This window comes from Streptomyces sp. NRRL S-31, assembly GCF_000718775.1.
Classification (GTDB): Bacteria; Actinomycetota; Actinomycetes; order Streptomycetales; family Streptomycetaceae; genus Streptomyces.
Map to the genome: position 1 here is coordinate 1 of NZ_JOCB01000080.1, position 41,090 is coordinate 41,090.

Below are 41,090 nucleotides of genomic sequence, written 5' to 3' on the forward strand. Positions count from 1 at the left end.
CCTCGGCCTCTCCATGGACGAACTGGTGACGCGCTGCGCCCTGCTGCCCGTCTGAGGAGAGCGCGCCGCCCCCGCCCGGGCCGCCTCGCCGTCGCGGCCCCGCGGGCTCCCGCCGTCCGCGGGGCGGGGCGCGGCCCGGGCGGGGGCGGCGCGCTCTCCTCAGACGGGCAGCAGGGCGCAGCGCGTCACCAGTTCGTCCATGGAGAGGCCGAGGGCGCCCGCCAGCGCGGCCACGGTGAAGAACGCCGGCGTCGGCGCCCGTCCGGTCTCGATCTTGCGGAGGGTCTCGGCGGAGACGCCCGCCTCGGCGGCGACGTCGGCCATGCTCCGCCCGCCGCGCGCCGCGCGCAGCAGATGTCCGAGCCGCTCGCCGCGCTCGCGCTCTTCGGGAGTGAGGGGGGTGCGCACCATGCCCCCATTCTGCCCCCCTGCGCCGGAAACCCGCCGCCCTATTCAAATACCGGTATAGCTGCTTGAGCTGGACGAGGTGGCCCGGGAGGTGCTGCGCGGGGCGGGCGCGTCCTCGCCGTTCCTCGGATACCGCCCGTCCTTCGCCCCGACCCCCTTCCCCGCAGTGATCTGCGCCTCGGTGAACGACGCGATCGTGCACGGCGTCCCCACCCGTTACCGGCTCCGCGACGGCGACCTGCTCTCCGTCGACTGCGGTGCCGAGCTGGACGGCTGGGTCGGCGACTCGGCGGTCAGCTTCGTGGTGGGCCGCCCCCGTCCGGCGGACCTGAGGCTGATCGAGACCGCCGAGCGGGCACTGGCCGCGGGCATCGCGGCGGCCGTGCCGGGGCACCGCGTCGGCGACATCGCGCACGCCGTCGGCCGGGTCTGCCGCTCGGCCGGCTACGGCGTCCCGCACGGCTTCGGCGGCCATGGCGTGGGCCGCCGTATGCACGAGGACCCCGAGGTCCCGAACGAGGGACGGCCCGGCCGCGGCCTCCCGCTCCGCCCGGGCATGGTCCTCGCCATCGAGCCGATGCTGGTCGCGGGCGGCCGGGACGGCTACCACGCGGCGGCCGACGGCTGGACCCTGCGGACCGACGACGGCTCCCGGGCGGCCCACGTCGAGCACACCGTGGCCGTCACCGAGGACGGCCCCCGAATCCTGACGGCACGCTCGGCGTCCTGAGCGCCGCGCCACGCCACCGGGCACCACACGCACGCCGTGGCGCGCACCGCCCGCCCTCTCACGCACCCGCCCCGCCACGCACCGTGGCGCGCACCGCGCGCCACGCGCCGCACCGTGCCGTGGTGCGCGCCGCGCCTCGCGACCCATCGCCGCCGCCCCGTCCGTCCGCCGGACGGACGGACGGGGCGTGCCATGCCCGGCGGGCGGACGTGCCCGCCCCAAAGGATCGTGTCATCGTGGGCATGAACAGCCGCCTCCCGGTTACCCGGCCGAGCCAGTCGTCAGCGAAGGAACACACGCCATGACCAACGGCTACCCTCCTGACCCCTTCGGTGAATTCCTGGCACGCTTCTTCGGCGGCGGAGCCGTCGGCGGGGCGCCACGCCACATCGACATCGGCCGTCTGCTCAGCCAGCCGGCCCGGGAGCTGGTCAGAGGAGCGGCCCAGTACGCCGCCGAGCACGGCAGCCGTGATCTGGACACCCAGCACCTGCTGCGCGCGGCCGTGTCCACGGAACCCACCCGGAGCCTGCTGAGCCGGTCGGGCGCGGACCCGGACTCGCTGGCGTCGGAGATCGACGACCGGGCGGGCCCGGTGCAGCACCCGCCGGGCGAGGCGCCGCCGCCGACCTCGCTGTCGCTGACCCCCGCGGTCAAGCGGGCCCTGCTCGACGCGCACGACATGGCGCGGGCGAGCGGAGCCGGGTACATCGGCCCGGAGCACGTGCTGAGCGCGCTGGCCGCGAATCCGGACTCGGCGGCCGGGCACATCCTGAACGCCGCCCGGTTCGCGCCGCGCGGCCTGCCGCCCGAGGCGCCGGAGAGCGCACAGCCCCACCCGGAGCGGCCGCGGCCCACCGGCACCCCGACCCTGGACAAGTACGGCCGGGATCTGACCGACCTGGCCCGGCAGGGCCGGATCGACCCGGTCATCGGCCGGGACACGGAGATCGAGCAGACCATCGAGGTGCTGTCGCGGCGCGGCAAGAACAACCCGGTGCTGATCGGTGACGCGGGTGTCGGCAAGACGGCCGTCGTCGAGGGGCTGGCGCAGCGGATCGCCGACGGGGACGTGCCGGACGTGCTGGCCGGGCGGCGGGTGGTCGCGCTGGACCTGACCGGGGTGGTGGCCGGCACCCGGTACCGGGGCGACTTCGAGGAGCGGATGAACAGCATCGTGGAGGAGATCCGCGCCCACTCCGACCGGCTGGTGGTGTTCATCGACGAGCTGCACACCGTCGTCGGCGCCGGGTCCGGCGGCGAGGGCGGCGCGCTGGACGCCGGGAACATCCTCAAGCCCGCCCTCGCCCGGGGCGAGCTGCACATCGTGGGCGCGACCACGCTGGAGGAGTTCCGCCGGATCGAGAAGGACGCGGCGCTGGCCCGCCGGTTCCAGCCGATCCTGGTGCCCGAGCCGACGGTGCAGGACACGATCGAGATCCTGCGCGGGCTGCGCGACCGGTACGAGGCCCACCACCAGGTCCAGTACACCGACGAGGCGCTGGTCGCCGCCGTCGAGCTGTCGGACCGGTACCTGACCGACCGGCGGCTGCCGGACAAGGCGATCGACCTGATCGACCAGGCGGGCGCGCGGGTGCGGCTCGGTGCCAGGACGAAGGGCACGGACGTGCGCGCCATGGAGCGCGAGGTCGAGCAGCTGGTCCGGGACAAGGACCAGGCGGTCGCCGACGAGGACTACGAGCAGGCCAAGCAGTTGCGCGACCGGATCGCCGAGTTGAAGGAACGGATCACGGCGGCCAGCGGCGACGAGAAGGCCGACGAGGGACAGCTGGAGGTGACGGCGGAGGCCATCGCCGAGGTGGTGTCCCGGCAGACCGGCATCCCGGTCAGCAGCCTGACCCAGGAGGAGAAGGAGCGGCTGCTCCACCTGGAGGAGCACCTGCACCAGCGGGTGGTCGGCCAGGAGGAGGCCGTGGCCGTGGTGTCCGAGGCGGTGCTGCGCTCCCGCGCCGGGCTCGCCAGCCCCCACCGGCCGATCGGCAGCTTCCTCTTCCTCGGTCCGACCGGCGTGGGCAAGACCGAGCTGGCCCGGGCGCTGGCGGAGGCGCTGTTCGGCAGCGAGGACCGCATGGTCCGCCTCGACATGAGCGAGTACCAGGAGCGGCACACCGTCTCCCGGCTGGTGGGCGCCCCGCCCGGGTACGTCGGCCACGAGGAGGCCGGGCAGCTCACCGAGGTGGTGCGCCGGCACCCGTACTCGCTGCTGCTGCTGGACGAGGTGGAGAAGGCCCACCCGGACGTCTTCAACATCCTGCTCCAGGTCCTGGACGACGGCCGGCTCACCGACTCGCAGGGCCGCACGGTGGACTTCACCAACACGGTCATCGTGATGACCAGCAACCTGGGCTCGGAGGCGATCACCCGGCGCGGTGCCGGGATCGGGTTCGGGCCGGGTGGCGCGGACGCCGACGAGGAGGCGCGGCGCGAGCGCATCCTGCGGCCGTTGCGCGAGCACTTCCGGCCGGAGTTCCTGAACCGGATCGACGAGATCGTGGTCTTCCGGCAGCTGACCGGCGACCAACTGCGCCGGATCACCAACCTGTTGCTGGAGGGCACCCGGCGGCTGCTGGACGGGCAGGGCGTGGCGGTCGAGTTCACGACCGCGGCCGTGGACTGGCTGGCCGAGCGCGGCTACCAGCCCGAGTACGGCGCCCGGCCGCTGCGCCGCACCATCCAGCGCGAGGTGGACAACCAGCTGTCCCGGCTGCTGCTGAACGGCACGATCGCCGAGGGCGGCCGGGTCACGGTGGACGTACGGGACGGGCGGCTGGACTTCCGCACCGGGGCGGAGGACCGGCCGCCCGCACCTCCTCAGCCGTGAGACGCGGGCCGCGCCGGGTTCACCACCATCGCCGAGCCGCCGCCGCGCCGTACCTTCTCGGCGGCGGCCAGCCACCGGCCGTCCGGCAGGCGTTGCACGCCGGTCGCGGCACCGATCTCGGGATTGAGGCTGAAGGAGTGCCCGATGGCCTCCAGCCGGCCGCGCAACGCGCTGTCGTACAGGGCCGGTTCCAGTTCGGTCCGGGCGGTGTTGCGCTGGCTGGCGCGCGGTGCGGCGATCGCGTCGACCAGCGGCAGGTGCCGGTCGAGGAAGCCGGTGAGGGTCTGGAGCACGGTGGTGATGATGGTCGCGCCGCCGGGCGAGCCGAGCGCCACCACGGGCTTGCCGTGCCGGTCCAGGACGATCGTCGGGGAGATGGAGGAGCGGGGGCGCTTGCCGGGGCCCGGCAGGTTCGGGTCGTGGACGGCGGGGTTGGCCGGGGCGAAGGAGAAGTCGGTCAGCTCGTTGTTGAGCAGGAAGCCCCGGCCCGGGACGGTGATGCCGCTGCCGCCGGTCTGCTCGATGGTGAGCGTGTAGGCGACGACGTTGCCCCACTTGTCGGCCACGGTCAGGTGGGTGGTGTTCTCGCCCTCGTACGTCGTCGGCGCGGCCGTGCCGCCCTTGCCGCAGGCGGCGGGGTGGCGCGGGTCGCCCGGGGCGAGCGGGCTGCTCAGCACCGCGTCGTCCTTGATCAGGCAGGCCCTGGAGTCGGCGAACCGCTGGGAGAGCAGCTGCCTGGTCGGTACGGACTCGAAGGCGGGGTCGCCGACCCAGCGCCCGCGGTCGGCGAAGGCGATCCTGCTGGCCTCGATGTAGTGGTGCAGGTACTGCGTCTCGCTCGCCTTCGACAGGTCCGTCCCCTCCAGGATGTTGAGGGCCTCGCCGACCGTGGTGCCCCCGGAGGCGGAGGGTGCGATGGAGTACACGTCCAGACCGCGGTAGGACGTCCTGGTGGGCGCCTGGAGCTTGGCGCGGTAGACGGCCAGGTCCTTCTCGGCGAGCTTGCCGGGGCGGGCGTTCCAGCCGGCGGCGGGGTCCACGGGCGGGTGTTCGACCGCCTCGACTATGTCGTCGCCTATGTCCCCGCGGTAGACGGCGTCGACGCCCTTGCGGCCCAGTTCCTCGTAGGTGCGGGCGAGTTCGGGGTTCCTCAGGGTGGAGCCGGTGACGGGGAGCCGGCCGCCGGGCAGGAACAGCTTCGCGGTGTCGGGGAAGTAGCGGAACCGGGTCTCGTTGGACGCGGTCTGCGCGCGGAAGGTGTCGTCCACCGTGAAGCCGTCGCGGGCTATTCGCTCGGCCGGGCGCAGCACGCTGCCGAGGCTCTTGCTGCCCCATTCGTCCAGCGCCTTCTGCCAGGTGGCGGGCGTGCCCGGGGTGCCGACGCTCAGACCGCTGCTGACGGCGTCGGCGAAGGCGAGCGGCTTGCCGTTCTCGGTGAACAGGTCGGAGTCCGCGGCGAGCGGCGCGGTCTCGCGGCCGTCGATGGTGTGCACGGTCCGCGTCCGGGCGTCGTAGTAGACGAAGTAGCCGCCGCCGCCGATGCCCGCGGAGTACGGCTCGGTGACGCCGAGCGCCGCCGCGGTGGCGACGGCTGCGTCGACCGCGTTGCCGCCGCGCCTGAGCACCTCGATACCGGCGGCCGAGGCGTCCGCGTCGACACTGGAGACGGCGCCGCCGTAGCCGACGGCCACGGGCACCTTGGTGACCGCACCGCCCGTCTGCGCGGCGGGTGGCGCCGCCGCCCCCACCGACACCATGGCGGCCGAGACCGCCAGAACCGTCAGTTTCCGCTTGCCTGGGCGACCCATGCGTACCTCCGTCGGGACAGTCCGCGCAGCGTAACCAGATCGGTGCTGTATCGACAGTACGCCCCGACGCACCTTCACACCACGTCACGGTTCGAACACGGGTACGTGGCCGTCCTCCGGTCCGTCAGCATGCGTGGCGTCATGGGACGGTGGCGTGCGCGAACGTGCTGCCGGCCCGCCGCGCGCCGAGCACCACCCGTCCGGCGCGCAGCTGACCTTCTCCTCGCCCCCGGACGGCCTGTCGTGCGTGTCCGTCCCGCTCGGCGAGCAGTGATCTCCGGCTGCCGCCGGACGAGCATGGCCCGTGTGAACTGCCGCCCCCCTCAACGTTTCGGGGCCATGGGGGGCTCCCCACCTGGCAGCAGCGCCCCAGGGCCGGCCGCGGCGGGTGCCACGACCTCGGTCTTGGGGCTGCGCTGCTCACGGCGGGACACCCGGCCGGCGCACCACGAGAGCAGCGTGCACATCCCGATGCGGATCGGCGAGATCACCATCACCACGGGGATGAACGGCAAATCGTAGTCGAGGTTGGAGGCGATGAGTTTCCCGGCATGGAGGAACTCCTCGTAGGTGATGAGAAAGCGGAGGGAGGTGTCCTTCAGGGCGGCCACCAGCCGGCTGATGACGACCGACTGCGGGACCAGGACGTACGCCATGACCTGGGTCTTGCGCATGCCGAGCGCGAACGCGGCCTCCCGCCGGCCGCGTTCGACGACGTCGACACCGGAGCGGAAGACCTCGCCGAGGCCGCGGTGGCAGCCGAGGGCGAGGACCGCGAACAGCCGGAAGGGCGGCACCAGTCCGAACCGGGGCAGTCCGAGCAGCACCGCGGAGAACAGCGGGGTGAGCGGGGTGTCGCGCCAGCAGGGAGGCGTATACGGTCAGTTCGAGGGTGCCGGGGAAACCCTCGCCGTAGGTGGCGAAGTTGTCCGGCGAAAGCCGTATGCACGTCGGTCCGGGGCCGGGAGCCGCCGCGGATCAGCTCCCGGCGATCTCGGCGTACAGCCGGGACAGCTCGGGGACCCCGGTCGCGGCCCACTCCTGCCCGGCCGGCACCACCTCGGCCGTACGGCCGGAGGCGAGCCGTACGACGGGTTCGCCGTCGGACCGGATGCGCCAGGCGGCGCCGGGCACGGTGCGCACCACGACCGTGCCCACGTACAGTCCGGCGTCGTGCCCGACTCCGGGCAGGATCTCGGGGTCGTCCCGCCAGCGCGGGACCAGCTGGTCCAGGGCGTCGAGGGAGGCCGGGGTGGCGTCGAGGCGGACGCCCGCCCGGTCCGCGTAGGAGCGCAGCAGCTCGCACTCGGACAGCAGCTCGGCGACCGCCTCGGGGTCGGCACGCGGCTCCCCCGCCCGCCGGCGCGCTCGCCAGGGGGCTCCCCCGTCGTCATCCCGCCGGGAGTGCCGGGGGCCCAGGAACGGAAGGTGCATGGACCCAGCGTGGCATCACACGTCGAGGTCGACCACCACCGGCGCGTGGTCGGAGGCGCCCTTGCCCTTGCGCTCCTCGCGGTCGACGTAGGCGTCCTTGACGGCCCGGGCGAACGGCTCGTTGCCGTACACCAGGTCGATGCGCATGCCGCGGTTCTTCGGGAAGCACAGCTGGCGGTAGTCCCAGTAGGTGTACGGGTGGTCGTACTTCAGGGGGCGCGGCACGACGTCGTCCAGGCCCGTCTCGCGCAGGGCGGCGAGGGCGGCGCGCTCGGCGGGGGTGACGTGGGTGGAGCCCTCGAACGCGGCCGGGTCGAAGACGTCGTCGTCCGTCGGCGCGACGTTGTAGTCGCCCAGCACCGCGAACGGGCGGCTGCCGCCCGCGTCGCCCCGCACGGCCGCCTTCAGGGCCTCGAACCACTGGAGCTTGTACGCGTAGTGCGGGTGGCCGACCTCGCGGCCGTTGGGCACGTACACCGACCAGACGCGGACCGGACCGCAGGTCGCCGAGAGGGCGCGCGGCTCGGTCACCCCGTCGTAACCGGGGTCGCCGGGCAGGCCCTTGACCACGTCCTCGATGCCGACCCGGGAGAGCACCGCCACGCCGTTCCACCGGCCGGTCGCGTGGACCGCCGCCTGGTAGCCCAGCTCGCGCAGTGGCTCGAACGGGAACTGCTCCTCGGCGACCTTGGCCTCCTGGAGGCAGAGCACGTCGGTGCCGCTGCTCTCCAGCCAGGCCAGCAGCCGCGGGAGGCGGGCGGTGATCGAGTTCACGTTCCAGGTGGCGATGCGCATGTCCCACAACCTACCCGGAAGCTGTGACAACGGGCTCAGACCTCCGCCGACGCCCCCGGTGCCAGCCGCCGGTGGTCGGTGCCGCCCAGGGCGCCGATCTGGTTGTCGTAGATCGGCCGGGCGAGGTCGGTGAGCAGGGCGTCGTGGACGTCGTAGGCCCTGAGCGGCCGGACCTCGCGGACGTAGTCGATGACCTCGGAGATCTTGTTCCAGGGGGCCATCACCGGCAGCAGCAGCGTCTCCACGGGGTGGCCGGGGACGGTGAGGGCGTCCCCGGGGTGGAAGACCCTGCCGTCGTCGATCAGGTAGCCGACGTTGGTGATGCGCGGGATGTCCGGGTGGATCACGGCGTGCAGTTCGCCGTGGACCCGCACGTCGAAGCCGGCGGCGGTGAAGGCGTCGCCGTGGCCCACGGTGTGCACGCGGCCCGGGAAGGCCGCCGCGAGCCGGTCGGCGACGGACTTCAGCGTCCAGATCGCGGCGGCCGGATTGTCCTCCAGGGCGGTGCGCAGCCGCCCCTCGTCGAAGTGGTCCGGGTGCTCGTGGGTGACCAGGATCGCGTCCGCGCCGGCCGCCGCGTCCCGCTCGGAGAAACCGCCCGGGTCGATGACGAGCGTCCGCCCCTCCTTCTCGAGGCGGACGCAGGCGTGGGACTTCTTCGTGAGCTTCATGGCTCCCATCCTGCCGCCCGCGCCCGCCGTGCGCGGCGCTACCCGGCGGGCGTGGTCTCCTCCCGGATGACCTGCTGGGCCACCCGGAACGCGCTGTTCGCGGCCGGCACCCCGCAGTAGACGGCCGCCTGGAGCAGCACCTCGCCGATCTCGGCCGGGGTCAGTCCGTTGCGCAGGGCGGCCCGGGTGTGGGTGGCCAGCTCCTCCAGGTGGCCGCCCGCGACCAGCGCGGTCAGCGTGATGCAGCTGCGGGTGCGGCGGTCCAGGCCCGGCCGGTCCCAGATCTCGCCCCAGGCGTAGCGGGTGACGAACTCCTGGAAGTCCCCGGAGAACTCGTCGGACTGCTCCAGCACCCGGTCCACGTGGGCGTCGCCGAGCACGTCGCGGCGGATCTTCAGCCCGGTGCCGTACCGGTCGGGCTGCCCCCCGGGCTGTGCCGGTGCGGCGGCCGGCGCGATCTCGGCGACCGGCGCGGCCTGCTGCGGCACGGCCGGGGCGGGCACGGCGGGGGCGGGGGCCGCCGGGGCGGCGGGGACGGCGGTCTGCGCGGCCGGCAGCACGGTCTGCCCGGTGTCGAAGGGCTGCTGCCAGGCGGTGGAGAAGTGGTGGACGAGCAGGTCGGTGACGGCGGCGGGCTGCTCGACCGGCACCAGGTGGGAGGCGCCGGGGACGACCGCGAGCCGGGCGTCGGGGATGCCGGCGACCAGGGTGCGGGCCTCGGCGGGGCCGGTGACCTGGTCGTCGGAGCCGACCAGGACCAGCGTCGGCACGCCGACTCGGCCCAGCTCGGACCGTACGTCGAAGGCGGCGAGGGCCTCGCAGGCGGCGATGTAGCAGCCCGGGTCGGTGGTGCGCACCATCTGTACGGCCCACTCGGTGATCGCGGGCTGCGCGGCGGCGAACCCGGCGGTGAACCAGCGGTCGGGCGCGGTCCGGGCGATCGGGTCGAGGCCGTTCGTCCGGACCACCACACCGCGCTGGCGGAACTCGTCGGCGGTGCCGAACCGGGGCGAGGCCGCGACCAGCGCGAGCGAGGCGAGCCGCTCGGGGTGGCGCAGGGCCAGCTCGATGCCGACGGCGCCGCCCAGCGCGCAGCCCGCGTAGCCGAAGCGCTGCACGCCGAGCGCGTCCAGCGTGGCCAGCAGCCGTCCGGTGAGGTCGGCGACCGAACCGGACGGGTGCGCGGGGGCGCCGCCGTGGCCGGGCAGGTCGAACCGGAAGACCCGCCACTGCTTGACCAGCTCCGGCACCTGGCGGTCCCACATGTGGCGCGTCGTGCCGAGTGACGGTCCGAGGACCAGGACCGGGGCGCCTTCCGGCCCGTCGAAGCTGTATTCCAGGAGTGCAGTCGTCGTGCTCACCCGCTCAACGCTCGCACATCTCACGACCGGAGCCGACGGCGGGGCGACCTGTTTCAGCCGCCGGCGCGTGCCGGCACCGCCCGTGCCCCGGGGGGCGTCCGGCGCCTACCCTCGCGGGCGCACCTCGACGTGGCCGTCTACGGTCCGGGTGTCGAAGGCGGGCTGCGGCGCGGTGGCGGGTCCGCGGACGTTCCAGCCGTCGGAGAGCCGGAAGACGCTGCCGTGCCAGGGGCACTGGACGCATCCGTCGGTGACCGCGCCCTCGGAGAGCGGTCCCGCGAGGTGGCTGCACCGGTCCGCCAGCGCGTGCACCGTCCCGTCGGCGTCACGGAACACCAGGACGGGTACGTCGTCGACGACCCGGCGCACGGGCTCGCCCGCCGGGAACTCCGTCACCGCGCCGACCCGGTGCCAGATGCCGCGGACGACGTGCGGGACCTCCTCGGCGTGGTTGGCGCCGGCCGCCTGACGGTAGGCCAGGTGTCCGCCCAGCATGCCGCCGACGCCGACCGCGGTCAGGCCCAGGAAGCCGTAGGCGCGGCCCGCCTTGGTGCGGCCCTTGACGCGGCAGACCAGCGACGTGCCGTACAGGCCGAGGGCCGCCACGTTGGCGAGGGCGTGGACCAGGCCGACGCGCAGCTGCTCACGGCGGAGTTCCGCCCAGTCGACGGCGCCCGCGAGCGCGGCGGGCGCGGCCGCCGCCATGCCGACGCCCACCAGCACGCCTGCCTCCCGGGAGCGCCCGGGCCACAGGTCGAGGACCGCGGCGGACAGCCAGGTGCCGATCGGGACCTGCACCATCAGCGGGTGCACCGGGTGCCCCAGCCACCTGCCGTGCAGCACGTCGCGGCCGGGTCCGAGGGGCAGGGCCCGTACCGCCCCGCCGACGGCGTCGATCACCGGGTCGGCCCGGGGGTTCCTTTCCAGCGCGTCCAGCAGTACCGGCATCCGGTTCCGCCGCGCGCGGCGGTGAGGCGTTGCGCTCATGCGCGCCGGGTCCCCGCCGGTTCCCGTGACAAACGAGCCGGTTGTGACTCCTGATACGGGTACTCGCCGAAGACCGGACGTACATCGCCCTGCGAAGGTGAAGACAATGACAACTTCTCCCAGGCCGTCCATCGAAACGCATCCCGACATCGTCGACATGCGGCTTCGGCACGAGATGGCCGAGCGCGCCACCAGCACGCCCCAGGGCCAGGCCATCGAGACCCTGGCGCTGCTCACCGGTCTGTACCTCGCGGCATCGCCGTGGATCACGGGCTTCAACAACCTGTCGACGCTGGCCGTCACCAACCTGCTCACCGGCATCGCCTACGCGGTCCTGATGAGCGGCGGCTTCGGCCGGGCCTACGAACGCACCCACAGCATGGCGTGGGCGTGCTGCGCCCTGGGCGTGTGGGCCGTGATCGCACCCTGGGTGGTCGCGGGGAACGTCAGCACGACGAAGACGATCATCAACAACGTCATCACCGGTGTGCTGGCCCTCCTGCTGGCCCTGGCCGCCAGCGCTGCCGCCCGGGCGGCCGAATCGTCCCGCGCCCACACCCGGACCGGGACCGGCACCGGCACCGGCACGTCGGCGTCCTACCCGCCCGGCCGCGGCTGACGCCGTCGTGCGGCCCGCCCCGCGGGCCGCACGCGGCACGTCCCGGCCGGGACCCGGGCGTCGGCCGGGACACGCACACCGCGTGTCCCGGCCCGCCTCGGCAGGCCCCGCCGGTGCCGGGCGGCACGGTCAGGCGGTGAGGACGGAGTCGTCCTGCGGGCGGGCTCCGGGCAGCCGGTGGCGGGCGGCGACCAGAGCGGCGTCGACGTCGCCGGTGCCGGTCGCCACGCAGAGCGTACGGGCGAGGTCGTCCATCCGCCGGCGCACCTCGGGGCTGCCCTTCTCGGCGTGCAGGACCCGCAGTGCCCGGTACTCCTCGACGAGGTTCGTCAGTACCGCCGGGTGTGCCATGAGCATCGAGAGCCTCCCTGGTGCGCGTCACTCACTTGGCCGATACACCGGCCCTTCTGCCCCGGGGCCCGGCCGTCATTCCCCGGCCGCCGTTCCTCTTCGTTCCCCTCGTCATTCCCCGGTCGCGGACGGTCCGGCGGCGGTGAACTCCAGCTCGGTCGCGCGGGCCAGGAGCCGGGACCGGGTGATGGCGTCCACCCGGGTCGAGGGGACCGTGCAGGCGTGGGCTCCGGCGATCGCGCCGTACCGGGCGCAGCGCAGCGGGTCCTCGCCGTTCAGCCAGCCGAGCAGGAAGGCGGCGGCGAAGGCGTCGCCCGCGCCGTTGGAGTCCACCACCGGGGCGGGCGGGGTGAGGGCCGGTACGTGCGTCAGCTCGCCGTCCGCCAGCAGGTGGGCGCCCTCGGCGCCGGCGGTGGCCACGACGATCCGGGCCCGGCCGCGGGCGGCGATGTCACGCATGGTGCGCCCGGGGTCGGCCAGGGCGGTGGTGGACAGGAAGACGAGGTCCGCCGCCAGCGCGAACGGCTCGTGGTACGGGTTGGCGCCGTCCCAGTCGTGCAGGTCGGTGGAGAGGGTGACACCGGTCTCGCGGAGCAGGGGCAGCGCCTGCGCGCAGGGGTGGGTGATCACGACGTGCGCGTGCCGGCTGGCGGCGGCGAGCGCGCGGACCGTGTCCTCGGGCAGCCGGTCCGACGGCTCGGAGCGGGTGTCGTCGTAGAGGGAGAGCCGCCGCCCGTCGGGGCCGACGAGGTTGACCGCGCGCTTGGTGCCGGCGGGCTGCGGGACCGCGGTGAACGGGATGCCGTGGTCGCGGTGGAGGCCGCGGACCAGGTCTCCCTCGTGGTCGTCGCCGAGCATGTCGAGGTGGTGGGTGCGCAGCCCCAGGGCGGCGAGGCCGAGCGTGACGAAGTCCCCGCTCTGTCCGGCGCGGGTGGTGATGCCGGGGCGGATCAGGTAGCTGTCGGCGAAGGGGAGCGGCAGTTCGGGGACGTGGACGATCGTGTCCACCCCGGCGCCGCCCAGGACCAGGACGTCGGTGTCGGTGGTCATCGGGTTCCTCTCGGGCCGTCGTGACCCGCCGAGTCAACCAGCACGCCGACAGCTGCGGCAAGAAGTTGCTGAAAATTACGGCAACTTCTGACAGCGGCGGGCCCCGCCGGACCGCCCGGCGGGGCCCGGCCGGTCCGGGCCCCGCCTCCCGCGCCCGGGCTTACAGCCGGACGTCATACGGTGCCGACGGCGAGGACGTTGCCCTCGCTGATGTAGGCGTCGGGGTCGTCGAGCGGGTGACCGGGGCCGGCGGGGTCGGCGAACCGCCGCCAGGCGTCGCTCTGGCCCAGGGCGAGGGCCTGCCCGGCGATCTGCGCGCAGGCCACCGCGTAGAACTCCCGGGCCGCGTCCGGCAGCGGCGCGTGGTGCTCGATGAGGACGGTGCGCTGGCGCACCCCGCCGAGTCCGGCCTTCCTCAGGTGGCGGTACAGCTCGCGGCTGCGCAGCAGTTGCCGGGCGTAGCCGGGCGCGGCACCGGCGGCGCGGAAGAAGTCGCCGAACAGGTACGGGTCGCCGGGCCGCGCGGTGATCAGGTGGGCGTCCAGGTCCTTGACGGCGACGACGCCGCCGGGGCGCACCACGCGCCGCAGCTCGGCCAGGGCGGCGGCGAGCTGGTCGTCGTCCAGGTACTGCGTGGTGTTGGCGCACCACGCGGCGTCGAAGGTGTCGTCGAGGTAGGGCAGCGCGAGCAGGTCGGCCCGGCGGACGTCCACCGGGCAGGGCAGCCGCCAGGCGCCGGCCCGGTCGGCGGCGAGCGCCGCGTTCTCCTCGGCGAGGTCGACGGCGGTGATCCGGCCGCCCGGTCCCACGATGCCGGCGAGGTACGGCAGATAGTCGCCGGACCCGCAGCCCGCGTCGAGGACGTGCCCGCCGGACGGCAGTCCGGCCTCGCCCAGCAGGCTCAGGTAGGTGTCCCGGCAGGCGCGGAAGTGGGTGTCGACGACGGTGTGGTGGGTGAAGCCGAGCCCGGTGGAGGTCGTGTAGCCCCACTCCTGGTGGTCGCGGGTCACCATGCGGGCGCTCCGATCTCGCCGAGGAAGGCGTGCAGGGCGCCGGTGACGGCCTCGGGGGTCTCCACGGGCGGCAGGTGACCGGCGCCGGGCACGGTCACCAGGCGCCCGCCGGGCAGGGCGGCGGCGACCTGCTCGGCCTCGGCGGCGGTGACCAGTTCGTCCTCCTCGCCCGCGATGACGAGGGCGGGTACCGGGGTGGCGCGCAGCACGTCGGTGGAGTCGGGGCGGGCCGCGATCGCCCGCTGCGCCCAGGCCAGCGCGGCGGGGTCGGCCGCCTCGACGTCGGCGCGGACGCGGGCCAGCACCTCGGGGCGGCGGGCCCGGGTGGTGGCGCCCACCAGCAGGGGTGTGGTCCGCGCCAGCAACTGCCGCCGGGGTTCGTCCTGCCGGACGAGGTCGGCGAACCGGTGCCGCTGGGCGGTGGCCTCGGGGCTGTCGGCGGTGGCGCGGGCGGCGAGCAGGGCGAGGCCGGCGACCCGGTCGGGGTGGCGGCGCAGGAACGCCATGGCCGTGTAGCCGCCCATGGAGGAACCCACCAGCACGGCCCGGTCGGTGCCGTGCCGGTCCAGGGTGCGGGCCAGGTCGTCGGCGACGGTGTCGAGTGAGGGCGCGTCGCTGCCGAGGGGGGCGGTGCCGAAGCCCCGCTGGTCCACGGCGAGCACCTGGTGGCCCTGGGCGCGCAGCGCGTCGGCGGGCTCCCGCCACATGCCGGCGTGCAGGGAGAGCGCGTGCAGCAGGACGACGGGGACGGCGCTCACCGGCCGGCCTCCTTCTCCGCCGCGGCGATGAAGTCCCGGACGTGCTCGGGCAGTTCCCGTTCGCGCGGCCAGGCGAGGGTGACCGGGGCGGGTGGCAGGTCGTGCACGGGTACGACCCGTACGCCGGCCGGGGCGACGTCGGCGAGGGAGAGGACCGTCAGGTGCACGCCCGCGCCGGTGGCCACGAGGCGCATCATCTCGGGGACGACCGCGACCCGGTGCCGGCGGTTCAGGGGGCGCCCGGCGGGGGTGTGCGGCGGGACCACCTCGTCCCAGATGTAGGGCGGGAAGTCGCCGGGCCGGTCGAAGCAGTCGTAGGCGGCGACGTCCTCCACGGAGACGCTGTCGTGGGCGGCGAGCGGATGGCAGGCCGCGACGACGACGGCACGGGCGTCCTCGGTCAGGGTGCGGGTGGTGGCGAGGTCGGGTTCCCGGACGGCGAACTTGGCGATCATCACGTCCTGCCGGCCGGAGCGCACGGCCTCGAACGGCTCGGCGATGTCGTACTCGGACAGGATCGTCTCGGCCTCGTCCCGGCCGGCGAGCCGGATGACGTCGGACGCCACGGAGGTGGAGCCGTGGTAGCCGAGCCGGACGATCCGGCTGTCGGTGACGGTCTGGGATGCTGCGGACATGGCGGGCTTCCTCGGGCTTCCTGGGTGGGTGATGAACGGTCGGTGACGATCGGTCGGTGGCGGTGGGTGACGATCGGTCCGTGACGGTCGGTCCGTGACGGTCGGTTCCTGGGGACCTGTCGGTGGCGCCCGGTCCCTGGTGGTCTGTCGGTGGTGGCCGGCTAGTGGTGGTCGGTCAGTGCGGCGGTGGCGGTGAGCCGGCCGGGCAGACGGGGGTCGGGGACGGCGCGCACCCGGGTGACGTGCCCGGGCAGGGCGGTGAGGCGCGGCACCCGGTGGAGGATGAGCCGGTCCCCCGGCGCGACGAGACCGTCCAGCACGGCTTCGGTGACGACGTGGTTGAGGTCGACCAGCGCGTCGGCGACCGTGCGTCCGGCCGTGGCGAGGTGCAGGCCGCGGGCGACGGGCACGCGCCCCGGCGGCGGTTCGCCGGGGACGGTGACGTGCCGGGCGGGGCCGGGCGTGACCTCGGCCGGGGCGTCGAACAGCTTCAGCAGTCTGCGCAGGGTCGCGGTACCGGCGGCGGGGCCGGGCGCGGTCCAGGCGGCGGAGCCGTCCCCGGCGATGTGCGCGAAGGCGAACCGGTCGCGCAGGTGCTCCGGGTTCCCGGCCAGGAAGACCGTGCGGGTGAAGCAGGTGCGCCAGGCGGACGCCCGCCCGGACGGCACCCCGAGGGCGAAGACGCAGGTGTCGCGCACCCAGCGGATGAGGTCGACGTCCCGGACCACCACCGCGGCCAGGGTCCGGCCGTCCTCGTCGGCGCCCGCGTCCCCGGCGACGTGACGGTGGGCGGCGAGGAGACCGTCGTGGGTGGCCAGGTCGTGCCGGGCGGCGAGGTCCGGGCGGGCGGCCCGGATGCGGCCGGCGGTGTGCTCGAGCAGGAGCTGCTGGGTCCGGGTCATAGGAACACCGAGGTCAGGAGGTCGAGCCCCGGCGCGGCCCGGCGTCTGCCGAGCAGGCCGGAGGTGAGCCGGTACGGGTCGACGTACGTGTGGTCCTTGCGGTGGCGGGCGAGGCGGGCGGAGAGCGGCTCGGGCCACTGGTCGCCGGCCGCCGCCAGCAGGCGTTCGGCCCGCTTGAGGCTCTGGGCGAGCAGGTCGGACCGGAACGACTGCTGCTGCCCCGGTCCGAGGACTGCGATGAAGTACAGCCGCATGCCGAGGCGTACGACGGCCGGGTCGTGGCCGGCGGCGGCGTCCAGCAGCGCCCCGGCGTGCACGTCCTGCCAGCCGCCCTGCCGGGCGGAGCGGATGCGTCCGTCGATGGGCACCCGGCCGACGGGCACCCGGCGGACGCGGGGGCCGAGTGCGGTCAGGACCCGCGACAACAGCTGGTAGTCGGCGTCGAGTTCGGTGTCGTAGAGGAGGACGACCTCGTCGAAGTCCGGTGCGAGCGGCAGCAGTTCGCGCAGGGCGCAGGCGAGGTAGTTGGGCCGCCCGTCGGCGGTGACCAGGCGGCGCAGCGGCAGCCCGTGCCGGGTCAGGTCGAGGAAGACGGGGCCGCCCACGGCTCGTTGGTCCAGGCACATGCCGAGGCCGGCGAGCCGGTCGAGCGCGGTGTCCAGGTCCAGACCCGGCGGCTGGTGCCGCAGCAGCCCGGGGTCGTGCAGGCCGAGGCGGGCGTAGTGCCCGCTCCACAGGGTCAGCACGCGCGTGCTCGCCGGGTGCACCCAGCCGTGCTCGACCGCCTCCGCGTACGGCCTGAGGTCGCGGGCCGGGGGGCGCGGGGCGGCGCGGAAGGCGACGTACAGGGCGCCGATGTCCTCTTCCGTGAGGTCGTCGTAGTCGGTGTCGCCCTCGATGCGGTCGAGGAACTCCCAGAATCCCAGGGTCTGTTCGGTGGGGTGGTAGGTGGTATGGCTGCACCGGTGGGTGACCTCGGCCAGGGGGCGCGTGGCCCGGTGCATCACGTCCGTCCACAGCAGCCCCTTGAGGTGGCTGGGGGTGAGGGGCTTGGAGGGGGTGACGGTGATCGGGGCGAGCAGGACGCGGCGGGCGGTGTCCGGCTCCGTGTGCGGTGCCGCGGTCTCGGCGGCGAGCGCCGTCATACGGGGGCTCCTTCCGCCGCCGTCACGCACCGGACCAGCTCGGCGCGGCCGGGTCCGGCCGGGTGCGGCGCGGCCGGGGCGGGGGCCCGGCGGACCCGTTCCAGGAAGTCGGGGTCGCCGAGCAGTTCGGCGGGGGTGGTGAGCGACATCAGCATGCGGGTCAGCCGCCGCCACACGACGGGGTCGGTGCGGGCCGCGGCGCCGATCCCCTCGGCGGTGGGCGGGCCGTCCGGGGCGGGCGCGGGGGCGGTGGCGGGCGGCTCGGTGTCCTCGGCGGCGGCCCGCCAGCGGGCGATGCGCGTCCGGTCGGCGGCCTCGGCGTGCTCGTACCAGGGGCGGCACAGTTCGTCCGTCAGGCCGGCGGCGGCCCGGCGCTGTCCGACGGTGATGTCGGGCATGCGGGCGATCAGATCGGCCAGGCGGAAGGCGTGCTCGAGGGCGAGGGAGATGCCGCGGCCGAACAGCGGGTTGGTGACGCAGGCCGCGTCGCCGACGGAGAAGAGGCCGGCCACCGGCTGCTGGAGCGGCCCGGCCACCCCGCGCAGCACGTTGGCCGGGCTGGTGATCGCCCGGACCGGGGAGGCGGGCGTGCTGACGGCGTCGTCGAGCCAGGGCGCGAGGTGGGGGGTGGCGCGGGCGGCGGCGGTGAAGCCGGCCGGGGTGCGCAGCGGCGCCAGGGCGCGGTCGCCGGGCAGCGTGCACAGGGCGATGGAGAAGGTGTCGCGGTCACCGAGGTGCAGCACGCCCGCGTAGTGGGCGAAGATGTCGCCGGCCGCGTTGCCGCGGTTGAGCGGGCCGGGCCGGGTGGCGGTGCGCAGCCGGTAGAAGCGGGTGTGGCCGGCCAGTCCGGACGGGCTGGTCAGGTCCCGGGCGACGGGTACGCCGGCGTGGTCCAGCCAGGCCCGGGCCTGGGCGCGGCGGCCCGTGGCGTCCAGGACGAGGTCCGCGGGCACGCGCTCGCCGCCGGTGGTGACGACGGCGCGGACCCGGGGTGCGCGCCGGTCCAGTTCCAGGGCGCCGACCGTGGTGCCGTGCCGGACGGTGACACCGGGCCGGTCGCGGACCGCGCGGTGGAGCAGGAGTTCCAGGGTGGCGCGGCGGCAGCCGAGGCCGACCAGCTCCTCGTCGCCGGGCTCCGGCGCGCGGTCGGACCCGGGCAGGGCGTCGGTCAGGCGGAGCAGCGGGGCGCCGGCCGCCCGGGCGTCGGCGAGAACACGGGGGGCGTGGGTGCGCAGGACGCGGACGCCCAGTGAGGTGAGCGTGTGCGAGTGGTGGGCCTGCGGCACGGTGGGGCGGTGCCGCCAGCGGTCGACCGCCTCGCCGAGCGGGCCTTCGGGCGGGGCGGGGGCGCGGTCGAGGACCAGGACGGTGAGGCCGAGGCGGCTGAGCGCGAGGGCGGCGGCGAGTCCGGCGACGCCGGCCCCGGCGACGACTGCGGTCGCCATGTCAGCGACGCCTGCCGTGTACGAAGAACACGCGCCGTACGTCGCGTTCGGAGCGCGGCGGCACCGGGTCGGGCCACCGGCCGTAGTCGGCTCCCTCCTCGCCGGGCTGGGTGGCCCGCACGGTGAAGCCGTACGCGTCGAAGAGCGCCTCGGGTTCGTCGCTGCCGAACAGCCAAGGGCAGCCCCAGCCCGCGAACACGTCGAGCAGTCCGCGCATGCCGGGCAGGGTCAGCGCGGCGGCGTTGACGATGTCGGCGGCGATCCGGCTGCCCGGGGCGGAGATCTCGGCGACCTGCTTCAGGATGCGATGGGTGTCGGGCTCCGGGATGTAGTAGAGGAGTCCTTCGAGGAGCCAGGTGGAGGGGACGGTGGGGTCGTAACCGGCTTCGCGCAGCCGGTCCGGCCAGTCGGGGACGGTGAGGTCGACGGCCACCCGGTGGTGGCGGACGCGGGGCTCGACGCCGGCGAGGCTCGCGTCCTTGTGGGCGAGGACGGCCGGGCGGTCGACCTCGAACCAGCGGAGGCGCTCGGGCCAGTCGAGGCGGTAGGCCCGCGAGTCCATGCCGGCGGGGGCCAGCACGATCTGGGTGGTGCCGGGGTCCTGGGCGGCCCGCTGGAGGAAGTCGTCGAAGAACCGGGTGCGGATGGCGTTGTAGTCGGGGGTGCTGGGCAGGGTGCGCTCGCGTCCGGGCGGGAAGGTGGCCGCCCGGACCTCGGCGAGCAGGTCCGGCCCGATCTCACCGGCGAGCCGCTCGGCGTACGGGTCCTCGTAGAGGTGGTCCGGGCGCCGGGTCTCGGCCGCCCGCAGGGCGGCGGTCAGCAGCGCGGTCCGTTCGACGGCGTCCAGCTGCGGGGTCATGGGTCCCTCTTCCTTCACGGTGCGGTGGTGGGGTGGTGTGGCGGTGGGGTACGCCGGCCGGGGCGGGGCCTGAGCCGGCGGGGCTGCGGGCCGGGCGGGGCGGGGCGACCTTGCGGGTACAGGGAGTGCCGAGTGCCGGAAATGCCGGGAGTGGCAGGGATGCCAGGGCAGGCCGCCGGGCGGTACGGGTGCCGGGAGCCGGAGACGGGGGCGGAGCCGGGTGGGTGTGCGGGGCCTGCGGGGCCCGGGCTGCGGGTGTTCGGGACCTGGTGGGCGCGCGGGACCCGGGCGGTCGGTGCGCGGGCCTAGGCGGTGGGGGTGCGGCCGGTGAGGGCGGCCCACTGCCCCGGGTCCTGGCGGAACAGCCGGTCCTTGACCTGGGTGGGCCGGACGCCACCGTCCACGCGGGCCTGCCAGTCGCGCTGGAAGGCGTCCTCGGGCAGCGGGAGCAGTGCCGGGGCGCCGAGCAGGCCCCGGGCGCGGGCGGTGCGGTAGCCGACCGACTCGCGGCCGAGGGCCTGGTCGAGCAGCCCGGTGAAGCGGTCGGTCTCCTCCCGGCTCCACGGGGTGAGCGGCGCCACGGCGAACTCGTACGCGGCCGGCCCCCGCGCCTGCTCGTCCACCCGGCAGGAGGCGCCGCGCAGTTCGAGGCCGGTGGCCCGCAGGGCGGCGTCCAGCGAGCGGATCACCTGTGCGTCCCGCAGCCGTTCCCCGGCGTGGTCGGAACGGGTGGCACGGCCGGCGTACTCCAGGCGCGGGACGCCGTCGAGGTGGTCGACGACCCGTACGACGTCGCCGACGGCGTACCGGTACAGGCCGCCGACGTGGCTGAAGACCACGTGGTAGTCGCGGCCGGGTTCCAGTTCGTGCGGGCGCAGGGTGGCGGAGTCGGGGGCCAGGTCCTCGTCGGCGTCGACGAACTCGTGCACCGCAGCGGTCGCCACGAGGCTGCCCGCGGTGGGGTGCCGGTCGAGGGCCACGGCCACCGGGCCCTCGGACGCGGCGACGGGCGCGGGCAGCGCGGTGACGTGGACGCCGTACTCCTCGCGCAGCCGGGGCAGGTAGAGCGAGGCGGCGGCGGTGGTCCAGCAGAACAGGGCGCGCATCCGGGGCCAGATGTGGGCCGGGCGGACCGTGCCGTGGCGGGCGGCGAGCCGCTCCAGCCCGGCCGCGCGCTCCGGGTTCGGGGAGCCGTGGGGCAGTCCGCCGAGGGTGCCGTCACGGATCTCCTTCACGATCCGCGGCCACCACAGGCGCAGTTGGTACGGCAGGGCCGCCACCATGGCGGGGTTGATGCCGATGACGCAGCGCACGTCGTGCTCCACGGCCAGCCGCAGCCGCAGGTACATCTTCTCGGCGTGCTCTCCGGCCTCGACCGGCACCGGCAGTGTCGCCCAGGGTGCTCCGGTGCCGGGCTCCGCGGACAGCGGCTCGCCGAAGAACGTGCCGAAGTCGACCTGGCTGGCGCCGACATGGGGGCGTCCGGAGGCAGTGGTGGGCGGGGCGGTGACGGGGTCGTGCTTGAGGTTGAGGACGGCGGCCGGGTCGGCGAGGACGTCCGGGAAGTGCTCGATCAGGGGCGCCCAGGCCGCGTAATAGAAGGGGAAGAAGGTGGTGCGCATGAAGCGGGGCGTGACCGGGATCTTCTTGTGGGCGCCGGTGCTGCCGCTGCTGGTGAAGAAGACGGCGGGCCGGTCGGCGGTCAGGACGTCGCGCTCACCGGCGGCGGCGCGTTCGATGTACGGCGCGAGGTCGTCGTACGTCTGGAGCGGTACGGCCTTGCGGTAGTCGTCGAGGGTGCGGACGCGGTCGAAGCCGTGCCGGGTGCCGTACTCGGTGCGGGCGTTGAACTCCAGCAGGTCGGCGAGGACGCGGCGCTGTTCGGCCTCGGGGTCGGCGAACGCGGCGCGCAGCCGGCGGCGTTCGGTGAACACCCGGTCGCGGTAGCGGCGCAGTCGGTCGGGGTCGGTCCAGTCGGGCACCGTGGGGCCGTCGGCCGTGGCCGCTTCAGTGGAACTCACGGGTGAGCACCTCTCGTATCTCCGCCGCGGTGTCTTCCTGGCGGTCTCGTTCGGGGATCACGGTCACGGGCAGGTGCTGGATCTCGCCGTGCAGGGTCTTGGCGAGATCGCTCTGGTAGCGGCGGAAGCCGTCCCAGCCCGGTCGCGGGCCGTAGTGCTCCAGGGTGTTCAGGTCGGCGCCGAACCGGCAGCGCTGCCAGGCGGTTTCGGGGCGTACGTCGAGGTAGAGGATCCGGCGGGGCTGGGGGAAGGTGCGCCACCAGGCGAGTGGCGGCCCGTCGGACGCTCCGGCGAGCCGGCACTTCGCCAGGAGCTTGTAGTAGTAGGAGTCGATGACCACCGGGGTGTGCGGGTCGGCCTGCCGCAGCTGGTCGCGCAGGTGGACGACGGCGGTCTGGAGCAGGGTGGCGAAGAAGTCCGGGGACCAGTCGTCGGGGCGGGCGGCGACGTCCTGGACGGCGTGCCGGCGCAGCCGGCCGATCAGGGCGTGCTCGGGGGCGAGGAAGGCGTCGTCGAGGGAGAGCATCCGCCAGCGGGGCGTGTCGCGGCTGAGCCGGTCCAGCGCCGAGGACTTGCCCGCGTAGTCGGGTCCCAGCAGGACGCAGAACGGTGGGTGTCCGTCACCGGTGTCGATGGCCATCGATCCTCCCCCTAGGACGGCATCAGGTGAGCGGGCGGCCGGGCACCGCGAGGGCCGTCGACCGCCTTGATCATGCAAACAGAGGGAGGGAACGCACCATTCTCGATGCCGTCACCGGACGGTAATGCGGGGTTCTGCCGCATCCCGCGAACGCCCGGGAGGACCGGCGGCACGCGGGCGGACGGTGACGGCACGCGGCAATCGACGCGGCGCGGTGGCGAAGCGGGAGGGCCACGCACGGATGCATATGTACAGCGGCAGCGCGGGCAGGGCTGGCCACGGCACGGACAGCGAGGCCGCCGTCCCCGGCGGACCGGTGCCCGGGTGCGCGCGAAGCCGGGCGCGGCGAACGGATGCCGGTGTACGACGGCGGGGCACGCGCGGCGGGCGGCGGGCCTGCGCGTGGCTACGACACGGTCGGCGGACCGATGTCCCCGGTGGGCCGGGCGCCTCTGCCGGGCCGGTGGCCCCGGCGGGACCAGCGCCTTCGCGGGGCCGGCGTCTCGGCCGGGCTGCGGCGTCCGGGGGCATGTGCGGCGGGGCGGCGGGGTGCCCCCGTCCGGGGTCGCCCGGTCGGCGGGCGAGGCCGGGCCGGTTGCTCGGGCGGGACGGACGGGCGGACGGAGTTCGCGGTCCACGTCGGGGCCGTGCGCGGGCGGCACGGCGGCTCCGCGGCCGTCGGCGACCGGTGTGTGACGGGCCGTCCGGCCCAGGGGCGCCCGGTGCGGGCGCGGAGCGGTGTGCGGCTCCGGCCGGCCCCGGTCGGGGCCGGCCGGTGGCAGGCGACCGCCGGCCGTACGGCTGGCGCAGGTATACGGGGGAAGCCTGCGGTCGCTCGTACGGCCGGCGGACGTGTGGGGGCTCAGCGCCTCACTTGGTGCCGGCGAGCAGGCGGGCCGTGATGGTCGCCAGGCGCTCGCCCTGGTAGCGCGCGGCGGCCAGGGTCTCGTCGGAGGGGGCCTCGGCGCCCTGGTGGGTGGTGCCGTAGGGGTTGCCGCCCGCCGGGTAGACGACCGCGTCGGTGTAGCCCGGCGAGACGATGATCGAGCCCCAGTGGTGGAACGTGTTGTAGAGGGCGAGCGTCGTCGACTCGTTGCCGCCGTGGCGGTTGTAGGCGCTGGTGAAGCCGGTGGCCGGCTTGTTCGCCATGACGCCCTGCTGCCACAGGCCACCGGTGGTGTCGATGAACTGCTTCAGCTGCGCGGCGACGTTGCCGAAGCGGGTGGGCGTGCCCAGGGCGTAGGCGTCGGCCCAGGACAGGTCGTCCAGCGTGGCGACCTCCACGTTCTGGGTGGCCTCCAGGTGCTGCCGCCACGCCGGGTTGGCGTCGATGGCCTCGTCGGGGGCCAGTTCGGCGACCCGGCGCAGCCGGACCTCGGCGCCGGCCTTCTCCGCGCCCTCGGCGACCGCCTTGGCGAGCTGGTGGACGTTGCCCGTGGACGAGTAGTAGATGACCGCGACCTTGGCACTCATGGTGAGCCCTTCTCAAGCAGTGAGCGTAAGACAGCAACCACGAAGCGGATGGGTATCCGCTTCGCCCTTTCGAGTAAACCGGATCGGTATCCGGTTTACAAGCGGTTCGGAGCAGGAAACCGGATAGGTATCCGTTAACCTCGAACCATGACCACCGATCTCCCCGTCCTCGGCCAGACACCGCCGGAGCGCGCGGACGCCGCCCGCAACCGGCGGAAGATCCTCGACGCCGCGGCCAGGCTGATCGCGGAGCGGGGCCCGGAGGCCGTCACCATGAACGCGGTGGCACACGCCGCCGGCATGGGAGTCGGCACCGTCTACCGCCGCTTCGGCGACGTCGGCCGGCTCCTGTTCGCCCTGCTCGACGACGGCGAGCAGCGCTTCCAGGAAGCCTTCATGACCGGCCCGCCCCCGCTCGGCCCGGGCGCCCCGCCCGCCGAGCGGCTGCGCGCCTTCCTGCACGCGGTCGCCGACCGGGTCGAGGAGCAGCTGACGGTCCTCGGCGCCGCGGAGGCCGCGTCACCGAGGGCCCGTTACGAGAGCGGCGCCTACCTCACCATGCACACGCACGTCGCCATGCTGCTGCGCCAGGTGAGGCCCGGAACGGATCCGGCGGTCCTGGCACACCTGCTGCTCTCGCCCTTCATGCCCAGCCTGTTCGAGCATCTGACGGTGCAGCGCGGTCTGACACAGGACCAGATCAAGTCCGGGATCGATGGCCTGCTCGCACTCTAGCCAGCCCCACGGCGCTCCGGAGGCGCCCGGGAAGCCTCAGTGCCCGGCCGATTACCGGCCGGTTCCGGCCCCCGGTGCCGGTGCTCCGGCGGTGGTGCCCGATGAGCGGTCCAGTTACCCGGACGCGGTTAGCGTCGAACCGCTTCGTGAAGATCGGCTCGCGCCGGGCGCGGGCACCAGTCAAGGGGGATAAGCGTTGGGACTGGCAGAACGACATCAGCACATCCAGTTGCTCCACCGTCTGACGTCCGACGCGGCGAGCGGCCGGGGCCGGGTGGCCGTCCTGCACGGCACGGGCCCCAACGGGAAGACCGAGCTGCTCGACCACGCCATCGTCCGCGCCGAGGAACTCGGCTTCCAGGTGCTCCGCGCGGTCGGGGCGCGGCCCGAGCGGGCGCTGCCCCTCGGGATCGTGGCGCAGCTCGTGCACGGCGCCACGCTGCCCGGGCACCTGCGCCGGGAGGCGGACACCTGGCTCGAGGAGGCGGCCGTGACCGTCACCGCGGATTCGGTGCCCGGGACGGCGACGGTGCGGATCTTCGACCGGCTCTGCCGCGTGATGCTCGAACTCGCCGGCCGCGCGCCGGTCCTGATCGCCGTGGACGACGTGCACCACGCGGACACCGCCAGTCTGCACTGCCTGCTGCACCTGATCCGCCGCATCGGCCCGCTGCCGGTGTGTGTCGTCCTCACCGACGACAGCTCGTCCTCCACCGAACTCCCGCTCTTCCGCAGTGAGTTGCAGCGCCAGCCCTATGTGTCCCGGCTGGCCGTGGAACCGCTCGCTCCGGCGGGGGTGCGGGAGTTGGTCGCGGAGCGCCTGGGCGCCGCCCGCGCCGCCGCGCTGGCCGCCGACTTCCACCGGCTGACCGGCGGCAACACCCTGCTGCTCAGCAGCCTGGTCGAGGACTTCACCGCCACCGGCGGCATCCGGCCGCAGGGCTACGGCGCCGCGTTCGCCGGCCACCTGGAGCGCGGCGACCGGGTCTGCCTCGCCGTGGTGCGCGCGCTCGCCGTCCTCGGGCCCGAGCGCACCACGGCCGAACTCGCCGAGCTGGCCGAGGTGTCCGAGGCGGAGGTGGGCACGGCGCTGGGCACGCTGAGCGGTTCGGGGCTGCTGGCGGACGGCCACTTCCGCGCCCCGGCGGCGCGGCTCGCCGTACTGGAGGCCCTCAGCCGCACCGAGCGGGACCGGCTGCACCTGGCCGCCGCCCGGCTGCTGCACCAGCGCGGCGCACCGGTGCCGCGGGTGGCCGCCCATCTGGTGGAGACGCAGTCGGCGCCGGGCGACTGGGCCGTCCAGGCGCTGCGCGAGGCGGCCGAGCGCGCCCTCGTCACCGACCAGCGCGGCACCGCCGTCGCCTGTCTGGAACTCGCCTACCGGTGCTGCTCCGAGGAGACGGCCCGGACGGCGGTCCTGGCCCGGCTGCTGCACGCCGAGTGGCTGGACAGCCCGTCCCGGGCGGCCCGGCACCTGAGCGGCCTCGGCGCGGCCGCCGCCTCCGGCCGCCTCGACCGGTCGGAGCGGGTCACGCTGGTGCACCGCCTGCTGTGGCACGGCCGCGGCGAGGAGGCGGCGCGGGTGCTGCACCGCCTGCGCGCCACCGCCCGCGCCCCGCAGCCCGGGCAGCGCACCGACCTGCTGGACCTGGAGCACTGGCTGGCCTGGAACCATCCGGAGCTGGCGATGGAGAACCGGCCGCAGGCGACCGCCGGGACGGCCCCGTTCCTCGGTGTGCCGTCCCGCTCCGGACCGCTGCCGCACGTCACCGGGGTGCTCTCGGACGCCCTGACCCGCGGCCGGCCGGACCGGGTGACGGACCTCGCCGAGCAGGTCCTCGGTGACGTGCCGCGCGCCCGCGCCAGTGAGTGGGGCGCGGAGGCGGCGCTGACCGCGCTGACCGTGCTCACCGCGGCCGACCGGCCCACGGACACCCTCGCCTGGTGCGAGCGGCTGGTCGCCGAGGACGTGCACCTGTTGCCGGTGACCACGCGCGCCTTCCTGGCGGCGGCCCGGGCCGAGGCCGCGCTGCGGCTGGGCGAGCTGGGCACCGCACTGGAACAGGCCCGGCTGGCGTTCGTCCTGCTGCCCGCCAAGTCCTGGGGCACGGCGGTCGGGCTGCCGCTCGGCAGCCTGCTCCTCGCGGCGGCCCGCACCGGGGAGTTCGAGGAGGTGTCACGGCAGCTGACCCAGTCGGTGCCGGACGCCATGCTGGAGAGCCGCTACGGGGTGACGTACCTGTACGCCCGGGGGCACTGCCGGCTCGCGACCGGCCACAGCCACGCGGCGCTCGCCGACTTCATGGCGTGCGGGGAGCGGATGCGGGCCTGGGGGCTGGACGTACCGGGGCTGCCCGCCTGGCGGACCGGGGCGGCCGAGGCGTGGCTGCGGCTGGGCAACACCGACCAGGCGAAGAAGCTCGCCTACGAACAGCTCGGCCGGCCGGACGCGGCGCGCCCGCACACCCGGGGCCTGGCGCTGCGCATGATGGCGGCGGCGAGCCCCGTCAAGCGCATGCCGCAGCTGCTGACCGAGGCGCTCGACCTGTTCGAGGAGTGCGGGGACCAGTACGAGCAGGCGCGGGTCCTCGCGGACCTGAGCCGCGCCCAGTACGAGGCGGGGGACAGCCGCCGGGCACGGATGCTGTTCCGCCGGGCGCGGCACATGGCGCGGCTGTGCGGGGCGGAGCCGCTGTGCGAGGAACTGCTGTCCGCGCCGGAGGAGCTGGGCGGCGAGCCGCCGACGAGGGAGTGCGGCCTCGGGGCCGGGCTGACCGACGCGGAGCGCCGGGTGGCGGCGCTCGCCGTGCGCGGTTACACCAACCGGGAGATCGCCCTCAAGCTCTACGTCACCCCCAGCACGGTCGAGCAGCATCTGACCCGGACCTACCGCAAGCTCGGCATCAAGCGGCGCAAGGACCTGCCGGCCGGCCTGGGCGTCGAGACCGGCGCCTCCGGAAGCGCGGCCTGACCACCGGCCGGCCTCCCCGGACGCCCGGCTCACCGGTCGGGTGGGGGCCGGAGCCCGGCCCCCACCCGACACGCCCGCCGCACCACTGCCCCGGGCCCGCCCCGGCGCCGGCCGGTCACCGGTGGCCGGTCGGCGCCGTGGGGGCGGACCGGGCGAGGAGCAGGGCGCCGTGCAGGGAGGAGAGGCCGCCGAGGCGGGCGGGGTGGATGCCGGGGACGGCGGTGCCGGGGCGGGCGAGGCGGGACACGTGCGCCTCCACGGCGGTGAGCTGGCCGGGGATGCCCGCCGCGAAGCCGCCGCCCACCACCACCCGTTCGGGATGGACCAGTTCGGCCAGTGACACCGCGGCGGCGGCGAGCGCGGCGGCGCTCTCGTCGAGGGCGGCCACGGCCCAGTCCCGGCCGGCGGTGAAGGCGTCGCGCAGTTCGGTGAACTCCACCGGCGCGCCCCGCAGCCGGGCGGCGCGGCGCAGGGTGGCCGGTCCGGACGCGATCGCCTGGACGCAGCCGTGCCGTCCGCAGTCGCACCGCTCCCCCGCCCGGTCCACGATCACGTGCCCCACCTCGCACGAGCCCCGGCCGGTGCCCGGCACCAGCCGGCCGTCCAGCACGATGCCGCCGCCGATGCCCGTACCGACGCCGAGGTAGACGAGGTTCCGGCAGTCCGCGGCGTCCGCCTCGGCGAGCGCGGCCAGGTCGCCGTCGTCGGCGCAGTCCACCCGGGTGCCCGGCAGCAGGGCGGCCAGTTCGTCCCGCAGCCGCACCCCCCGCCAGAACGGCCGCCCCGGCCAGGTGGCGACCCGGCCCCGCACGTCGAGGGTCGCGGGCATCGCCACGCCGACCGCCTCGACCGTCTCGTGCCCGGCGCCCAGCAGGGCCCGGGTGTGTGCGGCGAGGGCGGCCAGGTCGGCCTCGACGGTGCGTTCCCCGGGCCAGCGGAAGACGGCCTCGGTGTGCTCGCCCGAGGCGGCGCGCAGCCGCAGCGCGACCTTCGTGCCGCCGACGTCGATTCCCAGGTGTGTCATGGCGTCCCTTCTCGTGCAGGGGCGGATCAGGGGGGTGGGCCGGGGAGTTCCGGGCGCGCGGGACGGCTACCTTCGCCGTACGAATTGCTCAGCCGCGCGGTGTCGGACCGGAAAGACGGAGGAGTGATGGACTCGTGTTTCCCGGATGCCGGGAGTTCCCCGGAGGCCGCGGACGATCCCGCGCTGGCGGGTGTGGCGGCGCTGCGGGTGTTCACCGGCGCCGCGGACCGGCCGGCGGACGATCCGCTGGGCCCCCTTCGGGAGGCGCTGCTCAGGTCCGTGGAGGCCGTGGCCGCCGCGGCGGGCGGGCACCCGGAGCCGGACCGGCCGGAGGGCGGGGCCGCACCGCGGGTGTGGTGACGCGCTCCGGTCAGGGCCGCGGCAGGAGGGCGTCGCGCACCAGGGCGGCGATCGCCTCCCGGTGGTCGGCGAGGAAGAAGTGGCCGCCGGGGAAGACGTGCAGGCCGGCGCCGGCCGGCGCGTGCCGGGACCAGGCCGCGGCGCCCCCGACGGAGACCCGGGGGTCGCCGTCGCCGGTCAGGACCGTCACCGGGCAGCCGACCGTGGCGTCCGGCTCACCCCGGTAGGTCTCGACCGCCCGGTAGTCACCGCGGATCACCGGCAGCATCAGCCGCAGCAGTTCCTCGTCCTCGAACAGCAGCGGGTCGGTACCGCTGAGCGTCCGCAGTTCGGCGAGGACGCCCGCGTCGTCGAGCCGGTGCACCAGGTGGTCCCGGTCGAGCGAGGGGGCGGGCCGGCCGGAGGCGAAGAACCTGAGCGGCGCGCGCCCCCGCGCCTCCAGCCGCCGTACGACCTCGAAGCCCACCGTGGCGCCCATGCTGTGGCCGAAGACGGCGAACGGGCGGTCGTCGGTGTACGGCAGGAGTGCCTCGGTGACGCCGTCGGCGAGGCGGTGGATGTCGGTGATCACCTCCTCGCGCCTGCGGTCCTGGCGGCCCGGGTACTGCACCGCCAGCACCTCGATCGCAGGTGAGAGGGCCGCGGAGAACGGCCGGTACCAGGTGGCGGCCCCGCCGGCGTGCGGCAGGGTGACGAGCCGGACCGCGGCGTCCGGTGCCGGGTGGTAGCGCCGGATCCACGTCTCATGGCCGACTGCGGTCTGTTTCAAGGGAGTTCACCTCGTGGGGGCGGCCGGGGCGGCAACCGCGCCCGGCCGGGCGCGTTTCCGAGGACGCCGTCAGCCGTAAGTCGCCGCCAGCCGTAAGTCGCCATCGGTCGGAAGACGCGATCGGTCGGAAGACGCCATCGGTCGGGGTCAGGCGCCGGCCGGGGCCGCCAGCTCCAGCAGGGCGCGGGCGGCGAGCCGGTAGCCGAGTGCTCCCATGCCGACGACCACGCCGTCGGCCAGCGGCGCGAGGACCGACTCGTGCCGGAACTGCTCGCGGGCCCAGACGTTGGACAGGTGCACCTCGACCCACGGCCTCGGGTAGTTCGCCAGGGCGTCCCGCAGCCCCCAGCCGTTGATCATGAGGGCGCCGGGGTTCACGATGGCGCCGACCGTGTAGTAGTGCTCCTGGATGGTCCGGATCAGTTCGCCCTCGGACTCGCGCTGGACCGATACGACGTCCCAGCCGCGGTCGGCGATCTCCTTCTCGATGGCCCGTTCGATGTCGAACAGAGTTTCCGTGCCGTAGATCTCGGGCTGGCGACGTCCGAGTATGCCCAGGTTGGGGCCGTTCAGCAGGAGTACCGCACTCACGTTCCCCGCCTTTCTCTTCGGGAGGAGGATGCGGAGATTTGTAGCACCGAATTCCTTTCCCGGGAAATCACAAGGGGGTTCGGGGCGGAATACTGGGGCGTTACTGGGGTGCGGGTAGGGGATGGGAACACTCGCCTTCGCTGGGGTAGCGTGCTAGCGGCGGTGCAGAATATCCCGCCGATATTCCGCGTGATACCGCCGGGCCCGGACGAATTCCGGGCCGGAAATCGTCGACCCCCTGGCAAAGGAATGGTTGCGCATGTCTGACCGAAAGCCGCTCGACCTCCCCGCGTGGCCCCAGTACGGGGACGAAGAGCGCGAAGGGCTGATCAGGGCGCTGGAGCAGGGTCAGTGGTGGCGGATGGGCGGCAGTGAAGTCGACTCCTTCGAGCGGGAGTTCGCCGAGTTCCACGGCGCCGAGTACGCGCTCGCCGTCACCAACGGGACCCACGCCCTGGAGCTGGCCCTCCAGGTGCTGGGCGTCGGACCGGGCACCGAGGTGATCGTCCCGGCGTTCACCTTCATCTCGTCCTCGCAGGCGGCCCAGCGGCTGGGTGCCGTCGCCGTCCCGGTCGACGTCGACCCGGAGACGTACTGCCTGGACGTGGCCGCCACCGAGGCCGCGATCACCGAACGGACCCGGGCGGTCATGCCGGTGCACATGGCCGGCCACTTCCCCGACATGGACGCCCTGGAGAAGCTCGCCGCCGACCGCGGGATCGCGGTGCTCCAGGACGCCGCGCACGGCCAGGGCGGCCGCTGGCGGGACCGCGGCTACGGCGAGCTGGGCTCGGTCGCCGCGTTCAGCTTCCAGAACGGCAAGCTGATGACGGCCGGCGAGGGCGGTCTGGTGCTGTTCCCGAACCGTGAGCTGTACGAGGAGGCGTTCCTGCGCCACTCCTGCGGCCGTCCCGCCACCGACCGCCGGTACCTGCACCGGACGTCCGGCTCCAACTTCCGGATGAACGAGTTCTCGGCGGCGGTGCTCCGCGCCCAGCTGCGCCGCTACCCCGAGCAGCTCGCCACCCGTGCGCGGCGGGCCCCGCTGCTGAACTCGCTGCTCGCCCGGATTCCCGGTGTGGTCCCGCAGAAGCACGACCCGCGGGTCACCTCGCACCCGCACTACATGGCGATGTTCCGGATTCCGGGCATCACCGAGGAGAAGCGCAACGAGCTGGTCGACGCGCTGATCGCGGCCGGGCTGCCGGCGTTCATCGCCTTCCGCGCGATCTACCGCTCCGACGGCTTCTGGGAGACCGGCGCGCCCGAGGAGACGCTGGAGCGGATCGCGGCCCGCTGCCCGAACACCGAGGCGATCAACGACGACGCGATCTGGCTGCACCACCGCACGCTGCTCGCCTCCGAGGAGCAGATCCACCGGGTCGCCGAGACCGTCGCCGACGTCGTCGCCTCCCGCCTGGCCACGGCATGAGCGCTCCGGCCTCCGCTCCGCGGGCGCAGCGGCCGGTGCGGGTGGCCGTGGTGGGGCTCGGCTGGGCCGCCCGGTCCATCTGGCTCCCCCGGCTGCACGCCCACCCCGCCTTCACGGTCGGTGCCGTCGTCGACCCCGACCCGGCCGCGTGCGCCTCCGCCGTGCAGGACCTCGCCGACACCCGGCTCTTCGCGAGCGTGGACGAGCTGACACCGCGCGACGCCGATCTCGCGGTGGTCGCGGTACCCAACCACCTGCACGCCGACATCGCCTGCCGGCTGCTCACCCGGGGCATCCCGGCCTTCGTGGAGAAGCCGGTCTGCCTCGACTCCGAGGAGGCCCGCCGGCTCGTCGTCGCCGAGAACGCGGGCGGCGCGGTGCTGCTCGCGGGCAGCGCCGCCCGGCACCGTGCCGACGTGCTGGCGCTGCGGGAGCTGGTGGCCGGCCTCGGACGGCTCAGGCACATCGAGGTGTCCTGGGTGCGGGCCCGTGGCATCCCGGACGCGGGCGGCTGGTTCACCCGGCGCAGCCTGTCCGGTGGCGGGGCCCTGGTCGACCTCGGCTGGCACCTCCTCGACACCGTCTCGCCGCTGCTCGGCGAGGCCGGTTTCGAGCAGGCCCTGGCCACCGTCTCCGACGACTTCGTGCGCAGCTCGGCGGCGCGGGCCGCGTGGCGGGACACCGCCCCGGTGGCCGCGGAGTCCGACAGCGACGTCGAGGACACCGTCCGGGGCTTCATCGTCACCGACGGCGGGGTGTCGGTGTCGCTGCGGGCCAGCTGGGCCTCGCACGAGCCGCGCGATGTCACCGTGATCCGGGTGGACGGCAGCGCGGGCAGCGCGACGCTGCGCTGCACCTTCGGGTTCAGCCCGAACCGGGTGCCGTCCGAGCTGACCGTCCTCAGGGACGGCGAGGCCGGTGCCGTCCCCGTCCCGCACGAGGAGGTGGGCGCGGAGTACGTCCGCCAGCTCGACGCGCTGCCCGCGCTGCTCGCCGACCCGGCGAGCCGTGGCCGGGCCGCCGCCGAGACGCTGCGGACGATCCAGGTGATCGAGCGGCTGTACGACTCCGCGCGCGCGGCCCGGAATCCCGGTGCCGTGGCTGCCGGCAACCCGACGGACGGGCGGGCGATCCCCGCCCCGACTCTCGCTTGAGGACGATGCCATGACCCAGAACACCGACGCGGCCGCCGACCTCCTCGCCGACTGGGGCGAGCGGGATGTCCGGGCCGTCGTCTTCGACCTCGACGGCGTGCTCGTGGACAGCTTCGAGGTGATGCGCCACGCGTTCACGGTGGCCTACCGGGAAGTCGTCGGCGACGGCCCGGCGCCGTTCGAGGAGTACAACCGGCACCAGGGCCGGTACTTCCCCGACATCATGCGGATCATGGGCCTGCCCCTGGAGATGGAGGAGCCCTTCGTCCGGGAGAGTTATCGCCGTGCCCACGAGGTGCGGCTGTTCGACGGGGTGGTGGAGCTGCTGCGGGAGCTGCGCGAGCGGGGTGTCCGTACGGCGGTCGCCACCGGCAAGAGCGGGCCGCGGGCCCGGGCGCTGCTCGACCAGCTGGCGGTGCGTGACCTGTTCGACCACGTCATCGGCTCGGACGAGGTGCCGCGGCCCAAGCCGGCGCCCGACATCGTCCTCCGCGCGCTGGACCTGCTCCAGGCCGCGCCGGAGGAGGCGCTGATGGTCGGGGACGCGGTGACGGACCTGACCAGCGCGCGCGGTGCCGGGGTGGCCGCGGTCGCCGCCATATGGGCCGACGTGGACGAGGCGGAACTCATCGCCGCCGGTCCCGACGCCGTCCTCGCGACGCCGTCCGGCCTGCTCGCCCTCCTCGGCAGGTCCACGGCCCCGGCCGCGTAACCCCCGAACCCCCGACCGATCCGGCCCCCGGCCCCCGGCTCCCCGCAGCGGGGAGCCGGGGGCCCGGCACATGCCACGCCCGGAGACCGATCACCGAACAGCGATCACCGAACACGCACCGGCCATCGGCCACCGGGAGTGGACGAGTCCGCCTCCGGCTTCGAGACCGGGACCGGAACCGGAACGCGCAGGGAGCCCCGCCCGGGTGGTGTTCACCACCCGGGCGGGGCTCCCTGCGCGTTCCGGCCCGTACCGTCCGCATCCGGTACGGGCCGGTGCCGTACCGGATGCGGACCGCTCCCGCCGCGCGGACGCGGGCCGTTCCCCCGCGCGGGCCCGGCGGGGCTCAAAGCGGGCGGCGGGGCATCTGCTCCAGGGTGCGCAGGACCGTGTCCTCCGGGACGTCCGGGACGAGGGCGGGACCCTCGGGGCCGTCCAGGACGAAGGCGAGACCGGCGGTGGCCTTCTTGTCCAGCCGCATGAGGTCCGTCAGTTCCCGCGCGGTCGGCCCGGGCGGCAGGGCCGTGGGCAGGCCGTAGCCGGACACCACCTCCAGGTGCCGGGCCACGCGGTCCTCGCCGATCCGGCCCAGCGCGGCGGCCAGCCGGGCCGCGAACACCGTGCCGATCGCCACCGCCTCCCCGTGCCGCAGCGCGAAGTCCGTGGCGATCTCCAGCGCATGGCCCAGCGTGTGGCCGTAGTTGAGCAGATGGCGCAGCCCGCTGTCGCGCTCGTCGGCCATCACCACCGCGGCCTTCATGGTGACGCTGGCGGCGATCTGCTCGTACAGCGGCAGGTGCCGGATGTCGCCGGTGCCGATGAAGGCGGCCCGGGCCAGCTCGCCGTAGCCGTTGACCAGTTCCCGCTCGGGCAGGGTGTCGAGGTAGTCGGTGTCGCACAGCACGGCCTTCGGCTGCCAGTAGGTGCCGACGAGGTTCTTGCCCTCGGGCAGGTTGACCGCCGTCTTGCCGCCGATGCTCGCGTCCACCTGCGCGAGCAGCGAGGTGGGCAGGTGGATCACGGGTACGCCGCGGTGGTACAGGGCGGCGGCGAGACCGACGGTGTCGGTGGTGGTGCCGCCGCCGCAGCTCACCACCGCGTCCTGCCGGGTGAGCCCGAACCCGGCGAAGGCGCGGCAGAGTTCCTCCACGGCGGCGAGGTTCTTGTCGTTCTCCCCGTCCCGCGCCTCGATCAGCCGGTACGGGACGCCCGGGTCCGGCACCCACTCCGCGGGGCGCGCGGAGACGACCGCCACGCGGCGGGCGCCGGTCTCCGCGACGACGCCGGCCAGCAGGTGCCGTACGCCGGGGCCGATGTGGACGGTGTACGAACGGTCCCCCAGGTCGACGGCGACGCTGCGCCGCCGGCCGGGGTCCGCCAGGGGCGCGCCGGTCTCCGGCGCGGACGTCAGGGCCACGTGGCCCCCCTTTCGGTGGGTGGTGCGGTGGGTCGTCGGGGCGGGTCGGCTCACGCGCTCTGGAGCACGGTGTCGCCCGGCACCACGGCCGCCTCGGGGGCGCCGCGCACGGCCAGGGCGGCCAGGGCCTCGGCCCGGGCGGGGACGCCCAGCCGCAGGTGGGTGAGCCGCAGGTGTTCGAACAGCAGGTACTTGCCCGGGTGTTCGGCCGCGCCGTCGCCGGCCACCAGGGAGCCCAGCTCGGACAGGTAGTCCTGCCAGGCGGCGGCCACCCGGGCGTCCATGGCGAGCAGGTCGGAGGCGTCGATCAGCTCCCCGGCCCGGTCGGCGGCGCGGCGGCCGACGGCGAGCCGCTGCTCCGCGTCGAGGGAGGCGGCCCAGTACTGCCAGCACAGGAAGAGGAAGGCGGAGCGCTCCGGGTCCGGCAGGAACCCGGCGGCGTGCCGCAGGTGCAGGACGGCCAGGGCGAGCCGGTCCTCCTGGGTGAGTCCGCCGGACCCGGCCAGGGCGAGCGCCAGCTCGCTGGAGCGGGTGGCCAGCTCGTCGGTGGCGGCGGCGCGGCGCGGCTCCGGGCGGTGCAGCAGCCGGACGCCGGCGCGGTCGGCCTCGGTGAGCAGCGCGGACAGCGCGCCGTGCGCGTCGTCGGCGCCGACCCACAGTTCGGTGCCCGGGGTGCCGTCCTGCAGCGGCTGGAAGAACCAGTGGCCGCCCCGCTCGGTGCGGATCGCGGCCAGCGCCCCCAGGACCCCGTCGGGCAGCCGCGGGGCCAGGGCGGCTTCCTGATCGGCCCATGCCTGCCCCGCCAGTGTGCAGAACAGCCAGTTGCGCGTCATCGCGGATCCCCTCGCAAATAGCTTCACGATTCAGACGTCGGTTACGGTTTCGTTCGCTTCGCGGGCCGGTACTCTCCCTTTCGCACCCGGACCCGCGATCGAGCGTAGGGCGCCGGTCACCCGGCTTCCATCGGCTGGTCCCGTGACCCCGTCCGCACCGCCGAATAAGGGTGGTTGTAGGGGGGCGTGCTGGGGGGTGCGCCGGGCGCCCGTCGGGCGAGACTGAGTTTTCGAGCGCGTCCTCATGTCTTTTCCGAACAAGGGGTGTACCGGTAATGCTGCGCACCGAACTGATAAAGCCGCTGCCCGACCTGCTGAAGGCGCACGCGCATTCCTTCGGGAACAAGACGGCGTTCAGTGACGGGCGGCGGAGCGTCAGCTACGCCGAATTGGAGAAGCGTACGGCCAGACTCGCCGGGCACCTCGCCGCGCTCCGGCTCCAGCCGGGCGACCGGGCGGCCATTCTGCTCGGCAACCGGGTGGAGACGGTGGAGAGCTACCTCGCGATCGTCCGCGCCGCCGCGATCGGCGTGCCGCTCAACCCGCGCTCGACCGACGCCGAACTGGACTATCTGCTCCAGGACAGCGGCGCCCGGGTGGTCATCACGGACGCCGCCCATCTGGAGCAGGTGCGTGCCCTGGCGGCCGACGGGCGTCCGCTGCGCATCGTGGTCGTCGGCGAGGAGGGCGCCGGCGGCGCGTCCGTCGCGGGCACGGTCGGCTACGAACGGCTGGCCGGCACCGACCCGGCCGAGCCGCCCCGGGACGACCTCGCCCTGGACGACGTGGCGTGGATTCTCTACACCTCCGGCACCACCGGGAAGCCCAAGGGCGTGCGCTCGACCCAGCGCAACTGCCTGTGGTCGGTGGCCGCCTGCTACGTGCCGGTGCCCGGGCTGAGCGCCGCGGACCGGGTGCTGTGGCCGCTGCCGCTGTTCCACAGCCTGTCGCACATCTTCTGCGTGCTCGCCGTGACGTCGGTCGGCGCCTCGGCGCGGATCGTCGACGGCTTCTCGGCGGAGGAGATCCTGCGCGGCCTGGAGGAGGACGGCACCACCTTCCTCGGCGGCGTCCCGACCATGTACCACTATCTGGTCCAGGCGGCCCGGGAGCGCGGTTTCCGCGCGCCGGCGCTGCGGATGTGCCTGGTCGGCGGCGCGATCACCACGGCCTCGCTGCGGCAGGCCTTCGAGGAGTCCTTCGGGGCGCCGCTGCTCGACGCCTACGGCTCGACCGAGACGTGCGGCTCGATCACCGTCAACTGGCCCACGGGCGCCCGGGTCGAGGGGTCCTGCGGGCTGCCGGTGCCCGGTCTCAACGTGCGCCTGGTCGACCCGGAGACCGGCGCCGAGGTCGGCACCGACGAGGAGGGCGAGGTGTGGGTGAGCGGCCCGAACGTGATGGCCGGCTACCACAACAAGCCCGTGGAGACCGCGGCCGCGCTGGTCGACGGCTGGTACCGCACCGGTGACCTGGCGCGCCGGGACAGCGCCGGGTACTTCACCGTCACCGGGCGGATCAAGGAACTGATCATCCGCGGCGGCGAGAACATCCACCCGGGCGAGGTGGAGCAGGTGCTGCGCGAGGTGCCGGGCGTCGCGGACTGCGCGGTCGTCGGCAAGCCGCACGACGTGCTCGGCGAGGTGCCGGTGGCCTTCCTGGTGCCGGGGCCCGAGGGCATCGACCCGGAGCGGGTCTTCACCGCCTGCCGGGAGCGGCTGGCGTACTACAAGGTGCCCGAGGAGCTGTACGAGATCGAGGAGGTGCCGCGCACCCAGTCCGGGAAGATCACCCGGCACGCGCTGCTGGCCCGCCCCGGACGGCTGCGCGCCGCGGGCAGCGGCCGGTTCGAGGCGCTGCTGCGCTGCGACTGGGTGCCGCTGCCCGCCCCCGCCGCGTCAGCCCCCGGCACACCCGCCGCGCCCGCGGCCGGTCCGTGGGCGGTGATCGGCACGGACCCGGAGCCGTACGGCGGCACCGGGTACGACGATCCGGCCGCCCTGGCCGCCGCCGTCGCCGCGGGTGCCGCCGCGCCGGAGGTCACCGTACTCGCCGTGGACCGGATCGTCGCCGCGGCCGCCGCCGGCTCGGCCCGGCCCACCGGGGAGACCGTGGAGCGCGCCGTGCGTGCCGTCGCGGACACCGTCGGGGCCTGGCTGGCCGGTGCCGGCCCGGTCCCGGGCCGGCTGGTCGTCGTGACCCGGCAGGCGGTGGCCACCGGCGGGGACACCGACGCCCCCGACCTGGCGCACGCCGCCGTCCGGGGGCACCTGGAGGCGCTGCGGCACCACCACCCCGGGCGTGTCGTACTCGCCGACACCGACACGGAGACGGCGCCCGGCGCGCTGGCGCGGGCGCTGCGCGCGGCGCTGGGCTCGGCCGAGGACCGGTTCGCCGTACGTGACGGCGTGCTGCTCGGCGCCCGCCTCGCCCGGGTGTCGGCGGCCGTGGACGAGGTGCCCCGGCCGCTGGTCGACCCGCGGCGGACCGTCCTGGTCACCGGGGTCGCCGGGGCGCGGGGTGCGGCGGCCGCCCGCCATCTGGTGGCCGCGCACCGCGCCCGGCACCTGCTGCTGATCAGCGAGCAGGGCGAGGACGACCCGGCCGCCGAGGCGCTGCGCGCCGAACTCGCCGGGCTGGGCGCCGAGGTGGCGCTGCACGCCTGCGACCTCACCGACCGGGAGGCGCTGGCCGGCCTGCTGTCCGGGGCGGAGTTCCCGGTGGGCACGGTGGTGCACGCCCCGGACCCCGAGGACACGTGGGCCGCCGGTCCGCTGCGGGCCGCCGCCGACGCCGCGCTCAACCTGCACGAGCTGACCCGCGCCGCGCAGCCGGTCGCCTTCGTGCTGTTCTCCGCCGCCGACGCCCTGCTGGGCCTGCCCGCCGACCCGGCGCAGGCCGCCGCCGACGCGTTCGCGCAGGCGTTGGCCCAGCACCGCACCGCGCGCGGCCTGGCCGCGCGCACCCTGGCCTGGGGACCGTGGCAGCCGGCCGGTTCCCGCGCCGCGGACGAGGCGCTGCCCGCGGGCGTCGGTGTCCTGCCGGCACACACCGCGCTCGCCATGTTCGACGCGGCCCAGTTCGCCTCCGCCACCGTGCTGTTCCCGGTGAAGCTGGACACCGCCACGCTGCACGGTGACGCCGTGCCCGCGCTCTTCGCCGACCTCGTGGACACCGCGCCGCGGGCCGGCGCGGCGGACGACACCCGCGCGGCGGCCCTGCGCGAACGCCTCGGCACGCTGCCCGACGACGGCGGCGTGCGCATGCTCCTGGAACTGGTCCGCACCGAGGCGGCCCGCACCGCCGGGCTGGACGGCCCGGGCGCGGTGGGCTCCCGGCGCGACTTCAAGGCGCTGGGCTTCACCTCCGTACAGGCGGTGGAGCTGCGCAACCGGCTCACCGAGGCGACCGGGCTGCCGCTGCCGGCCACGCTGGCCTTCGACCATCCGACGCCGGACGCGGTCGCCCGGTACCTGCGGTCGCTGCTGCTGCGCGAGGAACGGCCCACCGGCACGGTCACCGCGGCGGCCCGCGCCGCCGACGCCGACGAGCCGGTCGCGATCGTGGCGATGAGCTGCCGTCTGCCGGGCGGGGTGACGTCACCGCAGGAGTTGTGGCGACTGGTCGAGGAGGGCGTGGACGCGGTGTCGGCGTTCCCCGACGACCGGGGCTGGAACCTCGCGGAACTGTACGACCCGGACCCCGCGCACACCGGTACCTCCTACGTCCGCGAGGGCGGCTTCCTCTACGACGCGGGCGAGTTCGACGCCGGGTTCTTCGGCATCTCGCCGCGCGAGGCGCTGGCCTCCGACCCGCAGCAGCGGATTCTGCTGGAGACCGCCTGGGAGACGTTCGAGCGGGCCGGGATCGATCCGGTGTCGCTGCGCGGCAGCTCCGTCGGCGTGTTCGCCGGGGTGATGTACCACGACTACGGCTCCGGGCTCACCGGCGTCCCCGAGGGCATCGAGGGGCAGTTCGGCATCGGCACGGCGGGCAGCGTCGTCTCGGGCCGGGTCTCCTACACGCTCGGTCTGGAGGGCCCGGCCGTCACGATCGACACGGCGTGCTCGTCGTCGCTGGTGGCGCTCCACCTCGCGGCGCAGGCGGTGCGCGGCGGCGAGTGCTCGATGGCGCTCGCGGGCGGCGTGGCCGTCATGGCGACCCCGTCGTCGTTCGTCGAGTTCTCCCGCCAGCAGGGCCTGGCCTCCGACGGCCGGTGCAAGGCGTTCGCGGCGGCGGCCGACGGCACCGGCTGGTCGGAGGGCGTGGGCCTGGTGCTGCTGGAGCGGCTGTCGGACGCCCGGCGCAACGGCCACCAGGTGCTCGCGGTGATCCGGGGCAGCGCCATCAACCAGGACGGCGCCTCCAACGGTCTGACCGCGCCGAGTGGCCCGGCTCAGCAGCGCGTGATCCGGCAGGCCCTCGCCAACGCCGGTCTCACCACCGCCGACGTCGACGCCGTCGAGGCCCACGGCACCGGCACCAGACTCGGCGACCCCATCGAGGCACAGGCCGTCATCGCCACCTACGGCCAGGACCGCCCCGCCGACCAGCCCCTCTGGCTCGGCTCGCTGAAGTCCAACATCGGCCACGCCCAGTCCGCCGCCGGAGTCGCCGGCGTCATCAAGATGGTGGAGGCGATCCGCCACGGGGTGCTCCCCCGGACCCTGCACATCGACGAACCCACCCCGCACGTCGACTGGTCGGCGGGCGCGGTCGAGCTGCTGACGGAGGCCCGCCCCTGGCCCGACACCGGCCGCCCCCGACCGACGACGGACCCGAGCCGCCGCTGGCCGCGTGGACGCTGTCCGCCGCGACGGCCGAGGCGCTGCCCGCCCAGGCGGCCCGCCTTTCGGCGTTCCTCGCCGAGCGCCCGGAACTCGACGTGCGCGAGGTCGGGTTCGCCCTGGCCACCGCCCGTGCCCACCTGGACCACCGCGCGGTGCTGACGGCGGCCGACCGCGACTCCGCCCTCGCCGAACTACGGGCCCTCGCCCAGGGCAGGACCGGTACGGCGACCGTCACCGACCAGCCGTCGGAGGGCGCGCTGGCGGTGCTGTTCACGGGCCAGGGCGCGCAGCGCGCCGGAATGGGCCGTGAACTGTACGACGCCTACCCCGCGTTCGCCGACGCCTACGACACCGT

General features: G+C 75.0%; 34 protein-coding genes and 2 pseudogenes. 11 read left to right on the forward strand and 25 right to left on the reverse strand.

Translation table 11 applies throughout. The annotated features are described in order from the left end of the window. Nucleotides 1-159: 159 nt before the first annotated feature. A complete protein-coding gene (locus IF37_RS0127685; RefSeq protein WP_030748153.1) occupies nt 160-411 on the reverse strand; it encodes a helix-turn-helix domain-containing protein in 252 nt (83 codons plus the stop codon). 58 nt (nt 412-469) lie between these two features. Here IF37_RS0127685 and map point away from each other — a divergent pair. Both map and IF37_RS0127695 read left to right on the forward strand, forming a co-directional pair. Continuing rightward, a pseudogene (map, locus tag IF37_RS39760) lies at nt 470-1,138 on the forward strand (type I methionyl aminopeptidase); the annotation flags it as partial. A 301-nt stretch (nt 1,139-1,439) separates the two neighbouring features. Next, nucleotides 1,440-3,980 carry an ATP-dependent Clp protease ATP-binding subunit gene (locus tag IF37_RS0127695; protein ID WP_030748156.1) on the forward strand — a complete coding sequence of 847 codons (2,541 nt, stop codon included), beginning with the start codon at nt 1,440-1,442 and terminating at the stop codon, nt 3,978-3,980. On the opposite strand, the gene ggt is transcribed toward IF37_RS0127695, so the two are convergent. From ggt to IF37_RS0127735, 7 genes and pseudogenes are all read right to left on the reverse strand, one after another. Then, nucleotides 3,971-5,788 carry a gamma-glutamyltransferase gene (gene ggt / locus IF37_RS0127700; RefSeq protein ID WP_030748159.1) on the reverse strand — a complete coding sequence of 606 codons (1,818 nt, stop codon included), beginning with the start codon at nt 5,786-5,788 and terminating at the stop codon, nt 3,971-3,973. The two genes, IF37_RS0127695 and ggt, sit on opposite strands and share 10 nt — an antisense overlap. 323 nt (nt 5,789-6,111) lie before the next feature. Beyond that, nucleotides 6,112-6,534 (reverse strand): annotated as a pseudogene (locus IF37_RS0127710) (amino acid ABC transporter permease); the annotation flags it as partial. Nucleotides 6,535-6,766: 232 nt separating this feature from the next. Next, entirely contained in the window at nt 6,767-7,222 is a 456-nt protein-coding gene (locus IF37_RS0127715; RefSeq protein WP_030748165.1) for a DUF6278 family protein, read from the reverse strand. A gap of 15 nt (nt 7,223-7,237) precedes the next feature. Continuing rightward, nucleotides 7,238-8,017, reverse strand: a complete 780-nt coding sequence (locus IF37_RS0127720) for an exodeoxyribonuclease III (RefSeq protein WP_030748167.1) — start codon at nt 8,015-8,017, stop codon at nt 7,238-7,240. Nucleotides 8,018-8,052: 35 nt separating this feature from the next. Continuing rightward, nucleotides 8,053-8,688 (reverse strand): MBL fold metallo-hydrolase, encoded by a 636-nt coding sequence (locus IF37_RS0127725; protein ID WP_030748170.1) that lies wholly within the window; start codon nt 8,686-8,688, stop codon nt 8,053-8,055. 38 nt (nt 8,689-8,726) lie between these two features. Next, a complete protein-coding gene (gene pcaC / locus IF37_RS0127730; RefSeq protein ID WP_030748173.1) occupies nt 8,727-10,049 on the reverse strand; it encodes a 4-carboxymuconolactone decarboxylase in 1,323 nt (440 codons plus the stop codon). Between the two features lie 105 nt (nt 10,050-10,154). Continuing rightward, a complete protein-coding gene (locus IF37_RS0127735; protein ID WP_030748176.1) occupies nt 10,155-11,036 on the reverse strand; it encodes a Rieske 2Fe-2S domain-containing protein in 882 nt (293 codons plus the stop codon). Nucleotides 11,037-11,142: 106 nt separating this feature from the next. Here IF37_RS0127735 and IF37_RS0127740 point away from each other — a divergent pair, with 106 nt between their 5' ends. Beyond that, nucleotides 11,143-11,655: an SPW repeat protein gene (locus IF37_RS0127740; RefSeq protein ID WP_253915866.1), complete on the forward strand. Its 513-nt coding sequence runs from the start codon at nt 11,143-11,145 to the stop codon at nt 11,653-11,655. A 129-nt stretch (nt 11,656-11,784) separates the two neighbouring features. Here the strand turns inward: IF37_RS0127740 and IF37_RS0127745 are convergent, their stop codons facing one another. From IF37_RS0127745 to wrbA, 12 genes are all read right to left on the reverse strand, one after another. Beyond that, entirely contained in the window at nt 11,785-12,012 is a 228-nt protein-coding gene (locus IF37_RS0127745; protein ID WP_030748182.1) for a DUF5133 domain-containing protein, read from the reverse strand. A 105-nt stretch (nt 12,013-12,117) separates the two neighbouring features. Further along, a complete protein-coding gene (locus IF37_RS0127750) occupies nt 12,118-13,056 on the reverse strand; it encodes an adenosine kinase (protein ID WP_030748185.1) in 939 nt (312 codons plus the stop codon). A gap of 173 nt (nt 13,057-13,229) precedes the next feature. Continuing rightward, complete coding sequence (locus IF37_RS0127755) at nt 13,230-14,069, reverse strand: class I SAM-dependent methyltransferase (RefSeq protein WP_030748188.1); 840 nt, start codon at nt 14,067-14,069, stop codon at nt 13,230-13,232. Next, nucleotides 14,063-14,827, reverse strand: coding sequence for an alpha/beta fold hydrolase (locus IF37_RS0127760; protein ID WP_030748191.1), 765 nt, complete (start codon nt 14,825-14,827; stop codon nt 14,063-14,065). The genes IF37_RS0127755 and IF37_RS0127760 overlap by 7 nt, the downstream gene beginning before the upstream one ends. Continuing rightward, complete coding sequence (locus IF37_RS0127765) at nt 14,824-15,462, reverse strand: LysR substrate-binding domain-containing protein (protein WP_037857167.1); 639 nt, start codon at nt 15,460-15,462, stop codon at nt 14,824-14,826. The genes IF37_RS0127760 and IF37_RS0127765 overlap by 4 nt, the downstream gene beginning before the upstream one ends. A 161-nt stretch (nt 15,463-15,623) precedes the next feature. Beyond that, complete coding sequence (locus tag IF37_RS0127770; protein ID WP_030748196.1) at nt 15,624-16,364, reverse strand: DUF6182 family protein; 741 nt, start codon at nt 16,362-16,364, stop codon at nt 15,624-15,626. Further along, entirely contained in the window at nt 16,361-17,509 is a 1,149-nt protein-coding gene (locus IF37_RS0127775; RefSeq protein ID WP_052845395.1) for a hypothetical protein, read from the reverse strand. Before IF37_RS0127775 ends, IF37_RS0127770 begins: the two co-directional genes overlap by 4 nt. Further along, nucleotides 17,506-18,954, reverse strand: a complete 1,449-nt coding sequence (locus tag IF37_RS0127780; protein ID WP_030748202.1) for an NAD(P)/FAD-dependent oxidoreductase — start codon at nt 18,952-18,954, stop codon at nt 17,506-17,508. The genes IF37_RS0127775 and IF37_RS0127780 overlap by 4 nt, the downstream gene beginning before the upstream one ends. Before the next feature lies 1 nt (nt 18,955). Then, nucleotides 18,956-19,813 carry an SAM-dependent methyltransferase gene (locus IF37_RS0127785; protein WP_030748205.1) on the reverse strand — a complete coding sequence of 286 codons (858 nt, stop codon included), beginning with the start codon at nt 19,811-19,813 and terminating at the stop codon, nt 18,956-18,958. Between the two features lie 305 nt (nt 19,814-20,118). Beyond that, entirely contained in the window at nt 20,119-21,834 is a 1,716-nt protein-coding gene (locus tag IF37_RS0127790) for a GH3 auxin-responsive promoter family protein (RefSeq protein ID WP_037857169.1), read from the reverse strand. Beyond that, complete coding sequence (locus tag IF37_RS0127795) at nt 21,821-22,474, reverse strand: hypothetical protein (protein ID WP_030748211.1); 654 nt, start codon at nt 22,472-22,474, stop codon at nt 21,821-21,823. The genes IF37_RS0127790 and IF37_RS0127795 overlap by 14 nt, the downstream gene beginning before the upstream one ends. Nucleotides 22,475-23,344: 870 nt before the next feature. Beyond that, nucleotides 23,345-23,947, reverse strand: a complete 603-nt coding sequence (wrbA, locus tag IF37_RS0127800) for an NAD(P)H:quinone oxidoreductase (RefSeq protein ID WP_030748213.1) — start codon at nt 23,945-23,947, stop codon at nt 23,345-23,347. Nucleotides 23,948-24,094: 147 nt separating this feature from the next. Between wrbA and IF37_RS0127805 the strand changes: the two genes are divergently transcribed. After that, entirely contained in the window at nt 24,095-24,682 is a 588-nt protein-coding gene (locus IF37_RS0127805) for a TetR/AcrR family transcriptional regulator (protein WP_030748216.1), read from the forward strand. Between the two features lie 196 nt (nt 24,683-24,878). Next, nucleotides 24,879-27,653, forward strand: a complete 2,775-nt coding sequence (locus IF37_RS0127810) for a LuxR family transcriptional regulator (protein WP_030748220.1) — start codon at nt 24,879-24,881, stop codon at nt 27,651-27,653. A gap of 115 nt (nt 27,654-27,768) precedes the next feature. Here IF37_RS0127810 and IF37_RS0127815 read toward each other — a convergent pair whose 3' ends face one another. After that, nucleotides 27,769-28,677 (reverse strand): ROK family protein, encoded by a 909-nt coding sequence (locus IF37_RS0127815; RefSeq protein ID WP_030748223.1) that lies wholly within the window; start codon nt 28,675-28,677, stop codon nt 27,769-27,771. Between the two features lie 126 nt (nt 28,678-28,803). On the opposite strand from IF37_RS0127815, the gene IF37_RS0127820 reads away from it, so the two are divergent. After that, nucleotides 28,804-29,037 carry a hypothetical protein gene (locus IF37_RS0127820; RefSeq protein WP_030748226.1) on the forward strand — a complete coding sequence of 78 codons (234 nt, stop codon included), beginning with the start codon at nt 28,804-28,806 and terminating at the stop codon, nt 29,035-29,037. Nucleotides 29,038-29,047: 10 nt separating this feature from the next. On the opposite strand, the gene IF37_RS0127825 is transcribed toward IF37_RS0127820, so the two are convergent. Both IF37_RS0127825 and IF37_RS0127830 read right to left on the reverse strand, forming a co-directional pair. Next, a complete protein-coding gene (locus IF37_RS0127825) occupies nt 29,048-29,806 on the reverse strand; it encodes a thioesterase II family protein (protein ID WP_030748229.1) in 759 nt (252 codons plus the stop codon). Between the two features lie 147 nt (nt 29,807-29,953). Continuing rightward, complete coding sequence (locus IF37_RS0127830; RefSeq protein WP_030748232.1) at nt 29,954-30,397, reverse strand: type II 3-dehydroquinate dehydratase; 444 nt, start codon at nt 30,395-30,397, stop codon at nt 29,954-29,956. Between the two features lie 259 nt (nt 30,398-30,656). Here IF37_RS0127830 and IF37_RS0127835 point away from each other — a divergent pair, with 259 nt between their 5' ends. The 3 genes from IF37_RS0127835 to IF37_RS0127845 are packed head-to-tail and all read left to right on the forward strand — an operon-like array spanning nt 30,657 to nt 33,695. After that, the gene (locus IF37_RS0127835) at nt 30,657-31,829 is read left to right on the forward strand and encodes a DegT/DnrJ/EryC1/StrS family aminotransferase (protein ID WP_030748235.1); all 1,173 of its coding nucleotides are present in this window, start codon (nt 30,657-30,659) and stop codon (nt 31,827-31,829) included. Then, nucleotides 31,826-32,983: a Gfo/Idh/MocA family protein gene (locus IF37_RS0127840; protein ID WP_052845397.1), complete on the forward strand. Its 1,158-nt coding sequence runs from the start codon at nt 31,826-31,828 to the stop codon at nt 32,981-32,983. The genes IF37_RS0127835 and IF37_RS0127840 overlap by 4 nt, the downstream gene beginning before the upstream one ends. Before the next feature lie 10 nt (nt 32,984-32,993). Next, nucleotides 32,994-33,695: an HAD-IA family hydrolase gene (locus IF37_RS0127845; protein WP_030748240.1), complete on the forward strand. Its 702-nt coding sequence runs from the start codon at nt 32,994-32,996 to the stop codon at nt 33,693-33,695. A gap of 346 nt (nt 33,696-34,041) precedes the next feature. Here the strand turns inward: IF37_RS0127845 and IF37_RS0127850 are convergent, their stop codons facing one another. Then, nucleotides 34,042-35,106: a 3-dehydroquinate synthase gene (locus IF37_RS0127850; protein ID WP_253915867.1), complete on the reverse strand. Its 1,065-nt coding sequence runs from the start codon at nt 35,104-35,106 to the stop codon at nt 34,042-34,044. Between the two features lie 56 nt (nt 35,107-35,162). After that, a complete protein-coding gene (locus IF37_RS0127855; RefSeq protein ID WP_030748247.1) occupies nt 35,163-35,945 on the reverse strand; it encodes a hypothetical protein in 783 nt (260 codons plus the stop codon). Between the two features lie 275 nt (nt 35,946-36,220). Between IF37_RS0127855 and IF37_RS46435 the strand changes: the two genes are divergently transcribed. Together IF37_RS46435 and IF37_RS46440 are read left to right on the forward strand one after the other, a co-directional pair. After that, on the forward strand, nt 36,221-40,894 hold the full coding sequence (locus IF37_RS46435; RefSeq protein ID WP_030748251.1) for an AMP-binding protein: 4,674 nt from the start codon (nt 36,221-36,223) through the stop codon (nt 40,892-40,894). Then, the coding region (locus IF37_RS46440) for a hypothetical protein (protein WP_030748254.1) at nt 40,831-41,090 on the forward strand (260 nt) is incomplete at its 3' end. The genes IF37_RS46435 and IF37_RS46440, both read left to right, overlap by 64 nt.

Excerpts from the sequence above, each read along its gene's own strand:
- IF37_RS0127685 (WP_030748153.1), bottom strand. The coding sequence starts at position 411 with ATGGTGCGCACCCCCCTCACTCCCGAAGAGCGCGAGCGCGGCGAGCGG.
- IF37_RS0127695 (WP_030748156.1), top strand. The coding sequence starts at position 1,440 with ATGACCAACGGCTACCCTCCTGACCCCTTCGGTGAATTCCTGGCACGC.
- ggt (WP_030748159.1), bottom strand. The coding sequence starts at position 5,788 with ATGGGTCGCCCAGGCAAGCGGAAACTGACGGTTCTGGCGGTCTCGGCC.
- IF37_RS0127715 (WP_030748165.1), bottom strand. The coding sequence starts at position 7,222 with ATGCACCTTCCGTTCCTGGGCCCCCGGCACTCCCGGCGGGATGACGAC.
- IF37_RS0127720 (WP_030748167.1), bottom strand. The coding sequence starts at position 8,017 with ATGCGCATCGCCACCTGGAACGTGAACTCGATCACCGCCCGCCTCCCG.
- IF37_RS0127725 (WP_030748170.1), bottom strand. The coding sequence starts at position 8,688 with ATGAAGCTCACGAAGAAGTCCCACGCCTGCGTCCGCCTCGAGAAGGAG.
- IF37_RS0127735 (WP_030748176.1), bottom strand. The coding sequence starts at position 11,036 with ATGAGCGCAACGCCTCACCGCCGCGCGCGGCGGAACCGGATGCCGGTA.
- IF37_RS0127740 (WP_253915866.1), top strand. The coding sequence starts at position 11,143 with ATGACAACTTCTCCCAGGCCGTCCATCGAAACGCATCCCGACATCGTC.
- IF37_RS0127745 (WP_030748182.1), bottom strand. The coding sequence starts at position 12,012 with ATGCTCATGGCACACCCGGCGGTACTGACGAACCTCGTCGAGGAGTAC.
- IF37_RS0127750 (WP_030748185.1), bottom strand. The coding sequence starts at position 13,056 with ATGACCACCGACACCGACGTCCTGGTCCTGGGCGGCGCCGGGGTGGAC.
- IF37_RS0127755 (WP_030748188.1), bottom strand. The coding sequence starts at position 14,069 with ATGGTGACCCGCGACCACCAGGAGTGGGGCTACACGACCTCCACCGGG.
- IF37_RS0127765 (WP_037857167.1), bottom strand. The coding sequence starts at position 15,462 with ATGTCCGCAGCATCCCAGACCGTCACCGACAGCCGGATCGTCCGGCTC.
- IF37_RS0127770 (WP_030748196.1), bottom strand. The coding sequence starts at position 16,364 with ATGACCCGGACCCAGCAGCTCCTGCTCGAGCACACCGCCGGCCGCATC.
- IF37_RS0127775 (WP_052845395.1), bottom strand. The coding sequence starts at position 17,509 with ATGACGGCGCTCGCCGCCGAGACCGCGGCACCGCACACGGAGCCGGAC.
- IF37_RS0127780 (WP_030748202.1), bottom strand. The coding sequence starts at position 18,954 with ATGGCGACCGCAGTCGTCGCCGGGGCCGGCGTCGCCGGACTCGCCGCC.
- IF37_RS0127785 (WP_030748205.1), bottom strand. The coding sequence starts at position 19,813 with ATGACCCCGCAGCTGGACGCCGTCGAACGGACCGCGCTGCTGACCGCC.
- IF37_RS0127795 (WP_030748211.1), bottom strand. The coding sequence starts at position 22,474 with ATGGCCATCGACACCGGTGACGGACACCCACCGTTCTGCGTCCTGCTG.
- wrbA (WP_030748213.1), bottom strand. The coding sequence starts at position 23,947 with ATGAGTGCCAAGGTCGCGGTCATCTACTACTCGTCCACGGGCAACGTC.
- IF37_RS0127805 (WP_030748216.1), top strand. The coding sequence starts at position 24,095 with ATGACCACCGATCTCCCCGTCCTCGGCCAGACACCGCCGGAGCGCGCG.
- IF37_RS0127815 (WP_030748223.1), bottom strand. The coding sequence starts at position 28,677 with ATGACACACCTGGGAATCGACGTCGGCGGCACGAAGGTCGCGCTGCGG.
- IF37_RS0127820 (WP_030748226.1), top strand. The coding sequence starts at position 28,804 with ATGGACTCGTGTTTCCCGGATGCCGGGAGTTCCCCGGAGGCCGCGGAC.
- IF37_RS0127835 (WP_030748235.1), top strand. The coding sequence starts at position 30,657 with ATGTCTGACCGAAAGCCGCTCGACCTCCCCGCGTGGCCCCAGTACGGG.
- IF37_RS0127840 (WP_052845397.1), top strand. The coding sequence starts at position 31,826 with ATGAGCGCTCCGGCCTCCGCTCCGCGGGCGCAGCGGCCGGTGCGGGTG.
- IF37_RS0127845 (WP_030748240.1), top strand. The coding sequence starts at position 32,994 with ATGACCCAGAACACCGACGCGGCCGCCGACCTCCTCGCCGACTGGGGC.
- IF37_RS0127855 (WP_030748247.1), bottom strand. The coding sequence starts at position 35,945 with ATGACGCGCAACTGGCTGTTCTGCACACTGGCGGGGCAGGCATGGGCC.
- IF37_RS46435 (WP_030748251.1), top strand. The coding sequence starts at position 36,221 with ATGCTGCGCACCGAACTGATAAAGCCGCTGCCCGACCTGCTGAAGGCG.